Genomic DNA, 40,975 nt, shown 5'->3' with positions numbered 1-40,975 from the left:
ATACTCACCTAATATCGCCGTGCTGCGGTCACATTCGCTGTTTTAACTCTCCATAGCCGGCACTTAGACGAGGCCTAGCTTATCTACCGCTGTTTCCGACCTACGATTATCAAGCATACTCGTGGTATTTTGTTGCAAGAGATTGATTTTACGCACCGCTCGCAAAACGCTTTTGGGAGAGCTTTATGCTTAAACTTCAAAGTGCTCTACAGTTAATGAGGAGGGCTTTGGTTGTGTGCCGAGCTTGTGCTGCGAGTGGGCAATCTTTACGATTCTATATATAAAATCTATTGAATATATGATTGTTGTGCGCGCTAATGTTACCCTGAGAGAATGCTAGTCGATGCAGGCTATTAACGGATTCCTCGATTTGTTTACTACCGTATTAATTATAATGAAGGACGATGTCATGAAGTTTCCACTTAACTTCTTTGTAAGTTTATCCGTGATTTGTTTGATGTTATTGGGTGTTGTCACTCAGGCTGCGACAGAAAAAGAGCCTTGGCAGCAGGCCGAGTCTACCGAGGTATGGGAGCCGGTGCCGCCGAAGGTTTCGGTGAATGCTGCAGGTGTGCCGTCAGATGCGATTATTTTATTTGACGGTACGAGCCTCGATGCTTGGGAGTCTGTAAAAGATAACGCTGTGGCGCCCTGGAAAATAAAGGGCGATGTGTTAGTGACTAACCCGCAAAGTGGCGATATTCGCACGAAACAAAATTTTTGTGATATTCAGCTGCATATCGAATGGCAGTCGCCCGCAGAGGAGGATATGGAAGGTCCTGAGGGGCAAGGTCGCGGTAATAGCGGCGTGTTTTTTCAGGAGCGTTATGAGGTTCAGGTACTGGATTCATTTGGTGGCGATACTTATGTCAACGGACAAGCCGGATCTATCTATAAGCAACACATACCTTTGGTGAATGCCACCAAAGGCCTCAGTGAGTGGAACGTGTACGACATTGTTTATAGTGCTCCAGAATTTAATGCGGCCGGAAGGTTACTTGAGCCGGCCTATATTACCGTTTTGCACAACGGTATTTTGGTACAAAACCATGCCGAGGTTAAGGGGCCAACCGCTTGGATTGGGCACCCGCCTTATGAGGCACACGGCTGTGCACCGTTACGGCTACAGGATCACGGCAACCCTGCTAAGTTTCGTAATATTTGGGTTCGTACATTGTAACGGCGGCTCACTCTAGGCGAATTGTTCAATCAATAATGTAAAACGAGAACCACAGATGAAAATAATAACATCAGCCCTTGTCCTGATTTATTTGACGGCGTCCACAATTGTTTTGGCGGCAGCAAGTGATAAAGGTTTTTTTCAATACCTTGAAAACAATAGTAACTGGAGTCGCGGCACTAAGGTTGCGGTTGCTGGCGAGCAATTTAAGTTGCTTAAAGATGGCGACGGCCAAGTTATTGTAAATGCTGCTAGCCCTGATAATTTACTGACCAATGTGTACCTGGGGGATTCAGTATTAAGTCTTACCTATATGGCGGATGCTAACACTAATGCCAGTGTGTATTTGCAGGGGCGCTATGCCGTTAAGTTGACCAACAATAGCTCTGCAGGGCAGTTGAGCCATGAAAGTGCAGGGGCAGTGGGGCAGCGCTGGAACAATGACACGAAACAATCAGTCGATGGCGCGCTACCGCTTGAGTCCGTCTCTGTCGCCCCCGCGACTTGGCATACTTTAACCGCCAAATTTCGCGCGCCGCGCTACGATGATGCCTCGAACAAGATCGAGAATGCACTTTTGTTGGAAGTCGCAATCGACGACCAAATCGTGCAGCGCAACACTGTGTTGCCAGGCTTTAGTATTGACCCCATTAAACCATGGGAAACCACTAGTGGACGTACTATGGTTCGCGTAAAAGACGGTCGGTTAGCGCTTGGCTCGCTAAGTACTCAGCCGGCAGATTTTGACAAGTTGACGGTTCCGGTCTCTAGTGGAGAGGCAACAAACGAAGCTTCTTTGGTCGATTTTGTTTCGCTGGGTAAAAAAAGCTTTCAAGCGCTTGGTTGTAAAGAGTGTCACGCGGTTGTGCCTAACGATTCATCTATGAAAACCGGACCGAATCTATTTGGTCTGTTTAAAAAAACGCCGCGCAATCGAGAGATTGTCGAAACAGGTGAAAATCATCGTTTTACGATTAAGGCGGATGAGAGTTATTTTTATCGCAGTATTCGCACTCCAGCAGCAGAGCTTGCTATACATGAGGGCGGTGCCAAGCAAGGCGAGGCTTTTATGCCTATTATGCCTCCATATCATCAACAAACTTTGCCTGATAAGCAGCTAGACGCTCTCTATTTTTACTTAAAAACCCTTAACGATGCGCGGGAGCAAGGCGCTGCGATTAAACTCGTGGATGCCGGCGGCCCAATCAAGTATGACCCGCTAATCGATGACCTGCAGTTTTTAGTTGACGATACCGTACGTATTCAGCGCGGACCAATGGAGGGGATGTCGGCGCGGGCGATTCATGTTGGTCAGCCCAACGCCATCAACTACAGTTTCGATCCGCGTGTGCTAGGTATTGTAAAGCTTTGGCAGGGTGGGTTTTTGGATATGTCTGGCGAGTTGCGTAACCGAGGTGGCGATGGCTTAAAAACTGGCTTTGAGACGCGCGCAATTAATTTAGGTGATTCTAGTGTGTTGTTTGCTCCGCTTAATCAACACGGAGGCTTAATCGACTTTTCGTTTAAAGAAGCCATCTGGAATGATAACAAAACTGTCGATGCATCACTTTGGTCTGAAACTGATCACCTTACTCATGTCGCTGCAGTAGATGCACAGTTTTTAGGTTATCAACGGCCGTCAACTGATGCCACAGCCGCGCCACGTTTTCGTTATCGTGTTGGCGACAACACGCTTAGCGTAACTACCGAGCTTGCGACTAATGGCGATACTAAAATTACTGTGGCCGGTACGTTGAGGCAAGCGCAATCGTTTCGAATTAATTCAGAGGTTCTGACCGCTACGAGTGTATCGGTGGGACAAGTAGACGCTGGAGTTTGGACCGTGCCCAAAGGCGTTCTGAGCGCTGAATTAAAGGCCAAAGTGTTGGTTGCCGACAAGGCCTGGAAGCCAAAGCCCTCGTCGTTTAGCTATCGTAAACAAGCGCTACGCATCGTGGCTGCGGTGGCCAATTTGCCTGCAGGTTATAGCATTGAAAATTATTTGCCGCCCCAAGATAACTATGGCCGCGACCAGCTTTTTGAAGCGCTTGGGCTTGCAGTGGCCAAAGACGGCACCGTAGTTGTTGCCACCCGTACTGCCGGGGTGTGGCGTATCAAGGATGGTCAGTGGCAGCTGTTTGCCGAAGGCTTGTTTGATAGTTTGGGCGTACAAATCGAGGATGATCATGGCCTACAGTTAATTGTGGGGCAAAAAGCCGAATTGACGAGGATTACCGATACCGACGGTGATGGGCTGGGCGATTCGTTTGAAACGCTGTTTGATGCGCATAGTTACCATGGAAATTATCATACCTATCTGCATGGTCCTACGCGCGGGGCTGATGGGGCCTATTATATAAATCTTAATCTCGCTCATGCGGATGAGGCCGTCTATAAAGCCGGCGGTGACTATATGGGTACGCAGGGTGGCTTAAGCGGCTGGTCTGTTCGTGTTCAACCTGACGGTGAGTTTGATTTGTTTGCCAATGGTTTGCGCAGTCCAGCAGGGTTGGCGACAGGGCCTGAAGGAAAGCTTTGGTATACCGATAACCAAGGTGAGTTTGTTGGTACATCTAAGTTGTTTTTGTTGCAGGGAGGTAAGTTCTATGGCCATCCATCATCGCTGGTGGATCTGCCAAAAATGAAGCCCGATTCTCCAGAAATCCAATGGCCGCAAGTGGCTGATACCCGCGAGCAGGCGGTGGTTTTGTTGCCGCACAATAGCGTGGCAAACTCTCCAGGGCACCCTTTGTGGGATAGTACACAGGGTAAGTTTGGAGCTTTTGCCGGACAGATGCTTATAGGCGATCAGACGCAATCTAATTTGTTGCGCATAACCACTGAGCAGGTGGGTGAGTCTCGGCAGGGAGCGGTTATGCCGTTTATGTCCGGTCTGGCATCCGGCGTAATGCGCGGAGTGTTTTTACCTGATAACAGCCTGTTGGTTGGTCAAGCGGGGCGTGGTTGGCAGGCCAAAGGCGGTCATGTTGCAGCCTTACAGCGTATTCGCTGGGACGGTAAGACGGTCCCTGTGGCTATTACAACCGTAGAAGCTACCGCGAATGGTTTTACGATACGCTTTACTCAGCCACTAACAGCCAGTGATGTAGATGCGTTGTCACAAGCGCTGGCGGTGAAGTCTTGGGTGTACCGCGATGCGCCTGATTATGGCTCTCCTGAGCTGGATATGCGTGATGAGCAGGTTGCCGTGTCACCAGCAGAGGATGGCTTGGCGTTAGTTGTAGTGCTCGCTAATACCAAGCAAAATGTGGTGCATCCGCAGCAAACTGCTCGGGTCTACCATCTACAACTTAATCCTGTAGGTTTGTTTGCGTCTCCGCCGGCCGAACTGCTGCAGGCTTACTACACATTGTATGAGTTTGCGGATCACTAGCAATTAAGCCCGTGTGTTTGCCTGCGCGGGCGGTAGCGCTGGATTTTAGCGGTTAGTTTTGTAACTATGCGCGTTTGGCTTTACCGGCGTGTCTATGAACGAAAATACCGGAACACTTACCATTAATGTCGCCGCTGTCGTCGCCAATTGGCGGACAGTCGCGGCCCACGCACATCCCTCTATTACCTCCGCTGTTATTAAGGCCGATGCTTACGGTTTGGGTGCGGCCCAAATTGGCTCCGAGCTGTATCGTGCTGGTTGTCGGCATTTCTTTTTTGCCACTTTTACTGAGGCGCTAAATGCTCGTGCAGGGTTAGGGGCGGACTCTTGCTGTTATTTGCTTGGCGGTGTGCCTGCGGGTGCGGAAGCGGAAGCCGTACGGTGTCGGTTGATACCGGTGCTGTCGTCTATGGCGGCTGTTGAGCGCTGGCTTAAGTGGCGTGCAAGTGCGGGCTTGGATGCCGCGGAAGCGCCAGCAGCGGTTAAGTTTGATACTGGCATGACGCGTCTGGGTTTGGCTCTGAGCGAATTGGAGGCATTGCTGGCTGATCGTGAATCCTGGTTGGCGTTGTCGCCGGTGTTATTGATGAGTCATTTGGCCGTCTCCGATGAGACCCATAACCCGCAAAATCGGCGTCAGCGAGATCTGTTTTTTGCGTTAGGGGCGCGGGTCAAACAGCTCCAGCCAAGTATTTTATTAAGTTTGGCTAACTCTTGTGGTATTTATCTTGGGCGAGATTACCACGCTGATTTGGTGCGTCCAGGTGCGGCGCTGTATGGTTTTAATCCCGTTCCAGAAGGTGCATCGCCGGTGTCTTCGGTGGCATCTTTAACTTTACCGGTTATCGCTTTACGTACCCTTAAGGCATCGGCGCAAGTTGGTTATGGCGCGCAGTATCAGGCAAAACCGGGCCAAGTATTGGCGGTTGCCGCCGGAGGCTATGCTGATGGGTTGCATCGAATCTTGGGGCGCAATGGTTACGGGTTTTGTCGCGGCGCTCGGGTGCCTGTGGTTGGTCGAGTGTCGATGGACAGTACCATTTTTGATGTTTCGGCAGCGTTTAGAATTGACGGGAAGCAGGAGGCTGCAGAGTCTCTAGTGATCGAGGTTATGAACACCACGGTGCTGACGCTCGATGCGCTCTCGGAGCGCAATCAGGCGCTTGGCTACGAGGTGCTTACCAGTTTGCGTTCGGGACGTTATCGACGCGAATATCAGTCGGAGGCTTTGTAGTGCAGCAGGATCAATTGCAGAGCTTATTGGCAGTGTTGGCTGATGGCGAATATCACTCCGGTAGTGAGTTGGGTGAATTGCTGGGCGTAAGTCGCACGGCAGTTTGGAAGCATCTGCAAAAGTTAGCGGAGCTAGGTGTGGCACTAGACTCTAGTCGAGGCCGAGGTTATCGGTTGCCGGGCGGCATGGAGTTGTTGGCGGCTGAGTCGATATCTGCGCAGCTGCCCGAGGGCGGGCTGTCTTTGGCGCTAGAAGTTTTACCGCTGGTGGATTCGACCAATACGCGATTAATGGCTAATGCAGAGCAGTTGCCTGCCGGGGCTGTATGTATTGCCGAGCAGCAAAGTGCTGGTCGCGGTCGTCGAGGTCGCACTTGGGTTAGCCCTTTTGCGCGCAACTTATATTTTTCTATGTTGTGGCGCTTTGACGGTGGTGCGGCTGAGCTGGAAGGCTTGAGCTTGGCGGTAGGGGTTTGTATTGCTGAGACGCTTGAGTCGTTTGGGCTTACAGGTATCACGCTTAAGTGGCCGAATGATGTCTTGGTGGAGAATAAAAAGTTAGCGGGTATTTTGTTGGAGATGAGCGGCGACCCGGCGGGCACTTGTCATTTGGTGATTGGTGTCGGGATTAATGTAGAAATGTCGCTGGCGGCTGCGACAGGTATTGACCAGCCGTGGGTTGATGTCGCCTCTCTCGCGCGCGTCCAAGGATGTGAACGAGTATCACGCAATGCTCTTTGTGCGGGTGTGCTGGCAAGGCTTGCGGCTCTGCTGGAGGATTATCCTGAGCAGGGGTTTGCTGATTGGCGTGAGCGCTGGATGATGCGGGCTGCCTTCTTGGGGGCGCCAGTACGGCTTATTACTGCAACCCAAGAAACCCTAGGGACGTTAACGGGGGTTGATAAAAGTGGTGCGCTCGTGCTCTCGACAGCTGCCGGAGAGCAGCTATTTTACGGCGGTGAAGTGTCGTTGAGACCTGAGTCATGATTTTACAGATTGATATCGGCAACTCGCGTATTAAATGGCGTTTGCGGAGTAAGGGCCTTACTCTGCGAGCAGGCGTTGCAGAGCACGGTAATTATTACTGGTTGCAGGGGTTGATTGGCGTGCAACAGGTGTGGGTTAGTTCGGTTGTAATGGCTGAGTCGGAGCGTTTGTCCGCAGCGTTGATGGTGCACGGTTGCCCTAAGGCTGAGTTTGCGCAGGCTCAGGCGTGCGCGGGAGGTGTCACCAGTGGCTATCAGGAGCCTGCGACGCTTGGGGTTGATCGTTGGCTGGGGTTGTTGGGGGCGCGACAGTTATGTGCCGGGCCGGTGCTGCTGGTTGATGCCGGTACGGCCCTTACCGTAGATTTGTTGGCGAGCGATGGTCGTCATTTGGGTGGGTATATTGCCCCTGGCCTGGCGCTTATGCGTCAGTCACTGGCGTTAAAGTCGCCCGCTTTAAATTTGGAGCCATTGTCGTGTTATTCGGTATCACCCGGCGACACAAGTGCGTCAGCAATTGACGCCGGTCTAGTGGCGATGGGGCGGGGGCTAATAGAGACTGGGCGATCTTTGTTGGTGGGTGCGACTCAGGAGCCGCAGGTGTCTTTGTTGTTTACTGGTGGTGACGGTGATGTCTGGCGGCAAGTAATGTCCGAGGGGTTTGGTGAGCCTGAGTTGTTATTTTTGGGTTTGGAGTATTTTTTTTCGGGCGAACGTTATTAGGCGGCCACTTTGCGTGGCCCAGCTCAAGGGAGTGGCGGTGAGGTTTTTATGCGATTAATTTTTTTTGCACTGCTGGGTATTAATGTGGCTGCGTTAATTTTGCAGCTAACAATATGGCAGCCTTCGGTGGCGGGTGTTACGGCGCGGCAGGCTGTGGTTGGAGGCGAGCAATTACAATTCTGGGGGGAGGCTAATAACACAAGTGTAACGAGTGTGACTGATACTGCCGCTGATCGGGCTGAGCCTCAGCGTAGTAAGCCGGTCAAGCCGGTGCTTAGTGTTCGTGAGCAAGATGGGTTGTGCGATATGGTTGGGCCATATGCCGCCACGCAAAATGCCAAAAATTTAGTGCAGCACTTACAAGCGCTTGATGCGGAGGCCTGGGTGCAAGAGTTGGATGTGCCGGAAGGTGTGGGTTATTGGGTGCATTTACCTCCGGAGCCGAGCCGTAAAGAGGCATTGCGCCGCTTGCGTGAGGTGCAGGCAAAACAAATAGACAGTTATATGATTCCTCGGGGTGAGCTTGCTAACGGTATCTCGTTTGGCATGTTTACCCGCAAAGAATTGGCCGAGGCCCGTTTAAAAGAAATGCGTGAGCAAGGTTATGCCGCCGAGGTGCGAGAAATTACTCGAACCCATAAAGAGGTTTGGGTGGTGTTGGGGGCGGGAGAAGGTCAAAAAATAGGCGAAAAAGCCTGGGTTGAGCTACTTGAATCGGAAAATGGCATCGAGAAGCAACAAAAATACTGTCAAGGTGTTGCGTCGAGGTGAAAGTTTCACTAGAATCCCGCCTCCACGTTAAGTCGTGTTTAGAGAAAGTGCTGGCGTAGCTCAGTTGGTAGAGCAGCTGACTTGTAATCAGCCGGTCGGGGGTTCGACTCCTCTCGCCAGCTCCATTCTCTATAATATTATTGCTGTAAGCAGGTGAATTTCTTAGGAAAACCGGTTGACAGTGATAGGCCAGAGCCGGACAATGCCGGCTTGTTTTTGGCAGGGGTTCCCGAGTGGCCAAAGGGATCAGACTGTAAATCTGACGCGCAAGCTTCGGTGGTTCGAATCCACCCCCCTGCACCATATTACCTATAAGTGGTGGCGGCTAAAATTGCCATGACTTAGAAGTGTTTCCATTTTGTTGGTGGCGCTTCACGGAGCAAGAAGTCAGCGGGCATAGTTCAGTGGTAGAACGTCAGCCTTCCAAGCTGAATATGCGGGTTCGATTCCCGCTGCCCGCTCCAGTTGCTATGGTTTAAAGCTCTTGTAGCTCAGTTGGTAGAGCACACCCTTGGTAAGGGTGAGGTCAGCAGTTCAAATCTGCTCAAGAGCTCCATTTCTGGCTGCGGAAGAGGTACTTTCGCGGCTATTTTCGTGTGTAAATAAACGGCTGTTTGATGGCTGGTTGAGGAGGCGCTCGCAATGGCGAAGGAAAAGTTCGAACGTAATAAGCCCCACGTCAATGTGGGCACCATCGGTCACGTTGACCACGGTAAAACCACTCTGACTGCGGCATTAACCCGCGTATGTGCAGAAGTTTGGGGCGGCAGCGCTGTTGCTTTTGACGGTATTGATAATGCACCGGAAGAGCGTGAGCGCGGTATCACCATCGCCACCTCGCACGTTGAATACGATTCTCCAGATCGTCACTACGCTCACGTAGATTGCCCAGGTCACGCCGATTACGTTAAAAACATGATCCCCGGTGCTGCCCAGATGGATGGCGCAATTCTGGTTTGTGGTGCGACCGACGGCCCAATGCCACAAACCCGCGAGCACATCTTGTTGTCTCGTCAGGTTGGCGTACCTTACATTGTTGTATTCCTGAACAAAGCAGACTTGTTGGCGGAAGATTGCGGCGGCGTTGGTACTGAAGAGTACAACGAGATGCTGGAGTTGGTAGAAATGGAGCTGCGCGAGCTGCTTGATGCCTACGACTTCCCTGGCGACGACACGCCAATCATTCCAGGTTCTGCATTGATGGCCCTGAATGGCGAAGACGACAACGAGCTGGGTACTACCGCAGTTAAAAAGCTGGTAGAAACTTTGGATTCTTACATTCCAATGCCAGAGCGTGCCATTGATCAGCCGTTCCTGATGCCAGTAGAAGACGTATTCTCGATCTCAGGTCGTGGTACTGTTGTTACCGGTCGTGTTGAGCGTGGTATTGTTAATGTTGGTGACGAGCTGGAAATCATCGGCATCAAAGACACCACCAAAACCACCTGTACCGGTGTTGAAATGTTCCGCAAGATGTTGGACGAAGGCCGTGCTGGTGAGAACGTTGGTGTTTTGCTGCGTGGTACCAAGCGTGACGATATCGAGCGTGGTCAAGTGTTGGCCAAGCCGGGTTCGGTAAACCCGCACACCAAGTTTGAAGCAGAAGTTTATGTTCTGTCGAAAGACGAAGGTGGCCGTCACACGCCTTTCTTTAAAGGCTACCGTCCACAGTTTTACTTCCGTACTACCGACGTAACGGGTGCTTGTGAGCTTCCGGAAGGCGTTGAAATGGTAATGCCAGGCGATAACATCCAAATGGATGTGACCCTGATTCACCCAGTAGCCATGGAAGACGGCCTGCGCTTTGCGATTCGCGAAGGCGGACGTACCGTTGGTGCCGGTGTGGTTGCCAAAATCATCGAGTAATAGCTCGATGCTAAAGGCGGGCCCTGTGCCCGCCTTTAATTGTTTCTAGGCCAGTAGTTCAATTGGTAGAGCGTCGGTCTCCAAAACCGAAAGTTGGGGGTTCGAGTCCCTCCTGGCCTGCCATTTTTGTCATTTGTTTGATTGGGTTGTAAGCAGAATGAGTACAAAAGCCGAGCCAAAAATGTATCGCCTTGATGTCGTTAAGTGGCTGCTGGTGATTGCTATCCTGGCGGTAGGTGTTGTGGGTAATTCCATGTACTCAGCCCAGCCGCTGTTGTTTCGCGTTCTGGCGCTGTTGGCGTTGGGCGTTGTGGCGTTGCTGATTGTGTTACAAACCGCTAAAGGCAGTTCGCTTTGGCGTCTGCTGCAAGAGTCTGTTGTTGAGGTGCGCAAGGTTGTGTGGCCGACACCTCAGGAGACAAACCAAACGACCTTATTGGTTGTTGTTGTGGTCGTCGTAATGGCGTTGATTCTTTGGGGGTTGGACACCGTGTTCGGCTTCTTTGCGGCCAAGATAATAGGGTAGGTGACACATGGCGAAGCGTTGGTACGTGGTACACGCTTATTCAGGATATGAGAAAAAGGTAGCTGCTGCTCTGCAAGAGCGTATTGAGCGCCACCAGATGGAAGAGTTGTTCGGCGATGTGTTGGTCCCCACGGAAGAAGTGGTGGAGATGCGTGGCGGACAAAAGCGTAAAAGTGAGCGCAAGTTTTTTCCGGGTTATGTGTTAGTGCAGATGGAGTTGAATGACGATTCTTGGCACTTAGTAAAAGACACTCCCCGAGTAATGGGCTTTATTGGCGGCAAAGCGGATCAGCCTGCACCTATTACTGAAAAAGAAGCTCAGGCTATTTTGCAGCGAGTCGATGACTCGATTGAGAAGCCTAAGCCTAAGACTATGTTTGAGCCGGGCGAGATGGTCCGTGTTACTGATGGTCCCTTTAATGACTTTAATGGTGTCGTTGAAGAAGTTAATTACGAAAAAAGCCGCCTGCGTGTAGCCGTGCTTATTTTTGGTCGCTCTACTCCGGTAGAGTTGGAGTTTGGTCAAGTCGAAAAGGCTTGATCTACTTGGTAGTAAATTTTTATCGCCTTCCTTTGCTTTTGGCAGGGGGAGGTTTTTGCGTCCTTGAGTGGTAAATCTACTTAAGTAATCGGGGAGCCAGTGACGGACGGTGCAAATTGTCTTGAGGCGTTAATTACCCATTTTTGGAGAGTGATATGGCTAAGAAAGTAACAGCCTACATCAAATTACAAGTTGGTGCAGGTAAAGCAAATCCAAGTCCGCCAGTTGGTCCAGCACTGGGTCAGCACGGTGTAAACATCATGGAGTTCTGTAAGGCGTTTAACGCACAGACTCAGGGTATGGAAGCTGGCGCGCCAGTTCCTGTTGTGATCAGCGTATACAGCGATCGCAGCTTTACCTTCAGCATGAAGACTCCTCCAGCCGCTTACCTGCTGCTGAAAGCAGTTGGCGTTAAGTCTGGCTCTAGCAACCCCAATACCAAAAAGGTTGGCTCTGTGACTCGCGCTCAGCTTGAAGAGATTGCGACGACTAAAGCGGCCGATCTGACCGCGGCTGATATGGATGCTGCGGTACGTATCATTGCCGGGTCTGCCCGTTCAATGGGTATTGATGTGGAGGGCGTATAACATGGCTAAATTATCTAAGCGTCAGCGCGCTATGGCTGAAAAAATCGATCGCAATAAGCTTTACAGTGTTGTCGATGCGGTTGGCCTGCTGAAAGAACTTTCGAGCGTTAAGTTCGCCGAAACAGTTGATGTTGCTGTTAATCTTGGCATCGATCCACGTAAGTCAGATCAGTCTGTGCGTGGCGCAACTACCCTGCCTAATGGCTCTGGTAAAGACGTCCGTGTTGCTGTTTTTGCTCAAGGCCCTAACGCCGATGCAGCAAAAGAGGCCGGTGCTGATTTGGTCGGTATGGACGAGCTAGCTGCTGAAGTGAAAGCTGGCAAAATGGATTTCGACGTTGTTATCGCGTCTCCAGATGCTATGCGTGTTGTCGGTCAGTTGGGTCAAATCTTAGGCCCCCGCGGTCTGATGCCAAACCCTAAAACTGGTACTGTTACGCCAGATGTTGCCACAGCTGTTAAAAATGCCAAAGCCGGTCAGGTGCGTTATCGCGCCGATAAAGGCGGCATTATTCATGGTGGTATTGGTAAGTTGTCGTTTGATGCGACTGCTCTCCAAGAAAACCTTGAGGCACTGTTGATAGATTTGAAAAAATCTAAGCCTGCAACGGCTAAAGGTGTTTATTTGAAAAAGGTTGCACTGAGCACGACCATGGGTCCTGGCTTAGCGATCGATGTAGCTTCACTGGCGGTATAACGCCAGCGCAAACTTTGGGGTCTGCGTTTACGCAGGCCGTCAAAGACCGTAGGTGACCAATTGTCAGTAAGACATTGGTCTTAATCATATAGCCTACGCAGACGGTGACCCTCTTCGGCTTGTCCGAATGAATTCACCGATTCATGATCATAAAACGATATTTGTTTTGTGATAGTTAAGAAAAACGACAGTTATTGACTGTCAAACCCAGGAGAAATCCCGTGGCATTAGGACTTGAAGGTAAGAAGGCGATTGTCGCTGAAGTCCAGGAAGCTGCGAAGGGCGCTCTGTCCGCGGTTGTTGCCGACTCACGTGGCGTAACTGTAGATAAAATGACTGCCCTGCGTAAAGAGGCTCGTGAACACGGCGTTTGGTTGAAAGTCGTGCGTAACACATTGGCCCGTCGCGCTGTAGAAGGGACTCCATACGAATGCTTACTTGAAAGCTTCGTAGGACCCACCTTGATTGCATTCTCTAGCGAGCACCCAGGTGCTGGCGCGCGTATTTTACGCGAGCACGCTAAAGAGGATAAAAATCTTGAACTTAAGTCTGCCGCCTTTGAAGGTGAGCTGGTTGATATCGCTATGCTGGCAACGTTGCCAACATACGACGAAGCCTTGGCTAAGTTGATGAGCGTGATGAAAGAAGCTTCTGCTGGCAAGCTGGTTCGCACAATTGCGGCTATCGGCGATAGCAAAGAACAGGAAGCTGCTTAATAAGCTGCTTTACTCAACGTTTAATTGGACCTATAGGTCCTGCACAGATGGGAATTGAAAATGTCTGTTTCTAAAGAAGATATCATCGAAGCGATCGCCGAGATGTCAGTAAAAGATGTTGTAGAGCTGGTTTCTGCAATGGAAGAAAAGTTCGGCGTATCAGCAGCAGCAGCTGTTGCTGCAGGTCCAGCTGATGCTGGCGGTTCTGCAGAAGAGCAAACCGAATTTGACGTTATCATCACCGGTGCTGGTGAGAAGAAAGTTAACGCTATTAAAGCTGTTCGTGAAATCACCGGTCTTGGCTTGAAAGAAGCTAAAGCGATGGTTGAAGAAGCTCCTAAGGCTGTTAAAGAAGGCGTTTCTAAAGAAGAAGCTCAAGCTGCATTGGCTAAGCTGGAAGAGGCTGGTGCCTCTGGTGAGATCAAGTAATTTTACTTGCTCTTATCACGCCTAGCGCAAGTTGTTAGGCGTCAGGCTGGTGGGTTTACCCGCCAGCCTTTTTCCGTTTTCGGCCATTAATTTGGTCTGGTAGCTGCAACGCTGCCAACGGCTGTCGAGCACCGAGTTTACGGTCCGCTTGCAGCTAGGATAGTTTAGCGAAACGCCGAGGCGTTTCAGAGGCTTTACCGCCCGATCCGTGAACAAGCTGGGGAATACAGATGGCTTACTCATATACTGAGAAAAAACGTATCCGTAAGGACTTTGGCAAGCTGCCACATGTCATGGATATCCCTTATCTATTGGCAATTCAGCTGGATTCGTACAGAAAATTTACCCAGACCGATAAGTCTGTAGACGACCGTATGGAGATGGGCCTACACGCCGCCTTCCGGTCTGTATTCCCAATCGTCAGTTATTCTGGCAGTGCCGCGCTCGAATATGTTAGTTACATGTTGGGCAAGCCGGCGTTTGATGTTAGCGAATGTATTTTGCGCGGCGTGACTTATTCGGCACCGTTGCGGGTAAAAGTTCGCCTGATTATTTATGATAAAGAATCGTCCAATAAGGCGATTAAAGACATAAAAGAACAAGAAGTGTACATGGGCGAGATTCCGCTCATGACCGATAACGGCACGTTTGTTATTAACGGCACCGAGCGCGTTATTGTTTCTCAGTTGCACCGTTCGCCCGGTGTGTTCTTTGATCACGATAAAGGCAAGACTCACTCATCTGGCAAGCTGCTGTATAGCGCCCGGATTATTCCTTATCGTGGCTCTTGGCTTGATTTTGAATTCGATCCTAAAGATCTTGTGTTTGTGCGTATTGATCGTCGTCGTAAATTGCCGGCGTCAATTTTGTTGCGCGCGCTAGGTTTTAGCACACAAGAGATGCTCGATATTTTCTTTGAAACTAGCTCGTTTACCTTGGGTAGCGATGGCCAGTTTACCTTTAAAGTTGTGCCGTCACGCTTGCGTGGTGATGTTGCTACTTTTGACATCAAAGACAAGAAAGGCAAAGTGCTGGTCGAAGAAGGCCGTCGTATTACCGCTCGTCACATTCGCCAGCTAGAAAAAGCCGGTGTTGATGAGATGGCCGTGCCCGCTGAATACTTGCTGGGCCGTGCACTGGCAAAAGATATTATTGACTCTGATACCGGTGAAGTGTTGCTTGAGTGTAACACCGAGATCACCGCTGAGACCCTTGAGATTTTAGCCAAGGCTGACGTCAATACCATCGAGACTCTGTACACCAACGAACTTGATTGTGGGCCATTTGTATCTGACACTTTACGTGCCGATCCAACCCGCACTCAGTTAGAGGCGCTGGTAGAGATTTATCGCATGATGCGCCCGGGTGAGCCGCCGACTAAAGAGTCTGCCGAAGCCCTGTTTAACAATTTATTCTTTGCTCAAGAGCGTTACGATCTGTCGGGCGTAGGGCGGATGAAGTTTAATCGCCGCTTGGGTCGTGAAGAAGAGTTTGGCGAAGGTGTGTTGTCTAACGACGATATCGTTGATGTGATGAAGACCTTGATCAACATCCGTAACGGTGTTGGTGTGGTAGATGATATCGACCACTTGGGTAACCGTCGTATTCGTTCTGTCGGCGAAATGGCTGAAAACCAATTCCGTGTTGGTCTTGTTCGCGTTGAGCGTGCGGTTAAAGAGCGCTTGTCGATGGCCGAGTCTGAGGGCTTGATGCCACAGGATTTAATTAACGCTAAACCTGTTGCTGCTGCTATTAAAGAATTTTTTGGCTCGTCGCAGTTGTCACAGTTTATGGATCAGAATAACCCGCTGTCTGAGGTGACTCACAAACGTCGTGTTTCGGCGTTAGGGCCTGGTGGTCTGACTCGTGAGCGCGCCGGCTTTGAGGTGCGCGACGTACACCCGACTCACTATGGTCGTGTATGTCCAATTGAAACGCCTGAGGGGCCAAACATTGGTTTGATTAACTCGCTGGCAACTTATGCGCGTACCAATAGCTACGGCTTTTTGGAAACACCGTACCGTCGCGTTAAAGATGGCCAAGTGACTGACGAAATTGAATTTTTGTCTGCAATTAACGAAGCTGAATTTGTTATCGCACAGGCCTCTGCCAAGTTAGATACAGACGGTCGTTTGGTTGAAGATCTGGTGTCGGTACGTTACCGCAGCGATTTCACCTTAAAAAGCGCCGCCGAAGTCGAACTGATGGATGTTTCTCCTCGCCAGGTGGTGTCGGTAGCCGCTTCATTGATTCCGTTCCTTGAGCACGATGATGCTAACCGAGCATTGATGGGTTCGAACATGCAGCGTCAAGCTGTACCTACTTTAAAAGCTGAAAAGCCTTTGGTTGGTACCGGCATGGAGCGCAATGTTGCCTCCGACTCGGGTGTTTGTGTGGTTGCTAAGCACGGTGGTGTTATTGACCGTGTTGATGCTGGTCGCATTGTGGTTAAAGTCCACAGTGATGAAGTTGAAGCTGGCGACGCCGGTGTAGATATCTACAACTTGATCAAGTACACCCGCTCAAACCAGAATACTTGTATTAACCAGCGCTCTATCGTCAATGTTGGCGATACCGTTCAACGTGGTGACATCCTTGCGGATGGCCCTTCGGTGGATATGGGCGAGCTGGCTCTGGGGCAAAATATGCGCATTGCGTTTATGCCTTGGAATGGCTACAACTTTGAGGATTCAATCCTCGTCTCTGAGCGTGTCGTACAAGAAGATCGTTTCACCACCATTCATATTCAAGAGCTGACTTGTATTGCTCGTGATACTAAGCTTGGTAGTGAAGAGATCACCTCAGATATCCCGAACGTTGGTGAGACTGCGCTTAATAAGCTGGATGATTCAGGCATCGTTTATATCGGTGCTGAGGTTGGTGGCGGTGACATCTTAGTGGGTAAGGTTACCCCTAAAGGTGAGACTCAGCTGACTCCAGAAGAAAAGTTATTGCGCGCTATTTTCGGTGAAAAAGCATCTGACGTTAAAGATACCTCCCTGCGAGTGCCTTCGAGTACCAAAGGTACGGTTATTGATGTTCAAGTCTTTACTCGTGACGGTCTTGAAAAAGATCAGCGCGCGCTTGAAATCGAGAAGTCTCAATTAGACGAAGTTCGTAAAGATTTAAACGAAGAATTCCGCATCATGGAAGCGGCTACTCTCGATCGTTTGCGCACCGTTATTCGTGGCAACAAAGTTGCTGCAGGTAAGGGCGTTAAAAAGGGTGATGTACTGACTGATGAAGTACTTGATGCCCTCGATACAGAGCAGTGGTTTAAGTTGCGCGTTGCTGACGATGTGCTGAACGAGCAAATCGACTTGGCTGAGATGCGTTTGGCTGAGTGCCGCAAAAATCTTGACGAGCGTTTCGACGACAAAAAACGCAAGCTATCTACCGGTGATGATTTGGCTCCGGGCGTATTAAAAATCGTTAAAGTTTACTTGGCGATTAAACGTCGCATTCAGCCGGGCGATAAAATGGCCGGCCGTCATGGTAACAAAGGTGTTATCTCGGTGATTATGCCGATCGAAGATATGCCTTATGACGCCAAAGGTGAGCCGGTTGATATCGTACTTAACCCACTGGGTGTACCGTCGCGGATGAACGTGGGTCAGATTCTAGAGACTCACTTAGGTATGGCCGCTAAAGGTCTCGGTGTCAAAATCAACGAGATGATCCGCGAACAAAAAGCTGTTAACGAAGTGCGTGGCTTTTTGGAAGATATCTATAACGGCACCGGTGATGTGTTTGCCAAAGAAGATCTGGCAAGCTTTAGCGATGACGAAATCATGGATCTTGCCGGTAATTTGCGCGGCGGTGTGCCTATGGCGACACCAGTGTTTGATGGTGCTAAAGAGCATGAAATCAAAGCACTGTTACGCTTGGCTGATATCCCCGACTCAGGTCAGATGCAGTTGTACGATGGTCGTTCTGGCGATGCATTTACGCGTCCAGTAACCGTCGGTTATATGTACATGTTGAAGTTGAACCACTTGGTTGACGACAAGATGCACGCACGTTCGACAGGTTCTTACAGTCTGGTTACTCAGCAGCCGTTGGGTGGTAAGGCACAATTTGGTGGACAACGTTTCGGTGAGATGGAGGTCTGGGCGCTAGAAGCATACGGCGCGGCCTACACCCTGCAAGAAATGTTGACTGTTAAGTCTGATGACGTAGCAGGGCGTACCAAAATGTACAAAAACATTGTTGACGGTGATCACCGTATGGAACCAGGCATGCCTGAATCCTTTAACGTATTGGTTAAAGAGATTCGTGCGCTTGGTATCAATATGGAACTGGAACAAGACGAGTAATCGTCCATCTGACACACAATCGGTAAGCGCGGGGGTTAGGCCCCCGCTCATGGTGCACATTGCACTTACTGGAGCCCACTGGAGGAAGTGCCTTGAAAGACTTACTTAATCTGCTCAAGTCCCAGGGACAAGTCGAAGAATTCGATGCGATCCGTATCGGTCTGGCATCACCAGAAATGATTCGCTCTTGGTCTTTTGGCGAAGTGAAAAAGCCTGAGACCATTAACTACCGTACTTTCAAGCCTGAACGTGAAGGTTTGTTTTGTGCCAAAATTTTTGGCCCGGTAAAAGACTACGAATGTTTATGCGGCAAATACAAGCGCATGAAGCATCGCGGTATTATTTGTGAAAAATGTGGCGTTGAAGTTACGCTAGCTAAAGTTCGTCGTGAACGTATGGGTCACATCGAGTTGGCCAGCCCTGTTGCACACATTTGGTTTTTGAAATCACTGCCGAGCCGTATTGGCTTGCTGTTAGATATGACCCTGCGTGATATCGAGCGAGTGCTGTACTTCGAGTCTTATGTTGTGACCGATCCGGGCATGACTACGCTTGAGCGTGGTCAGTTACTGACCGATGAGCAGTATTTTGAATCGATGGAAGAGTTCGGTGACGAATTCGATGCGCTTATGGGCGCAGAAGCGATCAAAAAATTAATGGCTGCTATTAATCTCGAAGAAGAGATTCAGCATCTGCGCGAAGAGATTCCGAATACTAACTCGGAAACCAAAATCAAGAAGTTCTCTAAGCGTTTGAAATTGCTAGAGGCGTTCCACTTTTCGGGTAACAACCCAGAGTGGATGGTGATGGAAGTTCTGCCGGTATTGCCGCCAGATTTGCGTCCGTTGGTGCCGTTGGATGGCGGCCGCTTTGCGACCTCAGACCTTAACGATCTGTATCGTCGTGTAATCAACCGTAATAATCGTTTGAAACGCCTGCTGGATCTTAACGCTCCTGACATCATTGTGCGTAACGAAAAACGTATGCTGCAAGAGTCTGTGGATGCGTTGCTGGATAACGGTCGTCGCGGTCGTGCTATCACCGGCTCTAACAAGCGCCCATTGAAGTCCTTGGCTGACATGATCAAAGGTAAGCAAGGTCGCTTCCGTCAGAACTTGCTGGGTAAGCGTGTTGATTACTCTGGTCGTTCGGTGATTGTGGTTGGTCCGACTCTGCGTTTGCATCAGTGTGGTCTGCCTAAGAAAATGGCTCTTGAGCTGTTTAAGCCGTTTATTTTTAGCAAGCTTGAGTTGCGTGGTCTAGCCACAACAATTAAAGCGGCGAAGAAAATGGTCGAGCGTGAAGAAGCCGTTGTTTGGGATATCTTGGATGAAGTGATTCGCGAACATCCGGTATTACTTAACCGTGCACCAACTCTTCACCGTTTGGGTATCCAAGCGTTTGAGCCTGTGTTGATTGAAGGTAAGGCGATCCAGCTGCACCCGTTGGTTTGTGCCGCCTATAACGCCGACTTCGATGGCGACCAGATGGCGGTTCACGTCCCGTTAACATTAGAGGCCCAGCTCGAAGCTCGCGCCTTGATGATGTCGACCAACAATATTTTGTCGCCTGCCTCTGGCGAGCCCATCATCGTACCGTCGCAAGATGTGGTATTGGGTTTGTACTGGATGACTCGTGAGCGTATTAATGCTCAGGGTGAAGGTATGGTGTTTGCCGATATCGAGGAAGTTTCTCGCGCTTACTATGGTAAGCAGGTTGATCTGCAGGCGCGTATCAAGGTTCGTATTCACGAAACTATTATCGGCGCCGAAGGCGAAAAACACGATGATGTTCGTATTGTCGATACCACCGTTGGCCGTATGTTGCTGTGGGACATTGTTCCTGCGGGCATCCCCTTCGAAATGGTCGATCGGCCAATGGTTAAAAAAGCCATTTCGGCAGTAATAAACCATTGTTATCGTGCCGTTGGTCTAAAGGCGACTGTTATTTTTGCCGATCAGCTAATGTACATGGGTTATGATTTCTCAACTAAGTCTGGCTCATCGATTGGTGTGAATGACTTTGCGATCCCTGATGAGAAGTATGAAATTGTGGCTCGCGCCGAAGACGAAGTAAAAGAGATCGAAGGTCAGTTTGCCTCGGGTCTGGTAACGCAAGGCGAGAAATATAACAAGGTTATTGATATCTGGTCGCGAGCCAACGATTTGGTCGCCAAATCGATGATGGACGGTATCAGCTTTGAGAGCGTAATAAACCGCGATGGCGAAGAGGAGCAGCAAACCTCTTTTAACTCGGTATATATGTACGCCGACTCAGGTGCTCGTGGTAGCCCAGCGCAGATTCGTCAGCTAGCTGGTATGCGTGGTCTAATGGCAAAGCCAGATGGCTCTATTATTGAGGCGCCTATTACGGCTAACTTCCGTGAAGGTCTAAACGTTGGTCAGTACTTTATTTCGACGCACGGTGCGCGTAAAGGTTTGGCTGATACGGCACTGAAAACGGCTAACTCAGGTTACTTGACTCGTCGTTTGGTTGATGTGGCGCAAGACCTAGTTGTTACCCATTTGGATTGCGGTACCGACGAAGGCTTGGTGATGGCCCCGGTGATTGCCGGTGGCGACATTATTGAGTCGTTGGGTGATCGTATCCTGGGTCGAATCATGGCTCGTGATGTTATTCGTCCCGGCAGTGATGAAATTTTAATCTCAGCTGGCACCATGATTGACGAAGCTTGGGTTGAGCGTGTTGAAGGTATGGGTATTGATGAAGTGCTGGTGCGCTCACCGATCACCTGTGACTCTCGCGTTGGTATTTGTTCTATGTGTTACGGCCGTGATTTGGCTCGTGGTCACCGCGCTAACATCGGTGAGGCTGTGGGTGTTATCGCCGCGCAGTCTATTGGTGAGCCAGGTACCCAGCTGACAATGCGTACGTTCCACATCGGTGGTGCCGCATCGCGAGCTTCTGCCGCTGATAACGTACAAGTTAAGCAGGAAGGTACAGTACGTCTAATCAACATTAAAGTTGTGACGAACAAGGCCGGCAACTTGGTTGCGGTATCTCGCTCTGGTGAGTTGGCTGTAGCTGATGCCGCTGGTAGTGAGCGTGAGCGTTATAAGATTCCTTACGGCGCGGTGATCTCTGTTAAAGACGGCGAGCATGTTGATGGCGGTCAAATAATCGCTAAGTGGGATCCGCATACTCACCCAATCGTTACCGAGGTGGCGGGTACTGTTAACTGCTCTGGCATGGAAGATAACCTGTCTATTCGTCGTCAAACCGACGAGCTGACTGGCCTTTCATCGATTGAAGTTATGGATCCATCCGAGCGTCCATCGGCTGGTAAAGACATGCGTCCTGCCATCACCTTGACCGATGCTAGCGGCAATGAGCTGTGCTTGCCTAACACCACTATGCCGGCGCACTACTTGCTGCCAGCGCATGCGATTTTGAGTATTAATGACAAAGACAGCATCGAAGTTGGTGATGTACTTGCGCGTATCCCGCAAGAAGGCTCTAAGACTCGGGATATTACCGGTGGTCTGCCTCGTGTGGCCGACTTGTTTGAAGCGCGTAAGCCAAAAGAGCCGTCAATCTTGGCGGAAATCTCGGGCACCGTTACCTTTGGTAAAGAAACAAAAGGCAAGCGTCGTTTGGTTATTACCCCTAACGATGGTCAGCCACTGGAAGATGGCTCTACTCACTACGAAGTGCTGATTCCTAAGCATCGTCAATTGACTGTGTTTGAGGGTGAGCAAGTTGTAAAAGGTGAGGTTGTCTCCGACGGCCCAAGTAATCCGCATGATATTTTGCGTCTTAAAGGTGTTGAGCCGCTTGCAAGCTACATCACTAACGAGATTCAAGACGTTTACCGCTTGCAGGGTGTGAAGATCAACGATAAGCACATCGAAACTATCGTTCGTCAGATGTTGCGCAAAGTTGAAATCACCGATATGGGTGATTCGAGCTTCGTGAAGGGTGAGCAGGTTGAATTTACCAATGTGCTGATCGAGAACGAACGCTTGCGTGCTGAAGATAAACAACCTGCTCGCTATGTACGTCAGTTATTGGGTATTACCAAGGCATCGCTTGCTACCGAGTCGTTTATCTCGGCGGCATCGTTCCAGGAAACAACCCGCGTACTGACCGAGGCGGCCGTTACGGGTAAGAAAGATGGCTTGCGCGGACTGAAAGAGAACGTTGTTGTTGGGCGCCTGATCCCAGCGGGTACTGGTCTGGCTTATCACGCCGAGCGTAAGCGCGTACGTGAAGAGCAGGTCGAGCTGGCAGAAACTGGGGTGAGTGCGGAAGATGTCGAAGCGGCATTGACCGAAGCGCTTAGGTCTAGCGGCGAGTAATAAATTGGTCCTTCGGGGCCAGTTGGCAGAGTGAACTAGGTTAGTTCGATAGAGCAGATCTTGCTCAACTCTGCCTTGACGGAGGTGGGTGGCGTCATTATAATACGCCACCCACTTTCTTTGAGTGGGGGGGCAGTACAATTGTCCTCTATTAACGAGCCTCGTTGAGGCGTTTATATATTTGTGGAGTTTATTTTCATGGCAACGATCAATCAATTGGTTCGTAAGCCGAGAAAACGTAAGGTTCAAAAGAGCGATGTTCCTGCTCTGCAAGCTAACCCGCAAAAACGTGGCGTATGTACCCGCGTTTACACCACTACACCGAAGAAGCCGAACTCTGCACTGCGTAAAGTATGTCGTGTTCGTCTAACTAACGGTTTTGAGGTGACCTCCTACATTGGTGGTGAAGGGCACAACTTGCAAGAGCACAGTGTAGTACTTATCCGTGGCGGTCGTGTAAAAGACTTGCCTGGTGTGCGCTACCACACTGTTCGCGGTTCGCTGGATACTGCTGGCGTTAACAACCGTAAACAGGGTCGCTCTAAATACGGTACCAAACGTCCTAAGTAAGCTTTGTCGCTTAATTAAGACATACGTTTTCGGTGTAGAACCGAGTAAGGCTAAGCGCAGACCGCTTTAGGCGGGGGTCGTCTTAGACAAATCCTGAAGAGAGGCTATTAAAATGCCAAGAAGAAGAGTTGTCGCGAAACGCGAGATCTTGCCGGATCCAAAATACGGCAATGTTACTCTGGCAAAGTTCATGAACCACGTTATGATCAGTGGTAAAAAAGCCGTTGCAGAAAGCATCGTCTACGGCGCAATGGACATTGTGAAAGAAAAGCTTAACCGCGACCCTATCGAAGTATTCGACGAGGCGTTAGAGCACATTGCACCATTGGTTGAGGTTAAATCTCGCCGTGTTGGTGGTGCTACGTATCAGGTTCCAGTTGAGGTGCGTCCAGCACGTCGCTCGGCACTGGCAATGCGTTGGTTGGTAGATTACTCGCGTGGACGGGGTGAAAAATCTATGCCTCAACGTCTGGCAGGCGAGCTAATTGATGCTTCGCAGGGCAAAGGTTCTGCTGTTAAAAAGCGTGAAGATGTTCACCGTATGGCCGAGGCCAACAAGGCGTTCTCTCACTTCCGCTTCTAAGTTTGTAAGTGGTGAGAAACGAAAGGCAGCTGTAATGGCTGCCTTTTACCATCTAAGAATCAGAAATCGGGGATGATCGCCGTGGCACGTAAAACTCCTATTGCACGCTATCGCAACATAGGTATTTGTGCGCATGTGGATGCAGGCAAAACAACGACCACCGAGCGAGTTCTTTTTTATACGGGCTTATCCCACAAAATTGGCGAAGTACACGACGGCGCTGCGACCACCGATTGGATGGCGCAAGAGCAAGAACGTGGCATCACCATTACCTCCGCTGCGGTTACCACTTTTTGGAGTGGCATGCGCAAGCAGTTTGATGAACACCGCGTCAATATCATTGATACCCCCGGACACGTTGATTTCACTATTGAAGTAGAGCGCTCTTTGCGCGTACTTGATGGTGCCGTTGTCGTACTGTGCGGTTCGTCTGGCGTGCAGCCACAAACCGAGACTGTCTGGCGTCAAGCCAATAAGTATCATGTTCCGCGTTTGGTGTTTGTTAACAAAATGGATCGTACCGGTGCTAATTTTAAAGCCGTGGTAGAGCAGTTGCGAGAGCGTTTAGGCGCTAACCCTGTGCCATTACAGATGACCATTGGCTCTGAAGAAGAGTTTAAAGGGGTCGTCGACCTAATAAAAATGCAAGCCATTCTATGGAACGAAGATGATCAAGGCATGACCTTTGATTATGGGGAGATTCCGGCTGACTTGCAGGCTACTTGCGAAGAGATGCGCGAGTATTTGGTGGAAGCTGCGGCCGAAGCTGATGATGATTTAATGACTAAATATTTAGAGGGTGAAGAACTCGCTGAAGAAGAAATTAAAGCTGGACTACGTAAGCGTACACTGGCTAACGAGATCGTTCCTGTATTGGGCGGCTCAGCGTTTAAAAATAAAGGCGTACAAGCCGTACTAGATGCGGTTATTGAGTACTTGCCGGCCCCTAATCAGGTGCATGCTATTGAGGGTGTGTTGGCTGATGGCGAAACGATGGAAGTTCGAGAGGCTGATGACAGCGCGCCGTTTGCCGCACTTGCTTTTAAAATCGCGACCGATCCTTTTGTCGGCACCTTAACCTTTTTTAGGGTTTACTCCGGCAGCTTAAACTCTGGTGATTCGGTTTATAACTCGGTTAAAGGCAAAAAAGAACGTGTTGGCAGAATGGTGCAAATGCACGCCAACGATCGGCAAGAAATTAAAGAAGTGTTGGCCGGTGATATCGCGGCGGGTATAGGCTTCAAGGACGTTACCACAGGCGATACTCTGTGCTCGCCCAGCAGTATTATTACGCTTGAACGAATGGACTTCCCTGAGCCTGTGATTCACGTGGCAGTTGAGCCAAAAACTCAAGCCGATCAAGAAAAAATGGGTGTGGCATTAGGTAAGCTCGCGCAAGAAGATCCCTCGTTTAAAGTTAAAACCGACCCAGAAACCGGTCAGACAATTATTGGCGGCATGGGCGAATTGCATCTCGATATTATTGTCGATCGTATGCGTCGTGAATTTAATGTTGAGGCGAACATTGGTAAGCCGCAAGTGGCTTACCGTGAGCGCATAACCAATACTTGTGAAATCGAAGGTAAGTTTGTACGTCAGTCGGGTGGTCGTGGCCAATATGGTCACGTTTGGGTTAAGTTTGAACCCGCTGATGATGATAACGCAGAAGGTCTTGAGTTTGTTAATGAAATTGTCGGTGGCTCGGTACCTAAAGAGTATATCCCTGCGATAAGCAAGGGTATCGCCGAGCAAATGCAAAATGGTGTGTTGGCGGGTTACCCGTTGTTAGGGCTTAAGGCGACACTGTTTGACGGTTCGTTTCACGATGTTGACTCTAATGAAATGGCTTTTAAAATTGCAGCGTCTATGGCAACAAAAAAGTTGGCGTTAGAAGGTGGTGCTGTACTGCTTGAGCCAATGATGAAAGTTGAAATAGTAACGCCCGAAGCTAATATGGGCGATGTTGTTGGTGATTTAAATCGCCGTCGTGGTGTGATTCAAGGCATGGATGAGAGCTCCATGGGTAAAATAATCGACGCTGAAGTACCACTTGCGGAGATGTTTGGATACGCTACAGATTTGCGCTCTGCAACCCAGGGGCGTGCTACTTATAGTATGGAATTTCTGGGTTATGTTGAGGCTCCTAAAAACGTTACCGATGCTGTGATGCAAACACACGGCGGGTAAGTGAATAATTGATTTATTTTAGAGGATAGTAAAGTGGCTAAAGAAAAGTTCGAACGTAATAAGCCCCACGTCAATGTGGGCACCATCGGTCACGTTGACCACGGTAAAACCACTCTGACTGCGGCATTAACCCGCGTATGTGCAGAAGTTTGGGGCGGCAGCGCTGTTGCTTTTGACGGTATTGATAATGCACCGGAAGAGCGTGAGCGCGGTATCACCATCGCCACCTCGCACGTTGAATACGATTCTCCAGATCGTCACTACGCTCACGTAGATTGCCCAGGTCACGCCGATTACGTTAAAAACATGATCACCGGTGCTGCCCAGATGGATGGCGCAATTCTGGTTTGTGGTGCGACCGACGGCCCAATGCCACAAACCCGCGAGCACATCTTGTTGTCTCGTCAGGTTGGCGTACCTTACATTGTTGTATTCCTGAACAAAGCAGACTTGTTGGCGGAAGATTGCGGCGGCGTTGGTACTGAAGAGTACAACGAGATGCTGGAGTTGGTAGAAATGGAGCTGCGCGAGCTGCTTGATGCCTACGATTTCCCAGGCGACGACACGCCAATCATTCCAGGTTCTGCATTGATGGCCCTGAATGGCGAAGACGACAACGAGCTGGGTACTACCGCAGTTAAAAAGCTGGTAGAAACTTTGGATTCTTACATTCCAATGCCAGAGCGTGCCATTGATCAGCCGTTCCTGATGCCAGTAGAAGACGTATTCTCGATCTCAGGTCGTGGTACTGTTGTTACCGGTCGTGTTGAGCGTGGTATTGTTAATGTTGGTGACGAGCTGGAAATCATCGGCATCAAAGACACCACCAAAACCACCTGTACCGGTGTTGAAATGTTCCGCAAGATGTTGGACGAAGGCCGTGCTGGTGAGAACGTTGGTGTTCTGCTGCGTGGTACCAAGCGTGACGATATCGAGCGTGGTCAAGTATTGGCCAAGCCTGGTTCTGTTAAACCACACACTAAGTTTGAAGCAGAAGTTTATGTTCTGTCGAAAGACGAAGGTGGCCGTCACACGCCTTTCTTTAAAGGCTACCGTCCACAGTTTTACTTCCGTACTACCGACGTAACGGGTGCTTGTGAGCTTCCGGAAGGCGTTGAAATGGTAATGCCAGGCGATAACATCCAAATGGATGTGACCCTGATTCACCCAGTAGCCATGGAAGACGGCCTGCGCTTTGCGATTCGCGAAGGCGGACGTACCGTTGGTGCCGGTGTGGTTGCCAAAATCATCGAGTAATATTTACTCATTGGTTGTACAAAAAAAGCGCCCCCGTGGCGTTTTTTTTGTATTTATGGTATCAAGAAGGCATTCGTAGGGCTGCGCGAAGGGTAATTTGGTTGAGATTTATATAAAAACCGCGATTACTCGAGATTGATGCAGTCTTACCTGGATTGCCACCCACGGTTGAAAGGTCGATAAATGAGCACCAGAGTGCGAACGGGAAAAGCCAAAAAAGTCACAATGAAGGATGTAGCCAGTCGTGCCGGCGTCTCGATAATGACGGTATCGAGAGTGCTCAATAACGACAAGGTATCCGAGTCCACTCACGAGCGGGTAATGGAGGCGGTGGAAGCGTTAAGTTATCGCCTTAATATTTCGGCGCGCAGTTTATCGGGCTCGCAGTCTTATTTAATTGGTTTTTTTTATGATAATTCACTGAGTAGTTACATCAGCCAATACCTTATCGGGGTGTTGCAGCGTTGTAACGAGTTGGGCTATCACTTGGTGCTGGAGTCGTGTACCTATGGCGCCGATAATATTGAGGCGAGGGTCAATGAACTTACCAGCCGCTATATGCTTGATGGTGTGATTTTGCCGCCGCCATTGTGTGAGTATTTACCCTTATTGGATGCGCTAGATAATGCCGGTGTTCGCTATGTCAGAGTGGGGCCGGGGCTTGAGCTGGATCGTTCGGCTTTTGTTTCTATTGATGACTATCAAGCTACTTACGAAATGACCGAGCATCTAATTGCCCAGGGCCATAAAGATATTGGTTTTATTAAAGGTGATTGTCATCAGGGGGTGGCAGCTACTCGTTTTCGTGGATTTTGCGATGCATTGGCAGCTCATGGCTTAACGATTAATGAAAAGCTGGTGGCTGAGGGTGATTTTAATTTTACCGGAGGTATGCTTGCTTGCGAAGAAATCTTAAATTCGAGCGCACCCGTTACCGCTATTTTTGCCAGTAACGATGACATGGCCAGTGCCGTAATAGCGACTGTGCATCGCCGAGGCTTGCGGGTGCCTGAGGATATAGCAGTAGCCGGTTTTGATGACACCGCCATTGCTCGCAGTATCTGGCCCCAATTAACGACTGTAAAGCAACCTATCGATCAGATGTCGACCGACTCTGTAAATTTGCTTATCGAGGCGATTAGAGCTGATAGCTTGTTAGGCATTAAATTAAACAAGCGAGATATTCTACCTCACTCGATTGTGGTGCGCGGCTCGACAATGGGAGGCTAGCGGCTACCTTCTGTAAGGAGGGTTTCAATATGGGTTGTTGACCGCCTTTTATTGATATCTATAGCCGTAAATTTGTGCCGCAATCGCTCCATAGTGAGCTTGGCAAATTAAGGTAAAAGCGACGATGATCGCATTGCCAAGCCAGCATTAGTGGGAAGCTAGAAATGCGCGCGCTTATAAAAACTCTTACATCGCCTGCGGCATTAGCCATACTGGCACTAACGGTTTTAATATCCTATACCGCTTTGGAGCAATATCGCTCCAGCTTGCGTCCTGACAGCCCGCCGGTGCAAGGCGGTCAGCTTAATGTCAGCGCAAACCAGATGCTGCCCATAACACTTGAGGGGTATTGGCGCGTTTATTGGGACGAGCTACTGTCGCCAACTGAGCTTTACCCCTCGGATCAATTCACACTGCTGCCATCTCGCTGGAACCGTCCCGCCCAGGGAGAGCTTTTTCGGCCCGGTCAGGGCTACGCTACCTATACCATCGATATTGAGTTTTCTGCTCCGATTAAAAATCTTGGGCTTAAAGTGCCTTCGCTGTATCGCGCCGCTCGGATTTGGGCTAACGGGGAATACTTGGCGACAATTGGTGTGCCAGGAACCGATGCAGGTAGCGAGACTCCACGAGATGAAGAAAAAATTGTTCGTCTGCCAGATAGCGATACACGACATTTGCAGCTGGTAATACAAGTGTCGAATTTTCATCATGTCGATGGTGGTATGAAGTATCCACTTATCATCGATGATTGGGATAAATTGCTGAGCGATGAGAAGTGGCGAGTTCTGCGTGGGATCTTTTTGGTTTCCTCGACACTGACGTTGGCCGTGTATTTGCTGGTCATGTGGTCAAGTGCTCATGCGGGGCGAGAGTATTTGTACTTAGGGCTCGGCTTGTTTTGGTACAGCGTGAGAGTGTTTGGTACAGAAAAGCTTATTTACTATCTTTACCCCGGGTTTTCTGCCGACTGGCTGCTGCGCTTTGAATATTATGGCATGTACCTCTGTGTGCCGGCTTACCTATTATTTCTTCAGGCATTGTACCCCCGTGATATTAACTATTTAGCGCTCAAGTTATTTTGGTTTACAGGCATTACGGCAAGTGTTGTAACTTCGGCAATTGACAGTCGTTGGTTTACAGTTTTACGTGACCCTTATCAGGTCGTGTGTGAAATATACATGGTCTATTGTTTTTACTGTCTTATTACCATTGTTGCTCGGAAGAGGCCGTGGAGCGGATTGGTGAGCTTTCTGGGCGGTGTCATTCTACTCTTGTTCGTGAATGAGACTCTCTACTATGAGGGTGTAATTAATGTTCACCTGACGCCTTGGGCTTATGTGTTTGTTGCGTTAACCAGTTTAATTTTTCTTGGGCAGCGCATGAATATTCAGTTAAATTCTGAAGCTGAGCAAAAGGCATTGTTACAAGTGGCGGTTGAGTCGCGTACCGAGGAGTTGCAACAGCGCCTACAAGAGCTTGATGTTGCCCGTCAGGAGGCGTTAGCGTTGGCGCAAAAGCGCAGTGAGTTTATGGCTGTGCTAAGTCATGAGATCCGCACCCCATTGTCGGGCCTGTTAGGGGCGATGCGTTTGATCGGTCAGCCAGGTAAAGAAACCGAAGACCCTAAGCTTAAACAATACGCGATAGAGGCGGGTGAGTCGCTGTTGAGTGTTGTCAACGAAGCCCTCAATGCTTCTCGTGAAAAAGAAGAAACTTTATTTCCCACGCCCATTAACGTACATCACTTTTTTAATGGCATTGCGCGCATTTCATCTGCACCAGCAATCGATAAAGGTTTAACCTTAGAATGTCAGTTTGGGGCTGAGGTAACCGAGAATTGTTGGGTATTGGTCGATGAATTAAAGCTTAGACAGATAACCGTAAATCTGCTTCACAATGCGATAAAATTTACCCGATTGGGTGAGGTTGCTCTGACTGTGGAGATTATTGATTCGCAGAAGGAACGGGTGGATGCTCATTTACAGGATTGGGAAAGTGCGCTGCCAAACCCACAAGAGTTAAGGCTCACTATCGCTGATACCGGTATTGGTATTTGCCCAGAGCAGATATCGTCAATTTTTGATGAGTATGTTCAGTTGGATCATAAAGCTGGCAGTGCTGAGGATGGCGTCGGCTTGGGCTTGGCTATTGTGCGTAAACTCCTGCGAGTACTAGGTGGATCAATTGATGTTAGCAGTACGCCTATGATAGGGACTCGTTTTTGTTGCTGCGTGCCGGTGTTGCGTGTTAACCCTAAGGCTCCTCAAGATAGCCCGAGAGAGGTAATCCTAGATCGCAACCTGCACGTGCTTGTGGTGGAAGACGATCTGGTTAATATGACAGTGGTATCTGAACTGTTACGCGCCGACGGTCATAAAGTGAGTGCGGTTGAATTGCCCGATCAAGCATTGCAGCAAATGCAAGAAATTGATTTTGATTTGTGTTTGTTTGATATCCGCTTGCCGCAAATGAGCGGTGTCGCTTTATTGGGGCAAGCTCGGCAGTTAGTGAGTTCCAGTTCACGTGGGCCGGTATTTGTGGCCCTTACGGCGAACACCGCGCAAACTGATGTCGATTGTTACCAAGAGGCAGGATTTTCCTATGTTATTGAGAAGCCGGTAAGTAAAAAGCATCTGCGTTTTGTGCTGAGTTGTGCTGCGGGTTTACTTAAGCCCAATGATGGTTTTTTATTACAGAATGACCCTTTAGGCGTGAGGCGTGGTGACTCTTTAATCGACTTCTCTTTGTGGCGAGGTATTGTGGCCGATCTAGGCGTGCCACGTGCGCGCGGGCTTTTGGAGGCTGTGAGTCTCTCGGTTGGTGAGTCAGTGGCGCAGATGCGCAGTGCAATTGAGCAGCGTAAGGTTAACGACATCGAGGCGCTTGCTCATAAAATCAGTGGTGCGGCGAAGTCAGTGGGTATGATAACGGTGGCGGCTATGGCTGGGGGCATTGAGGTGCACCCAACTCAAGAGAGTCACGATATAGACGCGCTGAACACTTTAGTGGAGCAGTCGCTCGGTCAGTTAGCACAAGCATTACAGCGGGCGATACTGGACCATCAGGGTTAATGTTTTTTGTGAACACTTAATTTTCCGTCAATGCTTTAGGCTTTAAGTGTTGTGTGTTAAGAAGTTGTGTGAATACCGAAACAATGACGGCATAATGATTAACATGATACATACCACATCAAAAATTCTTATCGTTGAAGATGAATTGGCCGCTAGAAGCTTACTTTCCAGTTACCTGGAAGAGCAGGGCTGGAGTGTCGATGTATCCTGCGACGGCTTGGATGTGGTTGATCAAGTATTAAAAAATGATTATGACTTAGTATTCTTGGATATTCGCCTGCCGAAAGTTGATGGCTTACTGTTGTGTCGAGAAATAAGAGCCTCTCATCCAGCCGGAATTATATTTACCACATCTATAGATGATCCAGTTGAGCGAATTGTTGGGCTTGAGGCTGGGGCAGATGCGTATTATTCCAAGCCGCTGCCAATGCGTGAACTCATTGCCAACAGTAAGGCGTTATTGCGCCGAGTGCAGCAAGTTAAATCGTTGCAACAAATACAGTTACAGCAGAGTAAAAAAAGTTATTACTTCGAGTCGTGGCATATGGATGCTGAGCTTGAGAAAGTGTCCGGAGTTAATGGTGATGTGCGTCTTACTAATAATGAGGCGGCGGTAATGCAGGTGCTTTGCGCTCATGCTGGTGTGGCAGTCAAGCGGGATGCTCTTATGCATGCGTTGGGTAAAGCGGATTGGGGGCCGTTTGATCGCACCTTGGATGTGCTGGTGGGGCGCTTGCGCACAAAGCTTAAATCGGTTGTACCAGCTCGTAATCTCATAAGTGCCCAGTATGGCCAGGGCTATCGTTTAAACGCCTCTCCTCGCTAGCGCTATTGAGCTCCTCCCTCTCCCCTATTGAAATGTAAAAAAATGTTACATTTGTTGCATTTTCGAGAGTATTGCTGCCAAACAGGTCACAAAAAAGCTGTTAATCTTAAGGCTGGTGCTCATTATTATAACGAGCGGTCAGTGACGGACACTCCTCGGGGAACAACATGAAAACACAACAAAAAATAAAACAGCTTGGCCAGGGCATGACTGAGTACATTATTATCGTGGCCTTGATCGCTATTGCCGCGATCACTGTTTATAACTTATTTGGTGATACCGTGCGTGGCCAAGTGGGGAACATGGCTCAAGAATTGGGTGGTAGTGACAGCTCGAATGATACTACTGCTCGAGGTAATGATGCCGCTGCAGAGCAAGATGCCGATTACGGCTTAGACGATTTCCAGCAAGACGATAACTAAGTTACGAGCTCGCAAGAGCTTGTAATTCTCAACGTGGACGGTATACGCTCTAATAAAGGGCAGGCTTTTATTTTTGGCTTGCTCTTTTTGGCTGTGGTGGTGATGGCACTGCTAATCCTGTACAACCAGGGTCAGCTGGTGACAAACCGCGTACAGCTTGAAAACGCTGCCGATGCCACTGTCTATTCGCAAGCCAAATTAGCGGCTCGCAATCAAAATTTTATTGCTTACACAAACCGCGCAATGGTCGCCAACGAGGTTTCCATCGGCCAAATGGTCTCGCTGTTATCGTGGGCGAAACACTATAAGCAAGTTGGCTCTTTTACCTCTTACCCCTTATATCGCTTTCCTGTGGCGCCACCATCACCGACAACATTTTCCGATGTATTGAGTGCGGTTACTCTTCCTTACCAAATTATGGGGCAGGTGGTCTCAGCTGCGGCTAAACCCATGGTCGAGGTATGGCCGACCGTGGTATCTATTTTTAATGGCACGGTTGGCGTATTTCAAAAAATGTTTGCTTTGGCCACCCTTGCAGGTCAAGTAGAAATGAGTATGGGGGTGGTGGAGGATCACGAAGACGACCCCGATGACCCCGAGATGTATATACCCGCTGTGGGGTGGTATTTTTTTACACAAAACGCTTTACTTACCTATTTTGGTGAAAATTTTAGTCCCACCAATTTAGCTGATTTGGTGGGAGATGCCACCGCCGATAAAGACTGGTCTGCCGATGCGACCGACCTAACCGCCGATTTTCTTGGCGGGCAGGTGGGTGAACTGGAGAATATGATCAATGACAACAGCGCGGGTTTGTCACGTAAAAAATCAAAAAACAAAAGTGGCGGTGCCGGCGCAAACCTGAATACGGGCGATGCGGCAGAGGCCAATGCAATAGAGTCGTATAAGCGCTATATGGCGATTGTAAACCGCAATCGTGCCAGTTTTACCGAAGATCGCCACTGGGATGTTTGGGCCAGCACACCAGATTTGATACCTCGGTTGGAATTGTCGCTCGGCATAATCACGTTGACTATCGACCTCGATTTCTCTATCGGCGGCGGTATTAAAAATGACGGTGGGACTGTCTACGCCTCGAACGATGCATTAGAAACCGATGCCGATCTGGCAAAATTAAACTGGTCAGCTATTGATGTATTGTCTTTTGGCTTGGAGTTCGATGTTGGTTTGTTTGTCGAGATTGAGCTTTGCTTGCCGATTGTAGGTTGTGATTCGTGGACCTTATTAGATTTTAATTTTGTGTTACCGATAGGCTTTCCTTTGGCTGGCGCGACTCATCAAGTAGTCAGCTCTAATGCCGACGCTAAAAAAATACTCAGTGATTGGGGGCTGCCGTTTAACAACGATACCGGCAAGTACGGCGGGGATAAAGACGACCCCGACAATAACGGTGCCTTTGATGGTTTTCATTTGCAGGCGCTCGCCTGGGGGCAGGCGTCGCCTACTTTGTTGCCGGGTATGTACGGTGCGCGTACGACGTTAGATGTCACCGACTCGTACGCGGGGCCGCCATCCTTTTTTAGTTTGGGGGGTAGCTTCCAAGAGTCGGGTAGGAGCTACGAATTTACCGCAGCCGTCGCCAAAAGTTTAGATGATGTCGCGACCTCTGATCATGATTCGCTGGGTATTAACAGTAACGATGGCGATTGGGACAGTGGCGACATTCAATACACCAATTTCGATGTGAAGACTCGCTCGCGTGCAGAGGGTGATGACTTTGCCGCAGATTACCAACAGTTTATTTGGAATGACGACCGGCCGATGATGACGGTAAGCTCGGCCGAAACTTACTTTGCAAACCCAATGCAAACCTTAAGCGATGGAAGCCCAGAGCCCGCCAGTTTATTTAGCCCTTTTTGGGATGCGCGGCTACGTGAACCCAGTGCGATTACTCTATTAATTGCCACGGGTGAGCTGGATTTCAGCAAGATCATTGATGGCTTGAGTAATTCCGCAGTCGGCATGGTTGGCTGGTTGTTGGGCGCCATTGGTGACCGAATGGTCGATACTGGCGTCGAGTATTTAGTGGATCAACTCGACTCCCCCTGGAACACGCTGGCCGAAGGTCCGCTGCGTGAAGGCGCGACACAGGTAAAAGATATCGCGGTAGATGCGGTCGTCGATGAGCTAGAGGACTTTATGCCGTGAACCACAGGCAATCGTTTTGTCAGCGACAATGCGGCCAAGCCATGACTGAGTTTGTGGTCAGTGTCGGTTTTATTTTTTTGGTGCTTTTTATCATAGTGCCGACCTTTGGCAAGATCATCGATATAAAGCTTCAGAACCAACAGGCTGCACGTTATACCGCTTGGGAGCGCACCGTGTGGTTGCGGGATATGAACAGTTGGGGCGGTAGCGACAACACCGAAGACTTTGTAGTGAGTTCCGACGAGTTTGAAAGTGTGGCGCTACGCAATGATACCGAACTTGTTAACTCGGTGAGTAATCGTTTTTTTTATGGTCAAGGGCGCGCCGAGATAAAGCCAATCAGTTCGGCCGATGTCGACGGCCCGAGCGGTGAAACCAGTGCGATTTGGAATTATACCCAGTCACGCAAAAGCATGTTTCAAGGGGTCGAGGTGTTAAGTACTAACGAGCAAGATACCCCGAGTATTGCTTACGATGTTTTAAATGTGCTTGACGATGGTTTGGATGTTATTACGGCGCCTATCGAATTTATGCTGAATATTGTCGGTGGTGACAACCCCGATTTACTGCAATTAGATTACAACTTACAGGGCTACTATAGCCCCATAGTCAGAACCTCGCTAAATACAGGTAATGCCAAAGGTGGTGGTAACGGCGAGTGGGATCACAACAATGGCTCCTGGGGGAGCGGTGTCGAGGATTCTTTATTTCAGCAGTGGGATGGCCGCTTTACGGCGCGCTCGGCGATTCTTGCCGATGGTTGGAACGCGCAAAGTGTGGGTTATTACCAAGATAGAGTCGACAACTTTGTGCCCAGCACCGTGTTTGATAATGTTTTATTTGACGTGCTGAAAACTGCTGCAAGTATTCTAGAAGGCGGGCCGGATAACAGCGCTATTTACGATCTTGATTTTGGTGATATGGGCGTCGAGCCTATGCCTGGAGAAGATGGTCAACCTTTAGCTGTAACCTGCGATGACGGACACTGCTACTACGATGATTAAATATGTTAGATGTGCTTGTGCCATTTTGATGCTTGCCTATACCGCAGCGGTTAATGCCGATTGTGATTTTAGTGATTTTCCTACCATGACCGAGATGCAGGTCAGCTCCCTGATGGATAACGCTCAATATAATAACAGGCCAATGGCTGTGCGCTCTTTTACGGTTAATACCTCGGCCGATGCGGTAGCTGGTTTTTATCGTCGCAATTGGAAAGATCGTTATTCGGAAAGTGCTTTTGGCCCGTGGCAGCAAATTGGCACATTAGAAGATGAATGCTTTTTTACCGTGCAATACGGAGGGGCTGGCGACAATGCGTTTGGGCGCTTGCTCATTGCAAAAGTCCCCAAAAGTGACAGTGCCGGTGCTTTAGGTGTTGGCGTGGTAAAGCCAGGCGGTGCGATGGTGGTGTCCGACCTGTTAACGTCAGATGGCCCCAAAGCTGGCCGTGTAACCATTATTACTAGTGATCAATCAGTTTCTGAATTGGTGAATTTTTATCGCACAGAAATGGCCGGTGATAACTGGTCGCTCGAGCAAAGTTTTAATCAAGCCGCCGGTGCTGTATTGGTGTTTCGCAAAGGTATTAATGAAAACAACATTGTCATTATGCCTGCCGGCGACGCGACCCAAATTTTGATTAACGAGGTTGAAATAAACTGATATGGCCACTCGCTGTCGGACAACCATCATGCGTCAGCTCGGTCAATCGATGGCCGAATACACTGTAGTGATGGCAGCGCTAGTGGGCGGGTTGCTCGTGGCGAATAAGGGTGCCTGCCCTAGCGAATACGAAGATTGTATCGAGTATCTATTAACCACCATGCACGATAACTACGATGGTTATTCGTCTTCTATCTCGGCCGTGCAGGAATATGCAACCGACTATGAGATTGCCGAGAACGATGGCGGTTGGGATAACGGTGCGGGTGATGGTAGCTCTGATGGTAGTAGTGGGAGTGGCGGCCCGTCAGAGCCCACCCCAGGTATTAGCCAAACGACGGTAGTAACAGCCAACGGCGGTTATACCAATTTGGGTGAATATGATCCCTCCAGTGATATTGTCACCCAAAATGGTGAGTTGGTTGGCACCTACAATCCCAACACTGGTGTGTTTGAATCCGTCGATGGCGGTAGTGTCGCCAATGCCACGATAAGTGATGTAGTGGTTGATAAAGACGGTAATATTTTACAGCGAGTTGCGCTAAGTGATTGCGCTAACCCGCCGGGGATAATTGCCTTTGGTTACCAGAGTGAGGCCGATGGAAAGTTTTACGATGCCTTACAGCTGAAGGAAACAGATATTGGCAGTGGCTGTACCGAGGCAGCCTACAAGGTCATCGGTAGACAGGGTAATGAAGACGGCGGCCGAATTGTCGATGGCTATTACTATGCGGTATCAACCACGCCGGCAAGTTCCGTAAGTACGGGTGTAAAAGACCCTGATGGCGAAGTTGTATTTTTTGATTTGGGTGGTGGTGTCACTTTTTGTAGTGTGATGGCAAGTGGCTGGGATAGCGGTATTGATACTGATGGGTTGGATGACGACGAGATTTACGCCGAGCAACTTAAGCTGTTGTTAGAGCCTAATGAAGACGAGACAACCGTGATCGGTAGTATGGACGCCGAATACTATACCGAGCAGGTGTATATCAATGGCGAGCCTGCAGCCGATAATAATTGCGTGTCAAATCGCACCATTACAGCACCATAACAATATTAAAATCGGGGCTTTTTGCTCCCACAGAAAAACTTGGGGAAAACAATGAAGCAAATGTCTGGCTCGCGCCTATTTATGATCGCGATAGTGTGCGGTGTTGTCGCGGCGTTCTTAACTGTCTATTACTTAAAGTCGGTAGAAGATCGTTATCGTCGTGCTAATCAACCGCAGCGGGTAGAGACTATAGCGGTGGTAGTGCCTAAACGTGATTTAAATAAAGGCGATACCATTACACGTGATGCTATTGGTAAGTTGGACGTTCCTAAAAAGTTCCTACCTTCTAATTTCATTCCTGCTTCTGCTTATAAAAAAGTATTAAATCGTACCATTGCCTCGCCGCTGAAGGCGGGCAGGGTGATGACGGTTGAAGCGATCACTGGCACCAAAGCCGAAACTTTCTCTGAGACGGTAGAACTTGGTCATCGTGCTTTTAGTGTCAAAGTAAATAAAGTTGATTCGTTTGACGGTCTATTGCGCCCAGGAGACACAATAGATTTGATGGGGGAGTTTAACCTTGAGAATCTAGGTTTTGTTGAAGGTTCGAAGCAAGAAGTAAATCAAGTGGTTATGCCAGTATTGGAAAAAGTCATCGTTTTATCGGCCGGGCGTGAAGATTATACCGGCCGGCGCTATGAGCGCTCGCGGCAGCAAAACTCGGCAGATGGTTTTAATATGGAGTTCACTATTATTACCTTGAGCTTGACGCCTCGCCAAGTGGCTCGCGTTCAGTTAGCCGAGGTGACCGGAGAGATGTTTGCTGTGCTGCGTCACCCAGAAGATACCAGTATGGCTGAGTTTGACTTTATTCGCGCCGACGTCCTGCTAGAGCCCGAACCTGAGCCACTGATTAGTGTGGTGTTGGATGAAAATGGTAACCCTATTGGGCGAGTTGTCGGTGATAACGTCGTTGATGCTAATGGCAATATCATCGGCAAAGTAGTTGATGGTAAACCTGTAGCTTTTGATGGCACAGCATTAGGGTCAATTGTAGAGAACGTTAGTAAAGATGATCCGATGTTGCGAGTTCGCGAGCGCTCTGATGTTGTTCGTGATGCCAGCGGCAACATTGTTGGCAAGGTCGAGCAAGTTGTGCGAGATAAAAGCGGCAAGGTAATTGGCCGTGTGGTAAATGGTGAATTGGTCGATGCAAATGGCCAAGTCATTGGCCGTGTTAATGCCGATGGTAGCGTAACTGATAGTAGTGGCCGAGTATTGGGTCGTACCGAGAAAGTTGTCGTTGATAAGTCGGGAAAGATTGTTGGTCGGATCAATAAAGATGGTGCGGCTGTGTCTGAAACAGGCGAATTGCTCGGGGTGATACAGAAAAATGTTGCTCTTGATGCGCAAGGTAATGTCGTCGATTTGAGTGATTCTTCAGTGCCTCAGACTCGCTCACAAGTAGCCCAAGTGGTGCGTGATAAAAACGGTAATGTGGTCGGCCGTATAGTCGATGGTCAAGTCATCGATGCCAATGGCAAAGTGGTGGGCCGCGTTGATGAAAATGGCAATGCTGTAAATCTTAGAGGTGAGACTCTTGGCGCTGTCGAACAGGTAATGCTTGACCGTGATGGTAATGTGGTTGGCCGTATGACGACGATTCCGGGAACCAATAAGAAAGTCATGGTGGGCAGTGACGGCAAAGTGATTGGCAGCGTTGAAGATGTTGTGCGTGATGCCAGTGGCAATATCATCGGCAAGGTCGAAGAAGTCGTACGCGATGCCGACGGTAATGTTGTTGGTCGGGTGGTGAATGGCAAAGTGATTGATGCCAATGGTAATGTTGTAGGTAATGTAAATAAAGACGGTACTGTCACCGGCGTGAATGGCGAACTTCTGGGACGTGTTGAAAAAGCTGTAATTGATAGTCGAGGCAATATTGTTGGGCGCATTAACCAAGATGGTACTGCGGTTGCCACAGATGGCAGTGTGCTGGGAACGGTAGGTCAAGCGGTACTGAATGAAAGCGGTCAAGAAGTCGGAGAGCAGGTTCAGGTCGTGCGCGACGCCAATGGCAATATTATAGGTCGACTTGTTGATGGCAAAGTAGTTGATGAAAAAGGTAATGTCATCGGTGAATTAAAAGACGGCAAAGTAATCGCTGCAGATGGTCGAGTTATCACTAAAGGTGTGGTGGTTTCAACCGAAAACCGCAGTGACGTGGCCGATGAAATACGTGAGAGCGGTGCAGCTAAAATAACCCGCGAGGTAGACTATATTGAGTTTATCCCTGGCGGCAACGACGAAGAAGGTATAGTGCCGGTGCGTCGCGTGCGCTTGCAGTAAACCTGCCACACAAAACAAAGATCATTATGGATATTAGAGTTATGAAAATTCGAAGTGTATTGGGGGTGTGGTTGCTGGCCTTGGTGGCGGTAGCGGAGGCGCGAGTTTTACCAAAAGACATGCAGTTATTTGAGGGTGAGTCTAAGGTTATTGAGCTGCCAGAGGCTTTGCGTATTTCGGTGGGTAAATCCGATCTTGTAGGCTCTACATTACTGAAAAGTGGAGAGGTCGTGCTAACGGCAAATACTGTGGGCGAAACCAATATGCAAGTTTGGTTTGCCGATGGCTCGCGTGAGAGTATGAATATCTCCATCGTGCAAGTTTTTAGTAGTAGTCGTGAGTTGAGCGAAATTCGTAATTTAATAGGCTCAATTCCAGGCATCAGCATTAAAACGGCGGGCCGCCATGTAGTGGTTGATGGCACACTTGAAGCGCGAGATATGGAGAAAGTAGAGATCGTAGCCGGGCTGTATGAAGATTTAATAATTCTTGCGCGAACGACCAATGAGTTTGAGCAAAAGATGATTTATTTTGATGTTCAAATAGCCGAATTTAATCGCAGCAAAACCGAAGAGTTGGGTATTAATTGGCAAAAGAGCTTTTCTGGCCCGAGTTTACATTATGGCAGTGCATGGGGAGCGTCAGGTAGTTTAATAGGCGCTTGGACCGAAGAGGGGAAAGGCGGTTATGGCTACGAAAGTGGAGCCCGTGGTGTGTTATTCGGCATTGCTAGTGATATCACCTCGATGATTGATTTGCTGGAGCAAACGGGCTCGGCATTAGTGTTATCTTCGCCGCGTTTGAGTGCTCGCAGTGGTGGTGAGGCAGAGTTGACCGTTGGCGGTGAAGTGCCGGTGATTACCAGCTCGCTCAGTGGTTCTAGCGTGGAGTACAAAGATTACGGTGTGATGTTGAGTATTCTTCCTAAGTTGGATTTGTACGACAATATTTCTGCTCGTGTCGAGGTTTCAATTAGCCAGTTGGATTTGGCTCAGGCAGTTGATGGCCAGCCGGCATTTAAAAAACGTGCAACGTCTAACGATATAAAACTTAAGCCGGGTGATACCTTGGTGCTTTCAGGGCTTATTACTCGGGAAGAGCAAGCCACGGTAAGCAAGGTGAAATGGTTAGCCGATATTCCAATTTTAGGAGAGCTTTTCAAGTCCAAGAGCTTTTCTGGTGGCGATACCGAAATGGTGATATTTCTTACGCCACATATTTTGACAGATTTAAAGTCTGGCCCGAACCAAAAAGCGCTTAACCGCATGAGTGAATATGTGTCAGAGCATGAGAAGTACATGAAAACCGGCTTAGTCGATTAAGGTTACCTTGTGTTTGAAATTACAGTCAGTAGTAAAGACGGAAAAT

At 49.2% G+C, this 40,975-nt stretch carries 30 protein-coding genes and 5 tRNA genes (1 of these 35 running past the window's edge); all 35 read left to right on the top strand.

The window, feature by feature from the left end:
• Positions 1–409: 409 nt before the first annotated feature.
• Entirely contained in the window at positions 410–1,180 is a 771-nt protein-coding gene (locus GILYN3_RS16360) for a 3-keto-disaccharide hydrolase (protein ID WP_049724101.1), read from the top strand.
• Positions 1,181–1,235: 55 nt separating this feature from the next.
• Positions 1,236–4,574 carry a family 16 glycoside hydrolase gene (locus GILYN3_RS16355; RefSeq protein WP_049724100.1) on the top strand — a complete coding sequence of 1,113 codons (3,339 nt, stop codon included), beginning with the start codon at positions 1,236–1,238 and terminating at the stop codon, positions 4,572–4,574.
• A 94-nt stretch (positions 4,575–4,668) separates the two neighbouring features.
• Positions 4,669–5,808 (top strand): alanine racemase, encoded by a 1,140-nt coding sequence (gene alr, locus GILYN3_RS16350; RefSeq protein ID WP_049724099.1) that lies wholly within the window; start codon positions 4,669–4,671, stop codon positions 5,806–5,808.
• Positions 5,808–6,794 carry a bifunctional biotin--[acetyl-CoA-carboxylase] ligase/biotin operon repressor BirA gene (birA, locus tag GILYN3_RS16345; protein ID WP_049724098.1) on the top strand — a complete coding sequence of 329 codons (987 nt, stop codon included), beginning with the start codon at positions 5,808–5,810 and terminating at the stop codon, positions 6,792–6,794. Before alr ends, birA begins: the two co-directional genes overlap by 1 nt.
• Positions 6,791–7,516, top strand: coding sequence for a type III pantothenate kinase (locus GILYN3_RS16340; RefSeq protein ID WP_049724097.1), 726 nt, complete (start codon positions 6,791–6,793; stop codon positions 7,514–7,516). Before birA ends, GILYN3_RS16340 begins: the two co-directional genes overlap by 4 nt.
• A 48-nt stretch (positions 7,517–7,564) precedes the next feature.
• Positions 7,565–8,287, top strand: coding sequence for an SPOR domain-containing protein (locus GILYN3_RS16335; protein WP_157484968.1), 723 nt, complete (start codon positions 7,565–7,567; stop codon positions 8,285–8,287).
• A 49-nt stretch (positions 8,288–8,336) separates the two neighbouring features.
• Positions 8,337–8,412: transfer RNA gene (locus tag GILYN3_RS16330), tRNA-Thr, on the top strand.
• Between the two features lie 94 nt (positions 8,413–8,506).
• Positions 8,507–8,590: transfer RNA gene (locus tag GILYN3_RS16325), tRNA-Tyr, on the top strand.
• A gap of 87 nt (positions 8,591–8,677) precedes the next feature.
• Positions 8,678–8,751, top strand: a tRNA-Gly gene (locus GILYN3_RS16320).
• Positions 8,752–8,767: 16 nt separating this feature from the next.
• A tRNA-Thr gene (locus GILYN3_RS16315) sits at positions 8,768–8,843 on the top strand.
• Positions 8,844–8,929: 86 nt separating this feature from the next.
• On the top strand, positions 8,930–10,153 hold the full coding sequence (gene tuf, locus GILYN3_RS16310; RefSeq protein WP_049724095.1) for an elongation factor Tu: 1,224 nt from the start codon (positions 8,930–8,932) through the stop codon (positions 10,151–10,153).
• A 47-nt stretch (positions 10,154–10,200) separates the two neighbouring features.
• Positions 10,201–10,276, top strand: a tRNA-Trp gene (locus GILYN3_RS16305).
• Positions 10,277–10,310: 34 nt separating this feature from the next.
• On the top strand, positions 10,311–10,679 hold the full coding sequence (secE, locus tag GILYN3_RS16300) for a preprotein translocase subunit SecE (protein WP_049724094.1): 369 nt from the start codon (positions 10,311–10,313) through the stop codon (positions 10,677–10,679).
• Positions 10,680–10,686: 7 nt separating this feature from the next.
• The gene (gene nusG, locus GILYN3_RS16295) at positions 10,687–11,220 is read left to right on the top strand and encodes a transcription termination/antitermination protein NusG (protein WP_049724093.1); all 534 of its coding nucleotides are present in this window, start codon (positions 10,687–10,689) and stop codon (positions 11,218–11,220) included.
• Positions 11,221–11,375: 155 nt separating this feature from the next.
• Positions 11,376–11,807, top strand: a complete 432-nt coding sequence (rplK, locus tag GILYN3_RS16290) for a 50S ribosomal protein L11 (RefSeq protein WP_049724092.1) — start codon at positions 11,376–11,378, stop codon at positions 11,805–11,807.
• Position 11,808: 1 nt separating this feature from the next.
• Positions 11,809–12,504 carry a 50S ribosomal protein L1 gene (gene rplA / locus GILYN3_RS16285; RefSeq protein ID WP_049724091.1) on the top strand — a complete coding sequence of 232 codons (696 nt, stop codon included), beginning with the start codon at positions 11,809–11,811 and terminating at the stop codon, positions 12,502–12,504.
• Between the two features lie 221 nt (positions 12,505–12,725).
• The gene (gene rplJ, locus GILYN3_RS16280) at positions 12,726–13,220 is read left to right on the top strand and encodes a 50S ribosomal protein L10 (RefSeq protein WP_049724090.1); all 495 of its coding nucleotides are present in this window, start codon (positions 12,726–12,728) and stop codon (positions 13,218–13,220) included.
• A 60-nt stretch (positions 13,221–13,280) separates the two neighbouring features.
• Positions 13,281–13,649: a 50S ribosomal protein L7/L12 gene (rplL, locus tag GILYN3_RS16275; RefSeq protein WP_049724089.1), complete on the top strand. Its 369-nt coding sequence runs from the start codon at positions 13,281–13,283 to the stop codon at positions 13,647–13,649.
• 230 nt (positions 13,650–13,879) lie between these two features.
• On the top strand, positions 13,880–17,965 hold the full coding sequence (gene rpoB, locus GILYN3_RS16270; RefSeq protein WP_049724088.1) for a DNA-directed RNA polymerase subunit beta: 4,086 nt from the start codon (positions 13,880–13,882) through the stop codon (positions 17,963–17,965).
• A gap of 92 nt (positions 17,966–18,057) precedes the next feature.
• On the top strand, positions 18,058–22,284 hold the full coding sequence (gene rpoC, locus GILYN3_RS16265; protein WP_049724087.1) for a DNA-directed RNA polymerase subunit beta': 4,227 nt from the start codon (positions 18,058–18,060) through the stop codon (positions 22,282–22,284).
• A gap of 198 nt (positions 22,285–22,482) precedes the next feature.
• Positions 22,483–22,854, top strand: coding sequence for a 30S ribosomal protein S12 (rpsL, locus tag GILYN3_RS16260; RefSeq protein ID WP_041524457.1), 372 nt, complete (start codon positions 22,483–22,485; stop codon positions 22,852–22,854).
• A gap of 112 nt (positions 22,855–22,966) precedes the next feature.
• The gene (gene rpsG, locus GILYN3_RS16255) at positions 22,967–23,437 is read left to right on the top strand and encodes a 30S ribosomal protein S7 (RefSeq protein ID WP_049724086.1); all 471 of its coding nucleotides are present in this window, start codon (positions 22,967–22,969) and stop codon (positions 23,435–23,437) included.
• A gap of 81 nt (positions 23,438–23,518) precedes the next feature.
• On the top strand, positions 23,519–25,624 hold the full coding sequence (fusA, locus tag GILYN3_RS16250) for an elongation factor G (RefSeq protein WP_049724109.1): 2,106 nt from the start codon (positions 23,519–23,521) through the stop codon (positions 25,622–25,624).
• 33 nt (positions 25,625–25,657) lie between these two features.
• On the top strand, positions 25,658–26,881 hold the full coding sequence (gene tuf, locus GILYN3_RS16245; RefSeq protein WP_049724085.1) for an elongation factor Tu: 1,224 nt from the start codon (positions 25,658–25,660) through the stop codon (positions 26,879–26,881).
• Between the two features lie 183 nt (positions 26,882–27,064).
• A complete protein-coding gene (locus tag GILYN3_RS16240; protein ID WP_049724084.1) occupies positions 27,065–28,111 on the top strand; it encodes a LacI family DNA-binding transcriptional regulator in 1,047 nt (348 codons plus the stop codon).
• Between the two features lie 164 nt (positions 28,112–28,275).
• Positions 28,276–31,185, top strand: coding sequence for an ATP-binding protein (locus GILYN3_RS16235; RefSeq protein WP_049724083.1), 2,910 nt, complete (start codon positions 28,276–28,278; stop codon positions 31,183–31,185).
• Between the two features lie 94 nt (positions 31,186–31,279).
• Positions 31,280–32,011, top strand: a complete 732-nt coding sequence (locus tag GILYN3_RS16230) for a response regulator transcription factor (RefSeq protein WP_049724082.1) — start codon at positions 31,280–31,282, stop codon at positions 32,009–32,011.
• A 167-nt stretch (positions 32,012–32,178) separates the two neighbouring features.
• Positions 32,179–32,433 carry a hypothetical protein gene (locus GILYN3_RS16225; protein WP_049724081.1) on the top strand — a complete coding sequence of 85 codons (255 nt, stop codon included), beginning with the start codon at positions 32,179–32,181 and terminating at the stop codon, positions 32,431–32,433.
• Positions 32,434–32,466: 33 nt separating this feature from the next.
• On the top strand, positions 32,467–34,602 hold the full coding sequence (locus GILYN3_RS16220; protein ID WP_049724080.1) for a pilus assembly protein TadG-related protein: 2,136 nt from the start codon (positions 32,467–32,469) through the stop codon (positions 34,600–34,602).
• Positions 34,599–35,606 carry a TadE/TadG family type IV pilus assembly protein gene (locus GILYN3_RS16215; protein WP_157484966.1) on the top strand — a complete coding sequence of 336 codons (1,008 nt, stop codon included), beginning with the start codon at positions 34,599–34,601 and terminating at the stop codon, positions 35,604–35,606. The genes GILYN3_RS16220 and GILYN3_RS16215 overlap by 4 nt, the downstream gene beginning before the upstream one ends.
• Positions 35,599–36,267 (top strand): hypothetical protein, encoded by a 669-nt coding sequence (locus GILYN3_RS16210; protein ID WP_157484965.1) that lies wholly within the window; start codon positions 35,599–35,601, stop codon positions 36,265–36,267. Before GILYN3_RS16215 ends, GILYN3_RS16210 begins: the two co-directional genes overlap by 8 nt.
• A gap of 28 nt (positions 36,268–36,295) precedes the next feature.
• Positions 36,296–37,318 carry a hypothetical protein gene (locus tag GILYN3_RS16205; protein ID WP_049724077.1) on the top strand — a complete coding sequence of 341 codons (1,023 nt, stop codon included), beginning with the start codon at positions 36,296–36,298 and terminating at the stop codon, positions 37,316–37,318.
• 51 nt (positions 37,319–37,369) lie between these two features.
• On the top strand, positions 37,370–39,607 hold the full coding sequence (gene cpaB / locus GILYN3_RS16200) for a Flp pilus assembly protein CpaB (protein WP_049724076.1): 2,238 nt from the start codon (positions 37,370–37,372) through the stop codon (positions 39,605–39,607).
• 41 nt (positions 39,608–39,648) lie between these two features.
• On the top strand, positions 39,649–40,929 hold the full coding sequence (locus tag GILYN3_RS16195; protein WP_049724075.1) for a type II and III secretion system protein family protein: 1,281 nt from the start codon (positions 39,649–39,651) through the stop codon (positions 40,927–40,929).
• Positions 40,930–40,938: 9 nt separating this feature from the next.
• On the top strand, positions 40,939–40,975 hold the 5' end (the start) of the coding sequence (locus GILYN3_RS16190; RefSeq protein WP_084005591.1) for an ATPase, T2SS/T4P/T4SS family. It continues 1,637 nt past the right edge of the window; only the first 37 of its 1,674 coding nucleotides appear in the window; it begins with the start codon at positions 40,939–40,941; its stop codon lies off the right edge, out of view.

Origin of the sequence: Gilvimarinus polysaccharolyticus (assembly GCF_001187555.1) — a bacterium.
Lineage (GTDB): Bacteria > Pseudomonadota > Gammaproteobacteria > Pseudomonadales > Cellvibrionaceae > Gilvimarinus > Gilvimarinus polysaccharolyticus.
The sequence above is the reverse complement of the archived record's forward strand: the minus strand, read 5'-3'. Positions and strand labels throughout refer to the sequence as shown.

Bases quoted from the DNA above. Each gene is read 5' to 3' on its own strand.
- GILYN3_RS16360 (WP_049724101.1), top strand. From the start codon at position 410: ATGAAGTTTCCACTTAACTTCTTTGTAAGTTTATCCGTGATTTGTTTG.
- GILYN3_RS16355 (WP_049724100.1), top strand. From the start codon at position 1,236: ATGAAAATAATAACATCAGCCCTTGTCCTGATTTATTTGACGGCGTCC.
- alr (WP_049724099.1), top strand. From the start codon at position 4,669: ATGAACGAAAATACCGGAACACTTACCATTAATGTCGCCGCTGTCGTC.
- GILYN3_RS16340 (WP_049724097.1), top strand. From the start codon at position 6,791: ATGATTTTACAGATTGATATCGGCAACTCGCGTATTAAATGGCGTTTG.
- GILYN3_RS16335 (WP_157484968.1), top strand. From the start codon at position 7,565: ATGCGATTAATTTTTTTTGCACTGCTGGGTATTAATGTGGCTGCGTTA.
- tuf (WP_049724095.1), top strand. From the start codon at position 8,930: ATGGCGAAGGAAAAGTTCGAACGTAATAAGCCCCACGTCAATGTGGGC.
- secE (WP_049724094.1), top strand. From the start codon at position 10,311: ATGAGTACAAAAGCCGAGCCAAAAATGTATCGCCTTGATGTCGTTAAG.
- nusG (WP_049724093.1), top strand. From the start codon at position 10,687: ATGGCGAAGCGTTGGTACGTGGTACACGCTTATTCAGGATATGAGAAA.
- rplK (WP_049724092.1), top strand. From the start codon at position 11,376: ATGGCTAAGAAAGTAACAGCCTACATCAAATTACAAGTTGGTGCAGGT.
- rplA (WP_049724091.1), top strand. From the start codon at position 11,809: ATGGCTAAATTATCTAAGCGTCAGCGCGCTATGGCTGAAAAAATCGAT.
- rplL (WP_049724089.1), top strand. From the start codon at position 13,281: ATGTCTGTTTCTAAAGAAGATATCATCGAAGCGATCGCCGAGATGTCA.
- rpoB (WP_049724088.1), top strand. From the start codon at position 13,880: ATGGCTTACTCATATACTGAGAAAAAACGTATCCGTAAGGACTTTGGC.
- rpsL (WP_041524457.1), top strand. From the start codon at position 22,483: ATGGCAACGATCAATCAATTGGTTCGTAAGCCGAGAAAACGTAAGGTT.
- rpsG (WP_049724086.1), top strand. From the start codon at position 22,967: ATGCCAAGAAGAAGAGTTGTCGCGAAACGCGAGATCTTGCCGGATCCA.
- GILYN3_RS16240 (WP_049724084.1), top strand. From the start codon at position 27,065: ATGAGCACCAGAGTGCGAACGGGAAAAGCCAAAAAAGTCACAATGAAG.
- GILYN3_RS16235 (WP_049724083.1), top strand. From the start codon at position 28,276: ATGCGCGCGCTTATAAAAACTCTTACATCGCCTGCGGCATTAGCCATA.
- GILYN3_RS16230 (WP_049724082.1), top strand. From the start codon at position 31,280: ATGATTAACATGATACATACCACATCAAAAATTCTTATCGTTGAAGAT.
- GILYN3_RS16225 (WP_049724081.1), top strand. From the start codon at position 32,179: ATGAAAACACAACAAAAAATAAAACAGCTTGGCCAGGGCATGACTGAG.
- GILYN3_RS16210 (WP_157484965.1), top strand. From the start codon at position 35,599: ATGATTAAATATGTTAGATGTGCTTGTGCCATTTTGATGCTTGCCTAT.
- GILYN3_RS16205 (WP_049724077.1), top strand. From the start codon at position 36,296: ATGCGTCAGCTCGGTCAATCGATGGCCGAATACACTGTAGTGATGGCA.
- cpaB (WP_049724076.1), top strand. From the start codon at position 37,370: ATGAAGCAAATGTCTGGCTCGCGCCTATTTATGATCGCGATAGTGTGC.
- GILYN3_RS16195 (WP_049724075.1), top strand. From the start codon at position 39,649: ATGAAAATTCGAAGTGTATTGGGGGTGTGGTTGCTGGCCTTGGTGGCG.